This window comes from Bradyrhizobium sp. SOJA106, from assembly GCF_059448745.1.
The window spans coordinates 4768185-4824942 of the sequence record NZ_CM182549.1; the positions used below are offsets into that span (position 1 = coordinate 4768185).

At 65.2% G+C, this 56758-nt stretch carries 51 protein-coding genes and 3 pseudogenes (2 of these 54 only partly in view); 24 read left to right on the plus strand and 30 right to left on the minus strand.

The features are described 5' to 3' along the window. Together AC5V87_RS22055 and AC5V87_RS22060 are read right to left on the minus strand one after the other, a co-directional pair. Positions 1-71, minus strand: the beginning of a protein-coding gene (locus AC5V87_RS22055) for a hypothetical protein (RefSeq protein WP_456838301.1). It extends 292 nt beyond the left edge of the window; the window shows 71 of its 363 coding nt (coding positions 1-71); the start codon lies at positions 69-71; its stop codon lies off the left edge, out of view. Beyond that, positions 68-256: a hypothetical protein gene (locus AC5V87_RS22060; protein ID WP_495367744.1), complete on the minus strand. Its 189-nt coding sequence runs from the start codon at positions 254-256 to the stop codon at positions 68-70. The genes AC5V87_RS22055 and AC5V87_RS22060 overlap by 4 nt, the downstream gene beginning before the upstream one ends. 1096 nt (positions 257-1352) lie before the next feature. Here AC5V87_RS22060 and AC5V87_RS22065 point away from each other — a divergent pair. The 3 genes from AC5V87_RS22065 (at position 1353) to AC5V87_RS22075 (ending at position 4490) form a co-directional block, all read left to right on the plus strand. Then, entirely contained in the window at positions 1353-3335 is a 1983-nt protein-coding gene (locus tag AC5V87_RS22065) for a PAS domain-containing sensor histidine kinase (protein WP_456843328.1), read from the plus strand. Continuing rightward, positions 3332-4003, plus strand: coding sequence for a response regulator transcription factor (locus tag AC5V87_RS22070; protein WP_456838299.1), 672 nt, complete (start codon positions 3332-3334; stop codon positions 4001-4003). Before AC5V87_RS22065 ends, AC5V87_RS22070 begins: the two co-directional genes overlap by 4 nt. 97 nt (positions 4004-4100) lie before the next feature. Further along, a complete protein-coding gene (locus tag AC5V87_RS22075; protein WP_456838298.1) occupies positions 4101-4490 on the plus strand; it encodes a response regulator transcription factor in 390 nt (129 codons plus the stop codon). On the opposite strand, the gene AC5V87_RS22080 is transcribed toward AC5V87_RS22075, so the two are convergent. The 15 genes from AC5V87_RS22080 to eno all read right to left on the minus strand — a co-directional run bounded on the left by AC5V87_RS22080 (position 4477) and on the right by eno (position 21989). Next, on the minus strand, positions 4477-5448 hold the full coding sequence (locus tag AC5V87_RS22080) for a tripartite tricarboxylate transporter substrate binding protein BugD (RefSeq protein WP_456838297.1): 972 nt from the start codon (positions 5446-5448) through the stop codon (positions 4477-4479). The two genes, AC5V87_RS22075 and AC5V87_RS22080, sit on opposite strands and share 14 nt — an antisense overlap. A gap of 285 nt (positions 5449-5733) precedes the next feature. After that, positions 5734-6975, minus strand: coding sequence for a threonine synthase (locus AC5V87_RS22085; protein WP_456838296.1), 1242 nt, complete (start codon positions 6973-6975; stop codon positions 5734-5736). Positions 6976-7185: 210 nt separating this feature from the next. Then, the gene (lpdA, locus tag AC5V87_RS22090; protein WP_495367745.1) at positions 7186-8607 is read right to left on the minus strand and encodes a dihydrolipoyl dehydrogenase; all 1422 of its coding nucleotides are present in this window, start codon (positions 8605-8607) and stop codon (positions 7186-7188) included. A gap of 133 nt (positions 8608-8740) precedes the next feature. Then, positions 8741-10096, minus strand: coding sequence for a pyruvate dehydrogenase complex dihydrolipoamide acetyltransferase (locus tag AC5V87_RS22095; RefSeq protein WP_495367746.1), 1356 nt, complete (start codon positions 10094-10096; stop codon positions 8741-8743). A gap of 62 nt (positions 10097-10158) precedes the next feature. Continuing rightward, positions 10159-10611 (minus strand): nucleoside deaminase, encoded by a 453-nt coding sequence (locus AC5V87_RS22100; RefSeq protein ID WP_456838293.1) that lies wholly within the window; start codon positions 10609-10611, stop codon positions 10159-10161. 2 nt (positions 10612-10613) lie between these two features. After that, positions 10614-10916 (minus strand): DUF5076 domain-containing protein, encoded by a 303-nt coding sequence (locus AC5V87_RS22105; RefSeq protein ID WP_456838292.1) that lies wholly within the window; start codon positions 10914-10916, stop codon positions 10614-10616. A 3-nt stretch (positions 10917-10919) separates the two neighbouring features. Further along, on the minus strand, positions 10920-12302 hold the full coding sequence (locus AC5V87_RS22110) for a pyruvate dehydrogenase complex E1 component subunit beta (protein ID WP_495367747.1): 1383 nt from the start codon (positions 12300-12302) through the stop codon (positions 10920-10922). A gap of 29 nt (positions 12303-12331) precedes the next feature. Further along, entirely contained in the window at positions 12332-13354 is a 1023-nt protein-coding gene (gene pdhA, locus AC5V87_RS22115; RefSeq protein WP_456838290.1) for a pyruvate dehydrogenase (acetyl-transferring) E1 component subunit alpha, read from the minus strand. 257 nt (positions 13355-13611) lie between these two features. Further along, positions 13612-14991 (minus strand): glycerophosphodiester phosphodiesterase family protein, encoded by a 1380-nt coding sequence (locus tag AC5V87_RS22120; protein ID WP_495367748.1) that lies wholly within the window; start codon positions 14989-14991, stop codon positions 13612-13614. 166 nt (positions 14992-15157) lie between these two features. After that, positions 15158-16675 carry an aldehyde dehydrogenase gene (adh, locus tag AC5V87_RS22125; RefSeq protein WP_495367749.1) on the minus strand — a complete coding sequence of 506 codons (1518 nt, stop codon included), beginning with the start codon at positions 16673-16675 and terminating at the stop codon, positions 15158-15160. Between the two features lie 257 nt (positions 16676-16932). After that, positions 16933-17892 (minus strand): helix-turn-helix domain-containing protein, encoded by a 960-nt coding sequence (locus AC5V87_RS22130; RefSeq protein WP_495367750.1) that lies wholly within the window; start codon positions 17890-17892, stop codon positions 16933-16935. A gap of 214 nt (positions 17893-18106) precedes the next feature. Then, a complete protein-coding gene (locus tag AC5V87_RS22135; protein WP_495367751.1) occupies positions 18107-18424 on the minus strand; it encodes an FtsB family cell division protein in 318 nt (105 codons plus the stop codon). Positions 18425-18628: 204 nt separating this feature from the next. After that, positions 18629-19180, minus strand: a complete 552-nt coding sequence (locus AC5V87_RS22140; RefSeq protein ID WP_456838285.1) for an NADPH-dependent FMN reductase — start codon at positions 19178-19180, stop codon at positions 18629-18631. 349 nt (positions 19181-19529) lie between these two features. Beyond that, positions 19530-20663 carry a zinc-binding dehydrogenase gene (locus tag AC5V87_RS22145; protein WP_495367753.1) on the minus strand — a complete coding sequence of 378 codons (1134 nt, stop codon included), beginning with the start codon at positions 20661-20663 and terminating at the stop codon, positions 19530-19532. Between the two features lie 42 nt (positions 20664-20705). Next, positions 20706-21989 (minus strand): phosphopyruvate hydratase, encoded by a 1284-nt coding sequence (gene eno / locus AC5V87_RS22150; RefSeq protein WP_495367754.1) that lies wholly within the window; start codon positions 21987-21989, stop codon positions 20706-20708. A gap of 174 nt (positions 21990-22163) precedes the next feature. Between eno and AC5V87_RS22155 the strand changes: the two genes are divergently transcribed. Then, on the plus strand, positions 22164-23138 hold the full coding sequence (locus AC5V87_RS22155; RefSeq protein WP_495367755.1) for a Vgb family protein: 975 nt from the start codon (positions 22164-22166) through the stop codon (positions 23136-23138). Positions 23139-23188: 50 nt separating this feature from the next. After that, positions 23189-23641, plus strand: a complete 453-nt coding sequence (gene queF / locus AC5V87_RS22160) for a preQ(1) synthase (RefSeq protein WP_165424973.1) — start codon at positions 23189-23191, stop codon at positions 23639-23641. Between the two features lie 112 nt (positions 23642-23753). On the opposite strand, the gene AC5V87_RS22165 is transcribed toward queF, so the two are convergent. The 3 genes from AC5V87_RS22165 to AC5V87_RS22175 all read right to left on the minus strand — a co-directional run bounded on the left by AC5V87_RS22165 (position 23754) and on the right by AC5V87_RS22175 (position 26292). Next, positions 23754-24965, minus strand: a complete 1212-nt coding sequence (locus tag AC5V87_RS22165; protein ID WP_495367756.1) for an MFS transporter — start codon at positions 24963-24965, stop codon at positions 23754-23756. Next, complete coding sequence (gene kdsA / locus AC5V87_RS22170; protein ID WP_495367757.1) at positions 24965-25840, minus strand: 3-deoxy-8-phosphooctulonate synthase; 876 nt, start codon at positions 25838-25840, stop codon at positions 24965-24967. Before kdsA ends, AC5V87_RS22165 begins: the two co-directional genes overlap by 1 nt. A gap of 125 nt (positions 25841-25965) precedes the next feature. Continuing rightward, a complete protein-coding gene (locus tag AC5V87_RS22175) occupies positions 25966-26292 on the minus strand; it encodes an NIPSNAP family protein (protein WP_495367758.1) in 327 nt (108 codons plus the stop codon). Positions 26293-26480: 188 nt separating this feature from the next. On the opposite strand from AC5V87_RS22175, the gene AC5V87_RS22180 reads away from it, so the two are divergent. The 3 genes from AC5V87_RS22180 (at position 26481) to AC5V87_RS22190 (ending at position 29303) form a co-directional block, all read left to right on the plus strand. After that, positions 26481-27155, plus strand: coding sequence for a response regulator (locus AC5V87_RS22180; protein WP_495367759.1), 675 nt, complete (start codon positions 26481-26483; stop codon positions 27153-27155). Continuing rightward, positions 27152-28528, plus strand: a complete 1377-nt coding sequence (locus AC5V87_RS22185) for a sensor histidine kinase (RefSeq protein ID WP_495367760.1) — start codon at positions 27152-27154, stop codon at positions 28526-28528. The genes AC5V87_RS22180 and AC5V87_RS22185 overlap by 4 nt, the downstream gene beginning before the upstream one ends. 112 nt (positions 28529-28640) lie before the next feature. Next, positions 28641-29303 carry a class I SAM-dependent methyltransferase gene (locus AC5V87_RS22190; protein WP_495367761.1) on the plus strand — a complete coding sequence of 221 codons (663 nt, stop codon included), beginning with the start codon at positions 28641-28643 and terminating at the stop codon, positions 29301-29303. Positions 29304-29307: 4 nt separating this feature from the next. Here the strand turns inward: AC5V87_RS22190 and pyrG are convergent, their stop codons facing one another. The 3 genes from pyrG to tpiA all read right to left on the minus strand — a co-directional run bounded on the left by pyrG (position 29308) and on the right by tpiA (position 32388). After that, positions 29308-30939: a CTP synthase gene (gene pyrG / locus AC5V87_RS22195; protein WP_456838276.1), complete on the minus strand. Its 1632-nt coding sequence runs from the start codon at positions 30937-30939 to the stop codon at positions 29308-29310. 166 nt (positions 30940-31105) lie between these two features. Next, positions 31106-31492 carry a preprotein translocase subunit SecG gene (secG, locus tag AC5V87_RS22200; protein WP_456838275.1) on the minus strand — a complete coding sequence of 129 codons (387 nt, stop codon included), beginning with the start codon at positions 31490-31492 and terminating at the stop codon, positions 31106-31108. Between the two features lie 140 nt (positions 31493-31632). After that, positions 31633-32388 (minus strand): triose-phosphate isomerase, encoded by a 756-nt coding sequence (gene tpiA, locus AC5V87_RS22205; protein ID WP_495367762.1) that lies wholly within the window; start codon positions 32386-32388, stop codon positions 31633-31635. A gap of 279 nt (positions 32389-32667) precedes the next feature. On the opposite strand from tpiA, the gene AC5V87_RS22210 reads away from it, so the two are divergent. Genes AC5V87_RS22210 through moaC form a run of 4 tightly spaced genes read left to right on the plus strand, consistent with a single transcriptional unit; the run spans position 32668 to position 36943 of the window. Continuing rightward, on the plus strand, positions 32668-34566 hold the full coding sequence (locus AC5V87_RS22210) for a SurA N-terminal domain-containing protein (RefSeq protein WP_495367763.1): 1899 nt from the start codon (positions 32668-32670) through the stop codon (positions 34564-34566). 14 nt (positions 34567-34580) lie between these two features. After that, entirely contained in the window at positions 34581-35594 is a 1014-nt protein-coding gene (gene trpD, locus AC5V87_RS22215) for an anthranilate phosphoribosyltransferase (protein ID WP_456838272.1), read from the plus strand. A 7-nt stretch (positions 35595-35601) separates the two neighbouring features. Beyond that, entirely contained in the window at positions 35602-36423 is an 822-nt protein-coding gene (gene trpC / locus AC5V87_RS22220) for an indole-3-glycerol phosphate synthase TrpC (RefSeq protein ID WP_456838271.1), read from the plus strand. Position 36424: 1 nt separating this feature from the next. Further along, a complete protein-coding gene (moaC, locus tag AC5V87_RS22225) occupies positions 36425-36943 on the plus strand; it encodes a cyclic pyranopterin monophosphate synthase MoaC (RefSeq protein ID WP_495367764.1) in 519 nt (172 codons plus the stop codon). Positions 36944-36946: 3 nt separating this feature from the next. Here moaC and AC5V87_RS22230 read toward each other — a convergent pair whose 3' ends face one another. Further along, positions 36947-37540 carry a CGNR zinc finger domain-containing protein gene (locus AC5V87_RS22230; RefSeq protein ID WP_456838269.1) on the minus strand — a complete coding sequence of 198 codons (594 nt, stop codon included), beginning with the start codon at positions 37538-37540 and terminating at the stop codon, positions 36947-36949. 103 nt (positions 37541-37643) lie between these two features. Between AC5V87_RS22230 and AC5V87_RS22235 the strand changes: the two genes are divergently transcribed. Then, positions 37644-39059, plus strand: coding sequence for an amidase (locus tag AC5V87_RS22235; protein ID WP_495367765.1), 1416 nt, complete (start codon positions 37644-37646; stop codon positions 39057-39059). After that, a complete protein-coding gene (locus tag AC5V87_RS22240) occupies positions 39056-40312 on the plus strand; it encodes an MFS transporter (RefSeq protein WP_495367766.1) in 1257 nt (418 codons plus the stop codon). Before AC5V87_RS22235 ends, AC5V87_RS22240 begins: the two co-directional genes overlap by 4 nt. Here the strand turns inward: AC5V87_RS22240 and AC5V87_RS22245 are convergent. Next, positions 40293-40457 (minus strand): annotated as a pseudogene (locus AC5V87_RS22245) (Flp family type IVb pilin). The gene AC5V87_RS22240 and the pseudogene AC5V87_RS22245 overlap by 20 nt on opposite strands. A 312-nt stretch (positions 40458-40769) precedes the next feature. Here AC5V87_RS22245 and AC5V87_RS22250 point away from each other — a divergent pair. Together AC5V87_RS22250 and AC5V87_RS22255 are read left to right on the plus strand one after the other, a co-directional pair. Beyond that, positions 40770-43502 (plus strand): bifunctional diguanylate cyclase/phosphodiesterase, encoded by a 2733-nt coding sequence (locus AC5V87_RS22250; RefSeq protein WP_495367767.1) that lies wholly within the window; start codon positions 40770-40772, stop codon positions 43500-43502. A 317-nt stretch (positions 43503-43819) separates the two neighbouring features. After that, entirely contained in the window at positions 43820-44575 is a 756-nt protein-coding gene (locus tag AC5V87_RS22255) for an SDR family oxidoreductase (protein WP_495367768.1), read from the plus strand. A 73-nt stretch (positions 44576-44648) separates the two neighbouring features. Here the strand turns inward: AC5V87_RS22255 and AC5V87_RS22260 are convergent, their stop codons facing one another. After that, entirely contained in the window at positions 44649-45986 is a 1338-nt protein-coding gene (locus tag AC5V87_RS22260; protein WP_495367769.1) for a S41 family peptidase, read from the minus strand. Positions 45987-46299: 313 nt separating this feature from the next. On the opposite strand from AC5V87_RS22260, the gene AC5V87_RS22265 reads away from it, so the two are divergent. The 8 genes and pseudogenes from AC5V87_RS22265 to AC5V87_RS22300 all read left to right on the plus strand — a co-directional run bounded on the left by AC5V87_RS22265 (position 46300) and on the right by AC5V87_RS22300 (position 52984). Next, complete coding sequence (locus AC5V87_RS22265; protein ID WP_495367770.1) at positions 46300-47433, plus strand: alpha-hydroxy acid oxidase; 1134 nt, start codon at positions 46300-46302, stop codon at positions 47431-47433. 8 nt (positions 47434-47441) lie between these two features. Further along, positions 47442-48070, plus strand: a pseudogene (locus AC5V87_RS22270) (HAD-IA family hydrolase). Between the two features lie 165 nt (positions 48071-48235). Further along, positions 48236-48430 carry a hypothetical protein gene (locus tag AC5V87_RS22275; protein ID WP_027559400.1) on the plus strand — a complete coding sequence of 65 codons (195 nt, stop codon included), beginning with the start codon at positions 48236-48238 and terminating at the stop codon, positions 48428-48430. A gap of 231 nt (positions 48431-48661) precedes the next feature. After that, complete coding sequence (locus AC5V87_RS22280) at positions 48662-49873, plus strand: molybdopterin molybdotransferase MoeA (RefSeq protein ID WP_495367771.1); 1212 nt, start codon at positions 48662-48664, stop codon at positions 49871-49873. Positions 49874-50049: 176 nt separating this feature from the next. Beyond that, positions 50050-50751, plus strand: a complete 702-nt coding sequence (lexA, locus tag AC5V87_RS22285) for a transcriptional repressor LexA (protein WP_456838262.1) — start codon at positions 50050-50052, stop codon at positions 50749-50751. Positions 50752-50951: 200 nt separating this feature from the next. Further along, positions 50952-51164 carry a hypothetical protein gene (locus AC5V87_RS22290; RefSeq protein ID WP_456838261.1) on the plus strand — a complete coding sequence of 71 codons (213 nt, stop codon included), beginning with the start codon at positions 50952-50954 and terminating at the stop codon, positions 51162-51164. Between the two features lie 196 nt (positions 51165-51360). Beyond that, complete coding sequence (locus AC5V87_RS22295; RefSeq protein ID WP_456838260.1) at positions 51361-51795, plus strand: hypothetical protein; 435 nt, start codon at positions 51361-51363, stop codon at positions 51793-51795. A 247-nt stretch (positions 51796-52042) separates the two neighbouring features. After that, positions 52043-52984, plus strand: coding sequence for a GAF domain-containing protein (locus AC5V87_RS22300; RefSeq protein WP_456838259.1), 942 nt, complete (start codon positions 52043-52045; stop codon positions 52982-52984). 9 nt (positions 52985-52993) lie between these two features. Here AC5V87_RS22300 and AC5V87_RS22305 read toward each other — a convergent pair whose 3' ends face one another. The 4 genes and pseudogenes from AC5V87_RS22305 to AC5V87_RS22320 all read right to left on the minus strand — a co-directional run. Further along, positions 52994-55273: a ComEC/Rec2 family competence protein gene (locus AC5V87_RS22305; RefSeq protein ID WP_495367772.1), complete on the minus strand. Its 2280-nt coding sequence runs from the start codon at positions 55271-55273 to the stop codon at positions 52994-52996. A 96-nt stretch (positions 55274-55369) separates the two neighbouring features. Then, positions 55370-55603, minus strand: a complete 234-nt coding sequence (locus tag AC5V87_RS22310; RefSeq protein WP_128925944.1) for a DUF2171 domain-containing protein — start codon at positions 55601-55603, stop codon at positions 55370-55372. Positions 55604-55686: 83 nt separating this feature from the next. Further along, a pseudogene (locus tag AC5V87_RS22315) lies at positions 55687-56074 on the minus strand (nuclear transport factor 2 family protein). A gap of 9 nt (positions 56075-56083) precedes the next feature. After that, on the minus strand, positions 56084-56758 hold the 3' portion of the coding sequence (locus tag AC5V87_RS22320; protein ID WP_456838257.1) for a glutamine--tRNA ligase/YqeY domain fusion protein. The gene runs 1002 nt beyond the window's last position; only the last 675 of its 1677 coding nucleotides appear in the window; its start codon lies beyond the right edge, outside the window; its stop codon occupies positions 56084-56086.

A 56758-nucleotide genomic window follows, 5' to 3' on the forward strand; every position in this document is an offset into this window, starting at 1 on the left:
ATCGACCGCGAACATGTGCCGCACGTGGCCGCGCGCAACGGGGGCTCGTGATTGACCAGCACGTATTTCATGAAGCCGCCCTCACGCGATCTTGCGTCAGGGCCTCGCAGAACAACGCGTAGCACTGATGGTCGCAATAACGCAGACCGGTCGCGATCTCGCGGAGATAGCTGTCGCTGATCGGCTCGCAGCACTGCATGCACCCGATCTGCCGGAACGGGGTCCGGTCGTTCACCAGCACGAAGACGAATCTCATGTGGCACCTCCCAAGGCGAAGCAGTAAACGCTGTCCAACGGAGACAGTGCGGGCGGTGGAGCGCAAAGATGGTTTCGGCCGTCCGGATTGTCCCTGTGTCGCTCCACTTTTTGCGGCGGGACGAGGATGTACCTCCCATCCTCCCTGCGTCGTGCAAAGATCTTGCCGTCGACGTACTTGATCTCGGTCGGATAACAGTCGGCGCTGTTGCAGCAGCTCAGGCTCGGATTATCCGGCATGCGCCAGGTCGAATAGAACTTTTCGTGCAGCTCCTGGTCCTGAGGCGGGTGCTGGCGATGAGAGGCACCGTGTCCCGTCTCCTGCGCCTGGACTGTCGCGGTGGAGCAGAGGAGAACCATCGACCACAAAAGCTTGCATGCGCGGTTCAACGTAGGGGCTCCCGGATCAGACCTAGGAAACGATGTCAGCTCTCCAATTCAGCTTCAGGCGCACTGAGCCCGAAACAGCCACCGGCGGTCGCGCTCGCGGCGGCTGCGGAAGCGATCGACGCACGTCTTCGAGCAGAGCGCGGTGCGCCACGAGTAGTAGCGGATCAGTCCGAACTTGCCGCCGCACACAGCACAGCCCTTGATCGAAGAGCAACGTTCGGACCCGGATAGGCCACGCTCAGGAAGTACGGATGCATCGCACATTGCTCTCTCCCTCTGTTGCGGTTGCCTGTCGAGAAGTGCGGCCTCGGCCGCAAGCTCCAGACCCGTCATCGTGCGCTCGCTGCGTCGGCTGGTCGACACTCCCGATTGATCGTGAGGGTAGTCCGCAGGGCACGAAGCGCTCAATTGTACGGAGGTAAATGCCCGACATGACTAGGATTGGAGGAGCTATACCTAGGTTTGTCCGTATTCGCGCGGGAGCTCGCTCATCGATTCTCAACGAGACGGCGCACGACGCTCAGGCTACACGGCCACGGTGAAACTCTGAGCGCATGGCGTACCCGACGCTCCGCGATCGCCAGTGCGGCGAGCGGTCAGTTCAGGGGTGAGCGCCACCACCCAATCCGACTTTGGCCGGAATTGCTCCTCTCGCGGCAACGTGCTCTACTCGTCGTCACGCAGATAGATTGCCGGGAGCGTCTGCGATGAAGCCTCGCCGGGCAGCGTCATTCGGGAAATCAGCCGCGCAATTCCTCGCCGGCTGCGTCAGGCAGACTGTAACGGCCAAGCCGCACACCGATCCCGATGGCGGCTTGCTCGAGGCGGTCAAGCAGTGGCAGCAAGTCTTCGAGCACAATCCTGTCATGTATTTCATGGTCGATCCGGGCGGAACCGTGATCAACGTGAATACATTCGGCGCCGCGCAACTGGGCTATACGGCCGCGGAGTTGATCGGCCGATCGGTGCTGGATGTCTTCTTCGAGGAAGATCGCGACTTCGTCCGCGCATGCGTCGCGCTGTGCCTCGAGACGGTCGATCAGTCGCACACCTGGGAAATCCGGAAGGTGCGCAAGGACGGGTCGGTGCTGTGGGTGCGCGAGAACGCCAAAGCCATGCAGCGGGCCCACGGGGATCCGATCGTGCTGGTGGCCTGCGAGAACATTACCGAGCGCAAGGAAGCGGAGAATGCGCTGCGACAGAGCGAGGCCTATCTCGCCCAGGCGCAGGAATTGAGCCACACCGGCAGTTTCGGCTGGCGGGCCGCGACCGGCGAGATCACCTGGTCCAGGGAAACCTATCGCATCTTCGAATGCGATGAGGGGAGCGAGCCACAAATCCCGGTCATGCTCGAGCGGATCCATCCGGAGGACCGGCTCGCGGTGCAACGCACCACCGGCCGAGCCGCACGCGAGGGAAAAGATTACGATCACGAATATCGGCTCGTGATGGCCGACGGTTCCATCAAGTACGTCCGGGCCGTGGCACGGGCCACGCGCGATGCCGGCGGTCACGTGGAGTTCGTGGGATCGGTGACCGACATCACGGCAACCAAGGAGGCCGAGCGCAGGCTTCGTGAGAGCGAGCAGCGCTTTCGCGACTATGCCGAAACCGCGTCCGATTGGTTCTGGGAGACGGGACCAGACCATCGCGTGACCTTGATATCGGAGCACTCCGACACCGTCAGCGCGCCCGCGGGCCTGATCGGGCTCACGCGCTGGGACATCGCTCCAGACGCAGATCTCGAACCGGAAAAATGGCGACAACATCGGGCCGCGCTCGACGCCCACGTCCCATTCCGCGACCTCGTGTATCGCAGCAAGGACCGCAACGGGCAGCCGATCTACGTCCGAACCAGCGGCAAGCCGTTCTTCGACGCTGACGGAAATTTTCTGGGTTATCGCGGCGTCTGCACCGACGTCACCGCGGCGATCCGGGCGGACCAGGCCGAAGAGGCGCTGCGCAAGGCCCAGGCCGAGCTTGCCCATGTGACGCGCGTCACGACGCTGGGTGAGCTGACCGCCTCGATTTCCCATGAAATCAATCAACCGCTCGCCGCAGTGACCGCGAACGCCGACGCATGCCTCACCTGGCTGCAGCGCGATCCGCCCGATTTCAAAGCGGCCCGCCGCTCCGTGGAATGGATCATCGAGGACGCCACCCGCGCCAGCGACGTGATCCGCCGCGTGCGGGCGCTCGCCAAGCGGTCCGACATCGAGATGGCTCCACTCGACGCTAACGTGGTCGTGCGCGAGGCCGTCGCGCTCGTTCAGCGCGAGATGGCAAGCCACGCGGTGTCGATCCGAATGGAGCTGTCGTCCGCGCTGCCCAAGATCTTTGGCGATCGGATCCAATTGCAGCAGGTCCTCATCAACCTGATCATGAACGGTATCGAGGCCATGGAAGGCGTCCATGATCGTCCGCGCGAACTGGCGATCCGCGCAGCAGCGGGTGATGACGAGACGGTGCTGGTGAGCGTCACCGATTGCGGAGTGGGCATCTGTGAGCAGGCGGTAGACCGCCTGTTCACGCCATTCTTCACAACCAAATCGTCCGGCATGGGCATGGGCCTGTCGATCTGTCGCTCGATCATCGAAGCCCATGGCGGACGACTTTCCGCCGCATCGAACCAGGACCGTGGCGCGACTTTTCAGATCACCCTGCCCCGCCATCGGGAGGAAACATCGTGACCGAGCGCGCGGGGCCTTCGCCGTCGCAGGAGGATGGCGACCAGCCGGTCGTCTTCATCGTCGACGACGACGTGTCCATGCGCCGTGCGCTCACCAATCTGTTCGAGTCGGTCGGCCTCAAGGTCGAAGCATTCGGCTCGGCACCGCAACTGCTCCAGGCCAAACCGCCGGAAGTCCCCAGCTGCCTGGTGCTCGACATCCGCCTGCCCGGAGCCAGCGGCCTGGACCTGCAGTCGGACCTTGCCAAGGCAAATATCCAAACGCCTGTCATCTTCATCACGGGACATGGTGACATTCCCATGACCGTTCGGGCCATGAAGAGCGGCGCCATCGACTTTCTGACCAAGCCGGTGCGCGACCAGGACATCCTGGATGCCGTCCAGGCCGCGATCGAGCGAGACCGCAGGCGCCGCGACCTCAACAAGACGGTCTCGACCGTCAAGTCACGCTTCGAGTCACTGTCCTCGCGGGAGCGAGACGTATTGAAACTGGTGACGTCCGGCTTGATGAACAAGCAAGTGGCCGCCCAGCTCGGATTGGCGGAAATCACCGTCAAGATCTATCGCGGCCAGATCATGCGGAAAATGGGCGCGAAGTCGCTGGCCGACCTCGTGAGGATGAGCGAGGCACTCGGAATTCGACCCGGCAAGTCCGACGTACAAACCTAAGTATGAGTTTCCAATGGTGACCGGCGGGTCCACCCTGCGCGCTCATCTGTAGCCGCGGCGACGGCAAGCGCGTAACCCCGGGCTAGGAGTGGACGTCTTGTCAGAGCCTCCGGTCATTTCGGTGCTTGACGATGACCCGTACGTGCGGGCCGCAGTCAACAATCTCCTGGAATCCCGCGGATACACCGTCCACACATTCGCCTCCGCCGAGGAATTTTTGCGCTCGACGGACTCGACCGGCACCTCGTGCGTGATCGCGGACGTGCAGATGCCGCTCATGACCGGAATCGATCTGCTGACGCAGATGCGGGCGCAGGGTTCGGCGACGCCGTTCATCTTCATCACGGCTTTCCCGGATGAGAGCGTGCGTGCGCGCGCGCTCAAAGCCGGAGCAATCTGTTTTCTCGGTAAGCCGTTCGCGCCGACCGATATGATGCAATGCCTGGACCGGGCGCTGGCGGCAGGCGGATCCGTCAATCCACCTTGATGTTGGCCGCCTTGATGATCGGCCACCATTTGGCGATCTCGGCCTTCTGGCGATGACCCAAGGCTTCAGGAGTGAGCTGATCCTGTGGCGTCATCTCCAGGCCCTGGCTTTCGAGCTGCTTCTTGACCGCAGGATCGTTCAGCGCTTCGACGGCAGCCGCATTGAGCTTGGTGACGATCTCCTTCGGCGTGCCCTTCGGCACCCACATCCCCGACCACAGCGTCATGTTGAAGCCTTTCAGCCCCGCCTCCTCCGCGGTCGGAATATCGGGCGCCGAGGCCAGGCGCTTGTCGTCGGTGATGGCATAGGCGCGGATGGTGCCGGCGCGGACCTGGTTGATCGAGTTCGAGGTCTGGTCGACGATGAGGTCGATCTGGCCGGCGATGAGATCGTTCAACGCGGGCGCGGTGCCGCGATACGGCACGTATTGCAGCTTGATGCCGGACACGCTCTCGAAATAGACGCCGGCGATATGGCTGCCGGAGCCCGCGCCGGCCGTGCCCGCGGTCGGCGGTGACGGCCGCGACTTCAGCCACTCGAGCAGCTCTTTGAGGGAGGTCGCGGGCACCGCGTTCTTGCTGACCACGATCATGGGGTTGCTGGGCAGCAGCACCACCGGCTCGAGATCGGCAACGAGATCGTATTTGAGCTTGTAGACGGCCCCGTTGGCGACATGGGTGCCGAGATGGCCGAAGGAGATGGTGTAGCCATCAGGCGGCGATTGCACGGCCCGGCCGACGCCGATCGAGCCGCCCGCGCCGGTGACGTTCTCGATCACCAGGGGCTGGCCGAGCGAAACGCGCATCCGCTCGGCGAGCACACGCGCCATCGCATCCGACGGACCGCCCGCCGCGAAGGGCACGATGATGGTGATGGGATGCGAGGGATAGTCGTCGGCGCGCGCGACGCCAGTGAGAGCGAGAATACCGATCAGCCCGGCCCAGATGGCCTTCTTCATAGTGTTCTCCCCAGCGATGTCGTTGTCGTTCTTCTTCACCTCGCCCCGCTTGCGGGGAGAGGTCGAATTCGTGCGCAGCGGAATTCGGGTGAGGGGGTACAGGTCTCGCGAATATCTCATTCGAGGAGAGAGGCCCCTCACTCCCGACCCTCTCCCCGTAAGAACGGGGAGAGGGAGAGATTTCCAAAACGCGACGAGATTAGGATGAATCGGTCATCGCGCTTTAGGTTGTTGTTTGAGCATGATCTTTTCGGAAAACCGCTGCGCACTTTTCCGGATCATGCTTTAGAACTGCGAATAGTCGATCGGCTTGTGGCGGTCGAGCGTGCGGGTGACCGGCGGCAGCGGGTATTTCAGGCCACTCGCGCAGTTGAACAGCATCACCCGGTCGGTCTTGCTGACGCGGCCGTCGGCGAGGCTGTCCTTGTAAGCGGCGTAGGTCGCGGCGCCCTCGGGACACAACAGCAGCCCCTCCTCGCGCGCGACCTCGTTGAGCGCCGCCGAGATCTTGTCGTCGTCGACCGCGATGGCAAAGCCCTTGCTCTCGCGCACTGCACGCAGAATGAGAAAATCGCCGATGGCCTGCGGCACACGGATGCCGGAGGCGATGGTGTGTGCGTCCTCCCAGCGCGTGGCGTGCTCGGTGCCGGCCTCGTAGGCGCGCACCATCGGGGCGCAGCCCGAGGCCTGCACCGCGACCATGCGCGGGCGCTTTGAGCCGATGAAGCCGATCTTCTCGAGCTCGTCGAACGCCTTCCACATGCCGATCATGCCGGTGCCGCCGCCGGTCGGATAGAAGATCACGTCGGGCACGTCCCAGCCGAGCTGCTCGGCGAGCTCGAGGCCCATCGTCTTCTTGCCTTCGATGCGGTACGGCTCCTTCAGGGTCGAGGTATCGAACCAGCCGACTTTCGCCTTCCCTTCGCCGACGATCTTGCCGCAATCGTCGATATAGCCGTTGACGCGGTAGACGGTGGCGCCCTGCAGCTCGATCTCGCTGACATTCACCTCGGGCGTGTCAGCCGGGCAGAAGATCGTGGTCTTGATGCCGCAGCTCGTGGCGTAAGCCGCCAGGGCCGCGCCGGCATTGCCGTTGGTCGGCATCGCCATGTGCTTGATGCCGAGCGCCTTGCCCATCGACACCGCCATCACGAGGCCGCGCGCCTTGAACGAGCCGGTCGGCAGGCGTCCCTCGTCCTTGACGATGATCTCGCCGCCTCCGAGTTTTGCGCCGAGCTTCGGCAGCCGGATCAGCGGCGTCGTCACTTCACCGAGCGAGACGATGTCCTTGCATTTGCGCACCGGCAGCAGCTCGCGATAGCGCCACATGTCGGCGGGGCGCTGGGCCAGCGCGTCCTTGGTCAGCGCCTTCTTCACGCCGGCGAGGTCGTAGCGGACGAGAAGCGGCTTGCCGGCCTTGGAGAGATTGTGGACCTGGTCGGCGGCGTAATGATCGCCTTCCATCGCGCATTCGAGATGGGTGACGAAGGTCGGCCGTTCGATGGTGAGGTTGTCGTTGTCGTGCATGGGGTGATTTCCTCTTCTTGTTCTACTTAATTGCAGCGGAACTCGTCACCCTGAGGTACGAGCCATGCGGCGCAGCGCGCCGTATGGAGACCTCGAAGGGCGACGAGCCCAGCTGCTGCATCTCGGCCGTTCATCCTTCGAGGCTCAGCCATCGGTGCTTTGCAACGCTGGCCTCGCACCTCAGGATGACCGGTCCAATGGTGTCAGCCGTCAAATGTTGAGCACCCGTCCATACGCATCCAGCACGGCTTCCTTCATCATCTCCGACAGGGTCGGATGCGGGAACACCGTATGCATCAGCTCTTCTTCGGTGGTCTCCAGGTTCATGGCGACGACGTAGCCCTGGATCAGCTCGGTCACCTCGGCGCCGACCATGTGGGCCCCTAACAGCTGGCCGGTCTTCTTGTCGAAGATCACCTTGACGAGGCCCTGGTCCTCGCCGAGCGCGATCGCCTTGCCGTTGCCCACGAAGGGGAAGCGGCCGACGCGGATCTCGCGGCCGCTTTCTTTCGCTTTGGCTTCCGTCAGTCCGACCGAGGCGACCTGTGGGTGGCAATAGGTGCAGCCAGGGATCATGTCCTTGTCCATGGGATGCGGATTGAGGCCCTTGATCGCCTCGACGCAGATCACGCCCTCGTGCTCGGCCTTGTGCGCCAGCATCGGCGGTCCCGCGACGTCGCCGATCGCGTAGATGCCGGGGATGTTGGTCTTGCCGTAGCCGTCGACCACGATGATGCCACGATCGGTTTTGACGCCGAGCTTTTCGAGTCCCAGATTTTCGACGTTGCCGACGACGCCGACCGCCGAGATCACGCGCTCGAACTCGGTGGTGACGGGCTTGCCCTTGCCGTCGTCGATGGTGGCGACGACGCTGTCAGCGTTCTTCTCCAGCTTCGTGACCTTGGTCGAGGACATGATCTTGATGCCCTGCTTCTCGAAGCGCTTGCGTGCGAGACCGGCGATCTCGGCATCCTCGACAGGCAGGATCTGCGGCAGCACCTCGACTACGGTGACGTCGGAGCCCATGGTGTGGAAGAAGGAGGCGAACTCGATGCCGATCGCGCCGGAGCCGACCACCAGAAGCGACTTCGGCATCCTTTCCGGCACCATCGCTTCGAAATAGGTCCAGACCAGCTTCTTGTCGGGCTCGAGGCCGGGCAGCACGCGCGGCCGTGCGCCAGTCGCAATGATGACGTGCTTGGCCTGGTAGGTGCCCTCGCCCAACGCGCCCTTGGGCGCTTCGACGTCGGACTTCTTCACGGTGACCTTGCCGGGCGCGTCGATCGAGGCGGCGCCCCAGATCACGCTGACCTTGTTCTTCTTCATCAGGAAGCCGACGCCGTCATTGAGCCGCTTCGAGACGCCGCGCGAGCGCTGCACCACGGCCTTCGGATCGAACGAGACCTTCTCCGCCGAGAGGCCGTAATCCTTGGCATGCTGCATGTAGTGATAGATCTCGGCCGAGCGCAGCAGCGCTTTCGTCGGGATGCAGCCCCAGTTCAGGCAGATACCGCCGAGATAGGATTTTTCGACGATCGCGGTCTTGAGGCCGAGCTGGGCGGCCCGGATCGCGGTGACATAGCCGCCGGGACCGGAGCCGATGATGATGACGTCGAAGGATGTATCGGCCATGTATGCTCGTTCTCGCTCCAACCGGCCTTAACGAGACCGTCATTGCGAGGAGCTCTTGCGACGAAGCAATCCAGTCTGCCGGTCACGTTCTGGATTGCTTCGCTTCGCTCGCAATGACGACGCGAATTTGTCGTCAGACCATCATCATGACGGGATTTTCGATCAGCTGCTTGAACGCGCCGATCAGCTCGGCGCCGAGCGCGCCGTCGATGGCGCGGTGATCGCAGGACAAGGTCACGCTCATCATGTGCGCGATCTCGATCTTGCCGCCACGCACGACAGGGCGCTCCTCGCTGGTGCCGACCGCGAGGATCGTCGCGTGCGGCGGGTTGATCACGGCGGTGAAGTGGCTGATGCCGTACATGCCGAGGTTGGAGACGGCCGTGGTGCCGCCCTGGTACTCCTCGGGCTTCAGCTTGCGCGAGCGGGCGCGCGCGGCGAAATCCTTCATCTCGTTGGAGATGGTCGAGAGCGTCTTGGTTTCCGCCTTCCGGATGATCGGCGTGATCAGGCCGCCAGGCATCGCCACGGCGACGCCGACGTCGGAATGGTGATGCTTGACCATGCCGCTTTCGGTCCAGCTGACGTTGCAGTTCGGGATCTTCTGCAGCGCCACCGCCATCGCCTTGATCACGAAGTCGTTGACCGAGATCTTGTAGAGCGGCTTCTTCTCCTTGTCCTTGGGAGCGGCCGCGTTGATCTCCTCACGCGCGGTGAGCAGCTTGCCGATGTCGCAGTCGATGGTGAGGTAGAAGTGCGGGACGTTCTGGATCGATGCGGTCAGGCGCTGCGCAATGGTGCGGCGCATGCCGTCATGCGGGACGATGTCGTAAGAGCCCGGCTCGAACAGCGACAGGATCTGCTTGTCCGACATGGTCGGCGCGATCGCGGGCGCGCCTGACGGCGCGGCGGCAGGCGCCTTGAGGCCCTTGCCGGATTTGGCTTGCTCGACGTCGCGCGCGACGACGCGGCCATGCGGGCCGGTGCCTGTCACCATCGACACGTCGATGCCGGCTTCCTTGGCAAGACGCCGCGCCAGCGGCGAGGAGAACACGCGGCCGCCGTGGCCGTTGGCTTGCGCGGCCGGAGCAGCAGCCTGCGGGGCAGGTGCGGCAGCGGGCGGCGGTGCAGCCTTGGGTGCAGCGGGCGCAGGCGCGGGAGCGGCAGCCGCCGCGGGAGCCTCGGCGGCTTTCGGCGGCGCGGCCGAAGCGCTCGGCTTGGCGCTACCTGCCGCCTTCACGTCCTCGCCCTCGCCGGCAAGCACCGCGATCACGTCGTTGACGGGCACGTCCTGCGTCCCTTCGGGCACCAGGATCCTGGCGATCGTGCCCTCATCGATCGCCTCGACCTCCATGGTCGCCTTGTCGGTCTCGATCTCGGCGATCACGTCGCCCGATTTGACCTTGTCGCCTTCCTTCTTCAGCCACTTGGCGAGGTTGCCCTTCTCCATCGTCGGCGAGAGAGCGGGCATCAGGATGTTGATGGGCATGCTGACCTCAAGAAGAACTTTGCAAAACGTCGTCTCCGACACCGGAGACGAACAGACCAGGTTTAGTTGCCGATGTCGCCCTGCCAGAGGCGCTCATTGGCAGGGATGGAACGCCAATTCTTCATCATGGTGATGGAGCGGTCGTCGGCAAGATCGATCCATGGGATGCCGAACTTGTCGAGAATGTCCTTGGATCCCTCGAAGGTGACGGATTCCCCGATCACCACGAGCTTGACCTTGAACAAAGCGAGCGCGCCGGCGCACATCGAGCACGGCGACAGCGTGGTGTACATGACAGTGTCGTGGAACGAGATCGCGCCGGCCGCACGCAGGCAGCTCATCTCGCCATGCAGGATCACGTTGTTCTCCTGCACGCGGTTGTTGTGACCGCGGGCGATGATCTTGTTGTCGCGCGTCAGCACCGCGCCGATCGGCAGGCCGCCCTGCGCGATCGAGTCCTGCGCCTCGCGGATCGCCTCGAGCATGAAATCGTAATGATAGGATTCGATCGCCACGGTTAGTGCCCCTTCCCGCGCGGTGTCGTCGTGCCGGTGTCCGTGGGACGCTCGATCTCCGCCTGGAACATGTCGAGGATCCGGTTCAGCGCGTCTTCCTCGGTGTATTCACTCTCGCGCGCATAGGCCCGCGCGGCGTGGCGGGCGAGATCGACGAGCAGCAGGCCCCACATGTCGGGCTCGTCGAAGGCCCGCTGGAACGCCATCGACAGCCCGCCGTCCAGCACGAACACGCGCAGGATCTCGACCGCGTCCTCGCGGGTCATGACGTCGGGCGGCAGTGGCTGCTCCTTGGGGCCCGCCATGGTCTACCTGTAGCAGACGGCTTTGGCGGCCTCGACCACTTCCGCCGCCGAGGGCAGCGCCAGCTTCTCCAGGTTGGCGGCATAGGGCATCGGCACGTCCTTGCCGGAGACGCGCGCAACCGGCGCGTCGAGATAGTCGAAGGCGTTCTCCATGATGCGCGCGGCGATCTCGGCGCCGACGCCGCTCTGGGCCCAGCCCTCTTCCACGGTGACGGCGCGCCCGGTCTTCTTGACCGAGTTGACGATGGTCTCGGTGTCCATCGGGCGCAGCGTGCGCAGGTCGATCACCTCGGCTTCGATGCCGTCCTTGGCGAGCTCGTCGGCGGCTTTCAGCGCATAGGTCATGCCGTTCGACCAGGAGATGATGGTCACGTGGGAGCCCGAGCGCACGATGCGCGCCTTGCCGATCGGGATCACGAAATCGTCCAGCTTCGGCACCTCGCCGGTGTGGCCGTAGAGCACCTCGTTCTCGAGGAAGATCACCGGATTGGGATCACGGATCGCGGCCTTGAGCAGGCCCTTGTAATCGGCGGCCGAGAACGGCGCGATGACCTTGAGGCCCGGAATGTTCGAGTACCAGGACGAATAATCCTGGCTGTGCTGGGCGGCGACGCGGGCCGCGGCACCGTTCGGCCCACGAAACACGATCGAGCAGCCCATCTGGCCGCCGGACATGTAGAGCGTCTTGGCCGCGGAGTTGATGATCTGATCGATCGCCTGCATGGCGAAGTTGAAGGTCATGAACTCGACGATCGGCTTCAGGCCCGTCATCGCCGCGCCGACGCCGACGCCGGCAAAGCCGTGCTCGGTGATCGGGGTATCGATGACGCGCTTGGCGCCGAACTCCTGGAGCAGCCCTTGCGTGACCTTGTAGGCGCCCTGATATTCGGCGACCTCTTCACCCATGACGAAGACGTCGGCGTCGCGGCGCATCTCTTCGGCCATGGCATCGCGCAAAGCTTCGCGGATCGTCTGCGTCACCATCTCGGTGCCGGCGGGCACTTCTGGATCGGGCTCCGCCACAGCCTGCGGCGCGGGCGCGGCTTTGGGTGCCGGCGCCTCGGCCTTTGCCGCGGCGGGCGGCGCGGACTCTGCAGCCTTCGCGGCCGGTGCAGGGGCTTTGGCAAGATCGGCGGCGCTCTCTCCGTCCGCCAAAATGGTGGCGATCGGTGTGTTCACCGCGACGTCGGCGGTGCCCTCGGGGATCAGGATCTTGCCGAGCGTCCCCTCATCGGTCGCCTCGACCTCCATGGTCGCCTTGTCGGTCTCGATCTCGGCGAGGACGTCGCCAGACTTGATCTGCTCGCCCTCTTTCTTCAACCATTTGGCGAGGTTGCCCTTCTCCATCGTGGGCGACAGCGCGGGCATCAGCACTTGAATTGGCATATCGACTCCAAAGGAAAGCTTGCGCGCGTTCAGCGGTAAACGTCAGTCCAGAGCTCGGCGGCATCCGGCTCGGGATCATGCTGGGCAAAATCGGCAGACGCGTTGACGATGTCGCGCACCTCGGCGTCGATCGCCTTGAGATCGGCCTCGCTGACCTTGGCCGCGAGCAGGCGGTTGCGCACCTGCTCGATCGGGTCCTGGTCGTGGCGAATCTTCTCGACCTCCTCGCGCGTGCGGTATTTCGCCGGATCGGACATCGAGTGGCCGCGATAGCGGTAGGTCTGCATCTCCAGGATGAAGGGGCCCTTGCCGGCACGGCACCAGGCCGCCGCCTCGTCGCCCGCAGCCTTCACGGCGCGGACGTCCATGCCGTCGACCTGCTTGCCGGGAATGTTGAAGGACGCGCCACGCTTGGAGAAGTCCTGCTGGGCAGAGGCGCGCGAGACCGCGGTACCCATGGCGTAGCGGTTGTTCTCGATGACGTAGATCACCGGCAGCTTCCACAGCTCCGCCATGTTGAAGCTCTCGTAGACCTGGCCCTGGTTGGCCGCGCCGTCGCCGAAATAGGTGACGCTGACGCTGTCGTTGCCGCGATAATGATTAGCGAAGGCGAGGCCGGTGCCGAGCGAGACCTGGGCGCCGACGATGCCGTGACCGCCGTAGAAGTGCTTCTCCTTGCTGAACATGTGCATGGAGCCGCCCTTGCCCTTGGAATAGCCGCCGCGGCGACCCGTGAGCTCGGCCATGACGCCGTTGGCGTCCATGCCGGTGGCGAGCATGTGGCCGTGATCACGATAGCCGGTGATGACCTGATCGCCCTCTTTCAGGGCCATCTGCATCCCGACCACCACGGCCTCCTGGCCGATATAGAGATGGCAGAAGCCGCCGATCGCACCCATGCCGTAGAGCTGACCGGCCTTCTCCTCGAACCGCCGGATCAGGAGCATGTCGCGGAGCGCCTTGAGCTCCTGTTCCCTGGTGAATTCCGGGGGCGAACCGCCGTCGGTCTTGTGCTGCGCAGCGCTCGCGGCGGCTTTCTTGGGTGCGGCCATGGGAATTCCGGGTCAGAGAAAACTTCAGCCCTCTCTAACCCAAGTCAAACGCGGTTGGAAAGCACCGCGGCGGCATGGCACGATTTTCATTATGCCGCACTGCAGCGTGGCCGAAACTTTGCAAAACCTTTGGCGCCAATCGGGCAACATTAGCTTCCCGCCAACGAAGCCAGTGCCGGCAGACGCAGCAAGGATATCGGACACCTGCATCTTGCGGGCTGAGACCCTCAGCGCGTGTCCGATTCGTACCGGCGGCCTTACCAGCCGAGCTCGCGCAGATAGGCTGCGCGAGCGGCAACGCCGGTATGCGTGAAGTCGGTGAAAACCCCATCGACGCCGAGACGGAAAAATTTGAGATATTCGAGACCGGGATCGCCGTGATAATCGGCGGCGAGATATTTCTTCTCGTTCCGGAACGTGAAGACGTGCACGAACAGTCCAAGCTTGTGCGCGTCGGCAACGAGGCTGGTCGGCTCCTGCGTCGATGCCTCCGGCGTCGATCCCTTATAGGGCGTGCCGTCGGCGTTGCTGTCCTTCCACGGGGCGATCTTGAGCGGAACGATATAGGCCTTCCACGGCCCGATGCCGTCGGCATAGGTCTTGATCTCTGCGAGGCCCTCTGGGGTCAGCATCGCATCGTAGAGGCGCGCATCACCCGCAACCGTCCAGTCGAACGGACGCGAGCTCGTGATGTTGTTGAGCAGCACCTTGCCGGTCCTGAACTCGATCCCGTTGCCGTCGATGAGCTGAACCTGCCGGGCCTCGAGACCATGGCTGCGCATATATTTCAGGCTGCCGGGCTCGAAGCTCTGGACCAGGATGGGCGCGTCCTTGGTGTTGAGGCCATTGTCCTTGATGATCTTGATCAGGGCATCTTCGAGCGGACGGCTACCGGGCGCGCCGCAGCCATTGGCGATGGCCTGGGCATTGTTCCAGGTCGGATTCTTGGTCTCGGGATAGACCAGGATGGGACGCCCCGTCGCCTTGCTCCTGGCCTTGGCGATGTCGATGACCTCCTGGAAGCTGATGACCGGGAATTTGCCGTTGAAGACTTTGGGCCGCTCGTTGGCCGCATCATAGGTCGTGCCGGCGATCCATTCCTTCAGCTCGGCCAAGGTGAAGTCGGTAATCGACCAGTCATTGGTGTGGTCCTCGCCGTCGACGATCAATGACTTCAGCACCGATTTCGGATCGGCGGGGTCCGTGAGATCGGTCAGGTAGTCGGCGGGCGCCCCTGGGGACGCCGGCGCCTTGACGCGCACGCCGGGGACCGTGCGCTTGCGGGCTGCGACAGTCGCGTTGGTCTTGGCGACCTCGGCCACATTGGTATTGTCGCTGAGCCAGGGATTATGGCGCACGACCAGGACGCAATCCTTGGTCAAATGCAGATCCTCTTCGAGTGCGTCGGTGCCGAGCGCCGCGGCAAGCTCGTACGATGGCTCGGTTTCTTCGGCCACAAGGCCGGGCAGTCCGCGATGGCCGAGGATCAGCGGCGGCCTGCCGTCGAGGGTCGGGACCTGCTTGGCGCCGGCCGGAGCCGGGCTGGTCTGTGCGAAGGCCATCGACAGAGGAAGGAGCGCCGCGCCGACCAGCAACGCTCCAATACCGACCGTTCGACGTGAACGATCATCCTGCATGACACGCCTCCATCTTTGCTCAGCATCGCGTCAAGACGCCACAAGAGCGAGCCTGTCGTCTTGTCCCAAGACTCTGACAGGCGGATGACGGCGGCTGAACAATGATAGACATGCGCAGGCGGCGCCGCTATGACGCCGCCTGTGGCTTGCGATCGGAATTTGCCGATCAGAAGAAGCCGAGCTTTTTCGGGCTGTAGCTGACCAGGAGGTTCTTGGTCTGCTGATAGTGATCGAGCATCATCTTGTGGGTCTCGCGACCGACGCCGGACTGCTTGTAGCCGCCGAACGCCGCATGGGCGGGATAGGCATGGTAGCAATTGGTCCAGACCCGGCCGGCCTGGATCGCCCTTCCGAAGCGGTAGCAGCGGTTGGCGTCGCGGCTCCATACGCCGGCCCCTAGGCCATAGAGCGTGTCGTTGGCGATCGCGAGTGCCTCGTCATCGGTCTTGAAGGTCGTAACCGAGACCACGGGGCCGAAGATCTCCTCCTGGAAGATGCGCATCTTGTTGTTGCCTTCGAACACCGTCGGCTGGACGTAGAAGCCGCCGGCGAGATCGCCCGCGAGCTCGGCGCGTCCGCCGCCCGCGAGCACCCTGGCGCCCTCCTGCTTGCCGATGTCGATATAGGAGAGGATCTTTGCGAGCTGCTCGCTGGAGGCCTGCGCGCCGATCATAGTGTCGGCGGCGCGCGGGTCGCCCTGCTTGATCGCAGCGACGCGCTTGAGCGCCCGCTCCATGAAGCGGTCATAGATGTCGGCATGGACCAGCGCCCGGCTCGGACAGGTGCAGACCTCGCCCTGGTTCAGCGCGAACATGACGAAGCCTTCGATCGCCTTGTCGAAGAAATCATCGTCCTCGGCGGTAACGTCCTTGAAGAAGATGTTCGGCGATTTGCCGCCGAGCTCCAGCGTCACCGGGATCAGGTTCTGGCTGGCATATTGCATGATCAGCCGGCCCGTCGTGGTCTCGCCGGTGAAGGCGATCTTGGCGATGCGCGGGCTCGAGGCCAGCGGCTTGCCGGCCTCGAGGCCAAATCCGTTGACGATGTTGAGCACGCCGGGTGGCAGCAGGTCGCCGATGATCTCAGCCCAGACCATAATCGAGGCCGGCGTCTGCTCGGCGGGCTTGAGCACGACGCAATTGCCGGCGGCCAGCGCTGGCGCGAGCTTCCAGCACGCCATCAGCAGCGGGAAGTTCCAGGGGATGATCTGGCCGACGACGCCGAGCGGCTCGTGGAAATGATAGGCAATGGTGTCATGGTCGATCTCGCCGATCGAGCCCTCCTGCGCGCGGACGACGCCGGCGAAATAGCGGAAGTGGTCGATGGCCAGCGGCAGATCGGCGGCGCGGGTCTCGCGGATCGGCTTGCCATTGTCCCAGGTCTCGGCGATCGCGAGGCGCTCGAGATTCTCCTCCATGCGGTCGGCGATCTTGTTCAGGATCGCGGCGCGCTCGGCGACGCTGGTGCGTGCCCAGGCGGTCTTGGCGGCGTGCGCCGCATCGAGGGCGGCCTCGACGTCCTGCGCGTCGGAGCGCGCGATCTTGCAGACGATCTGACCGTTCACGGGCGAGGCATTGTCGAAATACTTGCCCGAGATGGGCGCCGTGAACTTGCCGCCGATGAAATTGTCGTAGCGTTCGGCGAAGGGGCTTTGGGTGATGCCGAGGAATTCCACCTTGTTCATTGCTCACTCCCGATGTTGCTGTTTGCGCGATCCGCCGTGTGTTCACGACTTGCGCCGACGATCTCGCAGGAGGTGCTTTCTGTCAGCCCTGATAGAAGCGATCGCCGGCCGGGAGTGTCGCAGTTCTGCGACAGTCGCGGGGGAGATGGGACGTTTGCGGCCTCCACATCGTCATTGCGAGCGTAGCGAAGCAATCCAGAGTCCCTCCGCGGAAAAATCCTGGATTGCTTCGCTGCGCTCGCAATGACGACTGAAGCTCAGTGCCTGATATCGAGCCGCTTCAGCTTCCGATGCAGCGTGGCGCGGCTGACGCCGAGGGCCTTTGCGGCGGCCGAGACATTGCCGCCGGCGCGCAAGAGCGCCCGCTGCAACACTGCGCGCTGGCCGCCGGCGAGGTGATCATGCGCGGCGTCGCCGCCGAGCAGATCGGCCGCGGGCACCGGCTGCATCGCCCTGCCCGGCGCGATCCCGAGTGCCGCGCGGGCGGTGCGGGTCGCGCCGATCACGAGATCGTCCGCATCGACCGCGACGAGGCCGATGGACTGACCGTCCGCGCCTTGCGTCAGCACGATACGGGCATGGGCAAAAGCCCGACGAAACAGATCCGCCTCGATGCGCCTTGCCGCTTCGCTGGCCGCCAGCGCGATCAGGCTGGAGAACGCATCGGTGCGGTCGGCCCGGCAGGAGGAGACGTCGAGCACGCCGGCGAATGCTGCCTCGTGATCGTAGATCGGAACGGCGGTGCAGCTCAGCAGTGTGTTGCGGGTGAAGAAATGCTGATCGCGGTCGATCGTCAGCGGCCGTTGCTCGACGACGCAGGTGCCGATGCCGTTCGTGCCCTCGTGCTCCTCGCTCCACAGCGCGCCGGTCCACAAGCCCCAGGACTGAAACGTGGCATCGTCGGCCGGCGTGCCGCGGCGGTCGACCGGCACGCCCTCACCGTCGGCGAGCAGCACGCAGCAGCCGGCAGCGCCGACGGCCTGATAGAGCCGGTCCATGGCGCCTTGCGCGGCGGCCAGCAGCGGCGCGATACGCTCGCGGGTCTGCCGCAGCTCGGCGTCGCTGAGCCGCACCGGCAGGCTGCGGCCGGCGGGATCGAGATGATGCAAGCGGGACGAACGGCACCATGAGGCCACGAGCGCGGAGCGCGCGGCCTGGCCTGATGCAATGGCGGCCTCGACACGGGCCGCGTGATGCCGGGACATTGGCCCATTCATCACTGTTTCCTCCGGGTGGCAGTCTAGGCTGTGGCGGCGCGACCCGGTTGATCTGCGTCAACTCAGGCCGACAGTATAGGAAGCCATGAGCCGCGCCGGCATTGCCGTCAAGCAGCAGTCCGGTTACACGCCTGCGACTTTCGGTAGAATTGATCGACGCGTGCCGGATTTCGGCAGCGGCTTTCGGCGCCGGTTTCGAATAGCGCGGAAAGCGCTACTTGGCCGGGATCATCCGAACGAGATCGTGCGCATTGACGTAGTCGAGCTGGAAACGCGCCCGCTCGTCCAGCATGTCGGGATCGATCTTGTCGGTGCGCAGCAGCGAGACGCGCTGCTCGCTCCTGGCGCGCTCGCGCTTGAGCTGCGCCAGCTCGCTGGTCAGCGCGATGATCTCCTGGTCGAGCTCCTGGCGGGCGTTGAGGCCGTATTTGCCGGTATAGGCGTTGACGCCGAAATAGCCGACGATGGCGGCCGCCATCGCATAGAGAGCAAGGCCAGTCAGGATCGATTTCAGGCGCGCGCGGGAGACCATGCTGGGAAGATGGGGCAGCTTGGTTAAGGGAGTGTTAGTGCGCCCTGCCCGTATCTCTCGTCGTCATGCCCGGCTTGTCCCGCCTGCGCGGCCGAAGCCGCTTCGGCGCGGCGAAGGCCCGGGCATCCACGTTCTTCGTCGCGGCGGGCCAAGACGTGGATGGCCGGGACAAGCCCGGCCATGACGAGACTTAAGCGGTTGACCTCAGCCGTGGTGCTTCGCGACGTGCGCGGCGAAGGCGTCGATGTAGGCCTGGAGCACGCCCTTCAGCGAGTCCTTGGTCAGGTTACCCTCCGCATCGAAAGCATCGCCGACCGAGTTCAGATAGATCTCGGGCTGCTGCATGATCGGGCCGGCAATGCCCGGCAGGATGGTCTGGAGCGTCTTGGCCGCGCTGACGCCGCCGAGCGGACCCGGCGAGTTCGAGACGATGCCGACCGGCTTGCCGTTGAACGAGCTCTTGCCATAGGGGCGCGAGGCGACGTCGATGGCGTTCTTGAGGACGCCCGGGATGGCGCGGTTGTATTCGGGGGTGACGAAGATGACGCCGTCCGACTTCTGCAGCTTTTCGCGGAAGGCCAGCCAGTCCGCCGGCGGCGCGCCCTCGAGGTCCTGGTTGAAGAACGAGATGCCGGCCGGCGTAATGACCTCGAGCTTGAGCGAGCTAGGCGCCAGCTTTGCCAGCGCGTTGGCGATCTTCAGCGAGAAGCTGTCCTTGCGCAGGCTGCCGGCGATGACGACGATGTTGTAGGCCATGGAATGTCCTTGAGGGCTTGAGCGGGAGTGCCGGGGCGGCACTTAAGCGATCCGGATCGATCAATGCAAGTGCATGAACCGGTCCGATTTGGAAACGCTGCGTTTCGCGAAAGCAGATGGTCGCCCAAAACCAATCGGGCCGCCACGCGGCGGTTCGATCTTTCGTGCGAATCTGCAAATCCACTCAGATCGCCCGATTCCGTGCCGACGGGATCAGGCGATACTTAGCGCCGTCCTTCTCGACATGACCGATCGATGGCAGCCGCGCCTGCGAGCAGGCGACGGCGATTGGGATCAGTCATGGAGAAGGCAATACCTTCTTTCGGTGACGTGCCGCCGCACGACACGTTTATTTGTTTGGGTTGATGAGGAATTTTTCGCCGGTGGCGCGTTTCGCGTACACCGCGATATTGGCGGGATCGAGCGCCTCGGCAAGCGACACCACCTTGGTGTAGTGGCTGGCAAAGGTGGTCTTGAGCTCGGAGGCGACACGCTGGCGCAGGCGGCCGATCTCGGCCGGCCCGATGTTCTGAAGGAACGGCGTCAGCAGCCAGCCGCCGACGCCCCAGCTCAGGCCGAACGACCGGCTCAGCTCGGTCGGACGCGGGTCGAGACTGCCGTAGATGTAGACATGCTTGTACACGTTGGAGCCGTAGCGGCTGTATTCCTTCGCGGTCTTGTTGGCCGCGACCTCCATCGCCGTGAGAATCTGGCTTGCGAGCTTGCCGCCGCCGATGGCATCGAAGGCGATCGTGGCACCGGTCTCGACCAGCGCATTGGTGAGATCGTCCATGAAGCTTGGCGCGCTGGAATCGACGACGTGCTTGGCGCCGATCTTGTGCAGGATGTCGGCCTGCTCCTTGCTGCGGACGATATTGACGAGGCCGATGCCGTCCTTGATGCAGATCTTGTTGAGCATCTGGCCGAGGTTCGAGGCCGCGGCCGTGTGCACCAGCGCCTTGTGGTTCTCGCGCCGCATCGTCTCGGTCATGCCGAGCGCGGTCAGCGGATTGACGAACCAGGACGCACCGTCGGCGGCCGTGGTGCCCGCCGGCAACTCCATGACGTCGCGGACCTTGAGCACGCGGTACTGGGTGTACATGGCGCCCCCGATCATCGACACCGTCTTGCCCATCAGCGCTTTCGCAGCATCCGAGGCGCCGGTGCGGATCACCGTGCCGGCGCCCTCGTTGCCGACCGGCAGTGACTGGTCGAACCTCGCCGCCATCATCCGCATCGCGGCCTCCGGCATCGTCGCGGTGATGACCGGCATCTCCTTGGTGCCGGACGCCTTGGCGGCCGACATGTCGGCGGCGCCGATCAGCAGGCCGAGATCGGACGGATTGATCGGCGTCGCCTCGACGCGGACGACGACCTCGTCGTCCGCCGGCTCCGGGGTCGGGACATTCACGAGGGACAATTCCAGCTCGCCGCTCTTCTTGAGCAGCGAACGCAATTGCAGTCCGGTCTTGCCGTCGCTCATGTCCGATCCTCCCCTGTGTTGTTGGAGCATTGAATTGCTGGCTTATGCCAGCGCCTTCAGTGCCGCCTTGCCGCCATAGAGCGCCTGCTTGCCGAGCTGCTGCTCGATGCGCAGGAGCTGGTTGTATTTGGCGGTGCGATCGGAACGCGCAAGGGAGCCGGTCTTGATCTGACCGCAATTGGTGGCGACCGCGAGGTCGGCGATGGTGGAATCCTCGGTCTCGCCGGAGCGGTGCGACATGACGGAGGTGTAGCCGGCCTTGTGCGCCATCTCGACCGCGGCGAGGGTCTCGGTCAGCGTGCCGATCTGGTTGACCTTGATCAGGATCGAGTTGGCGCGGCCGGCCTTGATGCCCTCGGCGAGGCGTTTGACGTTGGTGACGAAGAGGTCGTCGCCGACCAGCTGGCACTTCTTGCCGATGAGATCGGTGAGCTCCTTCCAGCCGTCCATGTCGTCTTCCGACATGCCGTCCTCGATGGTCACGATCGGATAGCGCGACACGAGGTCGGCAAGGTACTTGGCCTGTTCGGACACCGAGCGCGTCTTGCCCTCGCCTTCATAGACATACTTGCCGTCCCTGAAGAACTCGGTCGAGGCGCAGTCGAGGCCGAGCACGATGTCGGCCCCTGCCTTGAAGCCGGCCTTGCCGATCGCGTTCACGACGAACTCCAGCGCGGCATCCGCCGATGGCAGGTTCGGCGCAAAACCCCCCTCGTCGCCGACATTTGTGTTGTGACCTGCCTTCTTCAGCTCCGACTTCAGCGTGTGGAAGACTTCCGCGCCGTAACGCAGGCCCTCGGCGAAGGAGGACGCGCCGACAGGCAGGATCATGAATTCCTGGAAATCGATCGGGTTGTCGGCGTGCACGCCGCCATTGATGATGTTCATCATCGGCACCGGCAAGAGCCGCGCCGCGGTGCCGCCGACGTAGCGGTAGAGCGGCATGTCGAGCGAGTTCGCCGCGGCCTTGGCGCAGGCGAGCGAGACGCCAAGAATGGCGTTGGCGCCGAGACGGCTCTTGTTCGGGGTGCCGTCAAGATCGATCATGATCTGGTCGATCTGGGCCTGCTGCTCGACATCGAGGCCGCTGAGAGCCTCGAAGATCTCACCATTGACGGCGCCGACCGCCTTGGTCACGCCCTTGCCGAGATAGCGGGCCTTGTCGCCGTCGCGCAGTTCCACCGCCTCATGGGCACCGGTGGAGGCGCCGGATGGCACGGCAGCGCGGCCAAGCGCGCCATCTTCCAACACGACGTCGACCTCGACGGTGGGATTGCCCCGGCTATCGAGAATTTCACGGCCGATGATGTCGATGATGGCGGTCATGGTGTGCACTTCCGTTCGTTAGGGCTGATCGGTGTCGCGGGTCTTACACGGGCCGCAAGCAAATGTGAACGCTTGGACGGCGCGGTTCGACTGACGCGTGAAGTGGGTCGGACTAAGCTTGACCCTGCCTGATCTGCGCGTCCAACCTCAAACTGAGACAGTCGGGGTAACGCCATGAATCGTCGCCAGTTTCTTGCCTCGAGCGCCGCCCTCCTCGCGACCCGCCCAAGTTTTGCGCAGGAGGGTGCATTCCGGACAAAATATTTCCCCATTAGCGCCGGCATCGGCCTGCACGACCTCGCTCCCGCGCCCGACGGCTCGGTCTGGTTCACGGCCCAGGGCACGGGCCTGCTCGGCAGGCTCGATCCCCGGGATGGCAGCTTCAAGACCGTCAGCCTCGGCCAGGGCGCCGCTCCGCACGGCGTGACCATCGGGCCCGACGGCGCGCCCTGGATCACCGAGGGCGGCCAGAACGCGATCGCGCGGGTCGCCCCCGATGACCTCAAGGTCACGCTGTTCCGCCTGCCGGAAAAGTTCGCCTCCGCCAATCTCAACACCGGCGTGTTCGACAAGACCGGCACCTATTGGTTCACCGGTCAATCCGGCTATTACGGCCGCCTCAAGCCGACATCGGGCGAGATGGACGTATTCAAGGCGCCGAAGGGCGTCGGCCCCTACGGCATCGCCGTGACGCCCAAGGGCGACGTCTGGTACGCCTCGCTCGCCGGCAGCTACATCGCCAGGATCGACCTTGCGACCGGCAGCGCCAGCGTGGTCGAACCGCCGACGCCGGGCCAGGGCGCGCGGCGGGTCTGGTCGGATTCGAAGAGCCGGATCTGGGTCAGCGAGTGGAATAGCGGACACGTGTCGGTGCACGATCCCGCCGACGGCTCATGGAAAACGTGGAAGCTACCGGGCGAACGTCCCCGCACCTACGCGGTCTATGTCGACGACAAGGACAAGGTCTGGCTCACCGATTTCTCAGCCAACGCGATCGTCCGCTTCGATCCCGCCACGGAGACATTCAACGTGTTCGCGAGCGACAAGCCCAATGCCAATGTCCGCCAGCTCGACGGCCGCCCCGGCGAACTCTGGGGCTGCGAGTCCGGCAACGACCGCATCGTCATGATCCAGACCATCGCCGGTTGACGACGAGCCCGTTTGCGTCCATCCCGGCAGCCGAACAGGATGTGACGACGATGGCGAAAAAATCCCTCCAGCTTGGCCGCGCGGTGGAATGGCCACACACGCCGGAAGAAGCCCAGCTCGATCGCGTGCCCAATCCGCAAAAGGGCACCGACTATCTGGTGCGCTTCACCGTGCCGGAATTCACCTCGCTCTGCCCGGTCACGGGGCAGCCGGATTTCGCGCATCTGATGATCGACTACGCGCCGGGCCAGTGGCTGCTGGAGTCCAAATCGCTCAAGCTCTATATCGCGAGCTTCCGTAATCACGGCGCCTTCCACGAGGACTGCACCGTGATGATCGGCAAGCGTATCGCGAGCGAGATCAAGCCGAAATGGCTGCGCATCGGCGGCTACTGGTATCCGCGCGGCGGCATCCCGATCGACGTGTTCTGGCAGACCGGCCGCGTGCCGAAGGGCCTGTGGGTGCCCGAGCAAGGCGTCGCGCCGTATCGCGGGCGGGGCTAGCGCGAGCTCAACCACAGAACGGCGCGTCCATGATGCGGCGCTCGCCGTGGCAAGCAGAGCCGCTGTTGACCGTTCGTTCCCGGAAAAATAAGGCCGGTAGCTCGATAATCCGTCAGCCCCGCGCGTCAGCCGGCGCGCGCGGTTTGAGCAATTGCGCGCAGGCGACGCCCAGCAGCACCATGATCGCGGCGCTCACGCTCAGGGTCGAAACCTTGCCGGCATGCTGGAGGCCGAAGCCGTAGGCGATCGGGCCGACCGTCTGCCCCATGAAGAAGAAGAACGAATGCAGGGACATCGCCGTCGCCCGCGCGCCGATCGACAGCTCGCTGGCGAACACCTGCAAGCAGCCATGGATCATGTAGAAGCCCCAGCCCATCGCCAGCATGCTGGCGAATTGCAGCTTCCATCCAGGACCGAAGGCAAGCACGCCGAGCTGCAGGGCGACGAGGCTCGCGCCCGCGATCATCATGCCCTTGACGCCAAGCCAAGGCAGGAAGCGCGAGACCGTGAACGTGTAGAACAGTCCGCCGATGGCAAACCCCGCGATCACGATGCCTGCGATCGACAGCGACTTCTCGCCGAGATCAAACAGCAGCGCGGCGATGAACGGAAACAGCCCGAACACGCAGCAGCCCTCGACGAACACCGCCGAGTAGCAATAGCGCGTGTTGGGATTGGCGAAGATGGTGCGGTAGCCCTGGCGCAAGGTCTTCAGGTCGGTTTTCGGCGGCGCGGTCAGCGCGGCACCGCGGAATCCGGCGGCCACCGCAACGGCCGCGATCAGGCCGAGCGCGCCGAGGATCATGAGCACACCGCGCCAGCCGGTGAGATCGCCGATGATGCCGGAAGCACTCGCACCGAGCAGATTGCCGGTCATCGACCCCGCCAGCGTGCGCCCGATCGCGACCTGCCGCTTGGCCGGCGCGACGAGGTCAGCGGTGAGACCGAGCGCAACCGGAAACACGCCGCCGGAGGCGATGCCGGCCAGAATGCGGCTCGCGAACAGGCCCGAGAAGGTCGTCGCGATCGCGCCGAGAACGCAGGAGGCCCCGAGCAGAGCCAGACACAGCGTCATCAGGCGCGCCTTGCCGAACAGATCGGCAGCCGCGCCGATCACGGGCTGAACCAGCGCGTAGATCAAGGCATAGCCCGCCGCGATGCTGGCGGCCGTCGTGATGCTGACCGAGAAATCCTCGGCGACACGCGGCAGGACCGGATCGAGCGCGCGCGTCGACAACGCCGCCGAGAAGCTGGCGAGCGCGATAATGTTGATCGCGGGCGGAAACTTCTGGTCGGAGGACGGCCGGGTCACAGGCTGGTGCATCAGCGCGTGATGCCCTTTGACGTATTCCGTGACGTATTCTTGGCCAGCGCGTCGAACGCCATCAGCCCAGCGATCAGCCCCTCGAACTCGCGCAGCGGCACCATGTTCGGGCCGTCGGAGGGCGCGCGATCGGGATCGGGATGGGTTTCGATGAAGACGCCGGCAACGCCAACCGCCACCGCCGCGCGCGCGAGCACCGGGACGAATTCGCGCTCGCCGCCCGAGGACGTCCCTTTGCCGCCGGGCTGCTGCACCGAATGGGTCGCATCGAAGATCACCGGCGCACCGGTCGTGCGCGCCAGGATCGGCAGCGCGCGCATGTCGGAGACCAGCGTATTGTAGCCGAACGACGCGCCGCGCTCCGTGACCAGCACATTCGGATTGTTCGCGCCCGTGATCTTGGTCACGACATTGGCCATGTCCCAGGGCGCGAGGAACTGGCCCTTCTTGACGTTGACCACCTTGCCGCTCGCGGCCGCAGCAAGAAGCAGATCGGTCTGCCGGCACAGGAACGCCGGGATCTGCAGGATGTCGACGGCCTGCGCCACCTCGGCGCATTGCGCGGCCTCGTGCACGTCGGTCAGAACCGGCAGGCCGAGCGATGACCGGATCTCGGCGAAGATCGGCAGCGACTGTGAAAGGCCAAGGCCGCGTGCGGCGGACGCGCTGGTGCGGTTGGCCTTGTCGAAGGAGGTCTTGTAGACGAGGCCGATCTTGAGCCGGTCGGCGATCTCCTTCAGCGCGGAGGCCACCTCCAGCGCATGCTGCCGGCTCTCGAGCTGGCAGGGCCCGGCAATGATCGAAATCGGCAGATCATTGCCGAATTTGACCGTGCCAATGGTGACGACTGGCGCTGCTGAATTCGAAGAGCTCAAGGCAAATCCCTCGTTTCGGCGCGACCATAGCCGCCATGAGGGTCGGATCAACCCCATTCGACCCGGGCGGTCAGAATATCAGGGTTGCGCCGGCGCTCCGGCGCCACCCTTGAATCGGCAGGTTCCTACTTCACCGCCGAGAAGGCCGTCGGGGTCAGGAGCTGGCTGACGATGTTGCCGACGATCTGGCCATCCGCTTCGCTCTCGGCGCGTGCTTTCATCCAGTCCGGATCGGTCGTGAACTTGCCCCACTTCGTCTCGCGCTCGGCGAGCGACTCCCAGGCCAGGAAATAGGTCAGCTCCTGGTTGGATTCGCCGATCAGCGTCGTGAAGAACCCGGCCTGCTTGATGCCGTGCTTTTCCCACAGCTTCAGGGTGACCGTCTCGAACCGCTTCAAGAGCGCCGGCAGGCGGCCGGGCACGCAGCGATAGATGCGCATTTCGTAGATCATTCTTGGCTCCTCCCTGAACAGGTCGGGCGGTTATAGCGGCTGGCCCCGACAGTGTCTTGCGCCCGGCCCGGGCGGCCCTGTGGCGTTCCGCGCATGGCTCGAGCTTCCGGCACTGAGGCAGACTCCCGCAATGCTGCCGCAATGATCGGGCCGCTAGAAAGGCTCAGTTGCGGTTCAGGTGCCCATGCATGCGGATCTTGCTCGTCGAGGATGAGGCGGAAATGGCTGGCGCGCTGGCGTCGGCGCTGAAGCGCTATGACATGGTGGTGGATCACGCCCCGACGCTCGCCGAGGCGGAGGAGGCCATTTCCGCCGATGTCCACGCCGCGGTCCTGCTCGACCGCCAGCTTCCCGATGGTGACGGCCTCGCGCTGATCCCCAAGCTTCGCGCGCGCGCCGACGGCGTGCCGATCATCGTCCTGACCGCGCGCGGCGAGCTCGCCGATCGCATTGCAGGCCTCGACAGCGGCGCCGATGATTATCTGGCCAAGCCGTTCGCGGTCGAGGAGCTGCTCGCACGCTTGCGCGCGGTACTGCGGCGGCCGGCGGGCCTCTCCCCGGAAATCATTCGCGCCGGGCGTCTCGCGTTCGATGTCGGCCATCGCGAGGCCAGCATCGACGGTGCGCCGTTCGAGCTGCCGCGCAGGGAGCTCCTGGTGCTCGAAGCCCTGATCCGCCGCATGGGGCGAACCGTGCTGCGCTCGGCGCTGGAAGAAGCGGTCTACAATTTCGACGACGAGATCCAGTCCAACGCGCTCGACACGCATGTCTCGCGGCTGCGGCGAAAGCTCGCGGACGCCGAGGCGGGCGTCGAGATCCACAGCATTCGCGGCGTCGGCTATCTCCTCAAGAAGCTGCCATGAGCAAACACCACGATCCCTACTGCCTGCGCTCGCGGCTGAGCTGGCGCCTGCTGTCGCTCCAGGCCGCTCTGCTCCTTGCACTGGTTGCCGTCGTGGTCGCAGCGTTATGCGCTTCGGGCTTCGTGCTCGCCGGGCGCGACGAGGACCGCGTCATCGATGTCGTCCAGCGCGCGCTCACGCGCGATGCGCAGGGCGCACTGGCCCTGCGGCCGACGGCCGAGCTGACGCAGTTGCGCAGCGAGACGCCCGACCTCTGGTTCCTGGTTCGCGACCGGCAGGGTCGCGTCCTCAGCGAAGGCCCTGTTCCGGCCGAATTCGCCGCGATCGGCGCCGGCCTCGATCAGATCAGCCAGGCACGGCTCGGCTGGCAGATGTTCGAAGACGATCCGCGCAAGCCGGCGGCGCGGCTGAAGCGGGTCGACACCGATGCCGGCAATGTGCAGGTCATCACGGCGACGCAGGGACGACTGACCGGCGCCAAGGCGCTGTTCACGACCTCACTGGCGTTCCTCGGCATCGCCCTGCCCGGCCTCCTCCTGATGGGGACGGCGACGTTCATCGCGACGCCGATGATCGTGCAGCGCGCGTTCAGGGGGCTCGATACCACCGCGGACGAGGCGCGGCGCATCGACATCCATCAGCGCGGCGCGCGGCTCTCCGTGGAGCAAATTCCGCTGGAAGTCGTGCCACTCGTGACTGCGGTCAATGATGCGCTGGCGCGCCTCGATCAGGGCTATGCGCGCCACAAGCGCTTCGTCGCCGACGCAGCCCACGAGCTACGCACACCGATCGCAATCCTGAACACGCGGCTGGAGTCGCTTGCCCCGGGGCCGGACAAGACCCGCCTGATCGAGGATGCCGCGCGGCTCGCAACGCTTGCCGATCAATTGCTCGACATCCAGCGGCTCGACCGCTGCGGTCATCCCTTCACGCGTGTCAATCTCGGCGCCGTCGCGCAAAGCGTCGCCGCCGATCTCGCACCGCTGGCAATCGCGGCCGGCTACGAGCTAGCGCTCGATGCCCCGCCGGCACCGATCGAGACGATCGGCGATGCGGCGGCGCTGGAGCGCGCGCTGACCAATCTCGTGCAGAACGCGATCCAGCACGGCCCGCGCCGCGGCATCATCGGAATTCGCGTGAGCAGCCCCGTGAGCATCGAGGTCACCGATGAAGGCGCCGGCATTCCCGCCGATCAGCGCGAACAGATTTTCGAGCCGTTCTATCGGCTGGCGCCGCTCGATCGCGGTGCCGGCCTCGGCCTCAACATGGTGCGCGAGATCGTGCAGCTGCATGGCGGCCACGTCTCGGTGACGGACGGGCCGGATGGCGGTGCCTGCTTCAGGATGACGCTGCCGTCGGCGCGGCAGATCTGATTCAATCCGCACCCGCTTCTGGCAGCGCAATGCTGTCGCAATGCGCCCGCGCAACACTGCATCCGTGGCACCTCTGATTTGTCGAGGTGCAAACCAAGATGCCGGAGTGCGCATGCCCAACGATTCTGTTTCGTTCTTCCTGTCCTGGATGTCGTCGCCGCGTCAGGTCGGCGCCATCGCACCATCGGGTGCGGCGCTTGCAGATCTCATCACGCGCGAGATCTCGGCAACGACAGGTCCGATCCTCGAGCTCGGTCCCGGCACCGGCGCGTTCACCTACAAGCTGCTCAAGCGCGGTGTCCGGCCGCAGGATCTGACGCTGATCGAATACGGCTCCGACTTCATGAAACTGCTGCAGATACGCTTTCCCGGTGCACGCGTGCTGTGGATGGACGCGGCCCGGCTCGCGACCGAACGCCTCTATGATGGCGCGCCCGTCGGCGCGGTCGTGAGCGGCCTGCCGATGCTCAACATGTCGAGGCGCAAGGTGATGTCGATCCTCAGCGGCGCGTTCAGCTATGTCCGCCCCGGCGGCGCGTTCTACCAGTTCACCTACGGCATGAGCTGCCCCGTGCCGCGGCCCGTGCTCGACCGGCTGGGCCTGCGCGCAAAGCTCGTGGACCGCGCGCTGCTGAACGTGCCGCCCGCCGCCGTCTACAGGCTGACGCGCCGGCCGCAGATGAAGTTGATCACGGGGTCGCTCGCGCCTGAACCATCAGCGCGGGTCGCGCTGGCGCCGATGCAGCAAGCGCGCGACTACTCCGCCGCGCGCTGAACCATCAGACCAACCGGCTCTGCACCATCGCCGCCTGGATGAACGAGGCGAACAGCGGGTGTGGCTCGAACGGCCGCGATTTCAGCTCGGGATGGAACTGCACGCCGATGAACCAGGGATGATCCTCGTACTCGACGATCTCAGGCAGCACGCCGTCGGGCGAGAGGCCGGAGAATTTCAGCCCGTGCTGCTCGAGGCGGTCCTTGTAGGCGGTGTTGACCTCGTAGCGGTGGCGGTGGCGCTCGGAAATTTCGGTCGCGCCGCCATAGACCTGCGAGACGCGGCTACCGCGGTTGAGCGTGGCCGGATAAGCGCCGAGCCGCATGGTGCCGCCGAGATCGCCGGCCTGCGAGCGCTTCTCGAGCTCGTTGCCGCGCAGCCATTCCGTCATCAGGCCCACCAAGGGCTCCTTGGTCGGGCCGAACTCGGTGGAGTTGGCGTCCTCGATGCCGACGAGATTGCGCGCCGCCTCGATCACCGCCATTTGCATGCCGAAGCAGATGCCGAAATACGGCACGTCGCGCTCGCGCGCGAACTGCGCCGCCTTGATCTTCCCCTCTGCGCCGCGCTGGCCGAAGCCGCCCGGCACCAGGATCCCGTTGACGTGCTCGAGGAACGGGGCCGGATCTTCCTTCTCGAAGATCTCGCTCTCGATCCAGTCGAGATTGACCTTCACCTTGTTGGCGATGCCGCCATGCGAGAGCGCCTCGATCAGCGACTTATACGCATCCTTCATGCCGGTGTATTTGCCGACGATGGCGATGGTGACGTTGCCTTCGGGATTGCGGATACGCTCGTTGATCTGCTGCCAGCTCTGCAGCACCGGCGGGATCCGCGAGCCGATGCCGAAGGCGGCGAGCACTTCGTCGTCGAGGCCTGCATTGTGGTAGGCCTCGGGGACGGCATAGATGTTGTCGACGTCGCGCGCCTCGATCACGGCGCTTTCGCGCACGTTGCAGAACAGCCCGAGCTTGCGCCGCTCTTCCTTCGGGATCTCGCGGTCGGTACGGCAGAGCAGGATGTCCGGCTGGATGCCGATCGAGCGAAGCTCCTTCACCGAGTGCTGCGTCGGCTTGGTCTTCAACTCACCCGCACTCGGGATGTAGGGCAGCAGCGTGAGATGGATGTAGACGGCGTGATCGCGCGGCAACTCGTTCTTGAGCTGGCGGATCGCCTCGAAGAACGGCAGGCCCTCGATGTCGCCGACGGTGCCGCCAATCTCGACCAGCACGAAATCGTACTCGTCGTTGCCGTCGAGGACGAACTCCTTGATGGCATTGGTGACGTGCGGCACCACCTGGATGGTCGCGCCGAGATAATCGCCGCGGCGCTCCTTGGAGATGATGTCCTGGTAGATGCGCCCCGTCGTGATGTTGTCGGCCTTGGTCGCCGGCCGGCCAGTGAAGCGCTCGTAGTGACCGAGGTCGAGATCGGTCTCCGCGCCGTCATCGGTCACGAACACTTCGCCGTGCTGATACGGCGACATCGTTCCGGGATCGAGGTTGAGATAGGGGTCGAGCTTGCGGAGACGGACCTTGTAGCCCCGGGCCTGCAACAGCGCACCGAGTGCCGCCGAAGCCAGACCCTTGCCGAGCGAGGAAACCACGCCGCCGGTGATGAATATGTACCGCGCCATGGGACTTAACCTCTAATCCCTCGAATTCGATTCGCCAAAGCGATTCGTATTCCGCCCCAAAGATTCTGCGGGCCTGTGGGTGATCCGAAACGGAGAATGCTGACAGGGCCTTGATGGGGATTGTTGATGCAGGACGGTAGCCACCGCCCTGCATGGCCCCCTTGCTTTATTGCGAGCGCGGCACCTGCGGGCCTGACGGCGCCTGGTTCTGCTGCTGCTCGTCGGCCTTCTTCAGCGTGTCGAGGATGCCGCCCGAGGCCGGCGCCGAGATCGGCGCGCCGCCGGCCGGCTGGCTCTGCGAGGCCGGCTGGCCGATGATCGACGAGGGCGCGCGGCTATATCCGGCATACCAGGACAGGAACAGGCTGGTGATGAAGAACCCGGCGGCGAGGATCGCGGTGGTCCGCGTCAACAGGTTCGCGGTGCCGCGGCTCGACATGAATCCCGCGCCGCCGCCCATACCGAGGCCGCCGCCTTCCGACTTCTGGAGCAGGACGGCGCCGATCATGATGGCGACGATCATGAGGTGGATGACGATGACAACGGTCTGCATAATGTCCTTCCGTCACAAGCGGGCAGCGCCTGACGGCGGCCGGTCGCGCTTCGCGGGTTTTCCTGAAGTTGCGCGGTGTTACACGATCGGGAGGGGCATTGCCACCCCCGATCGGGCTCATACCAACGGTTTGAAATGAGCTAGCGGCAGCCCTTGGCAATCGCAAGGAAATCGGCCGCCTTCAGGCTCGCACCGCCAACCAAGGCACCGTTGACGTTCTTAACCGCCATCAGCTCGGCTGCGTTCGAGGGCTTGACCGAGCCGCCGTAGAGGATGCGCATCCTGGCGCCCTCAGCCTTGAACCGGGAGGTCAGGAGTTCCCGGATAAAACCATGAATTTGCTCGACATCCTGCGCCGTGGGGGTAACACCAGTGCCGATGGCCCAGACCGGCTCGTAGGCCACGACCAGATTGGCGGCGGTAGAACCGTCCGGCAGCGATCCGTCCAGCTGGCCGCGCAGGATATCGAGGGTCTGGCCGGCATCGCGCTGGCTTTGCGTCTCGCCGATGCAGACGATCGCGACCAAGCCCGCCCGCCACGCGGCTTCCGCCTTCTGCCTGACAAGCGCATCGCCCTCGCCATGGTCGGCGCGGCGCTCGGAATGGCCGACGATGATGGCGCTCGCCCCCGCATCGGCCAGCATTTCGGCGGCGATATCGCCGGTATGGGCGCCTGAGGCCTTGGGGTGGCAATCCTGGGCTCCCACCCCAACCTTGTTGCCGCGCGCCTTCTCGGCAAATGAGGCGACCAGGGTCGCCGGCGGGCAGACCAGCAGGTCGGCCTTGGCGGCCACATCTGCCGCGCCGTTGAGCATGGCTTCGAATTCGGCAGCCGAACCTTTCAGGCCGTTCATTTTCCAGTTCCCGGCGATCAGGGGTCGGATGGGGTCGGTCATGTCGGTTTCCAGCAAAATGAGGTTTGCGCATGCGCTAGCAGAGCTGTCGCGGCAGTTCCAGATTCTTGTTTTGACGCGTGTTCCTGATGCGAAGCGGGTCCACTTCGCTGGAAAACGCTCCGGGGCTTTTAACCGCAGCTCCCGGGGGACCGCCTGACCTGAGGTTGCGGGGGCAAAGCCGCCACTTTATGATGATTGATCAATTTGGTGAGGCGCTTTTGCGGAATCTGCATTAAGACGCGCTCCCGTTCCCCTCCTGACCAAAACAAGTTGGACCAAATGCTTCGAGGAATGCGCAAGGCCTCATCAAACTGGGTCGGCAAGACCATTATGGCGATCGTGATGGGCGTGCTGATCATCAGCTTCGGCATTTGGGGCATCGCCGACATCTTCCGCGGCTTCGGTCAGTCCACGGTGGCCAAGATCGGCCACACCGAGATCTCGCTGAACGAGTTCCGCCAGACCTACACCGATCGCCTGCAGCAGATCAGCCGCCAGTTCGGCCGTCCGCTGACGCCTGACCAGGCGCGCGCCTTCGGTCTCGACCGCCAGGTGCTCCAACAGACCATCGCGGAGGCCGCGCTCGACGAAGAAGCTCGCCGGCTCGGGCTCGGCCAGTCCGACGAGCAGATCCGCCAGGTCATCATGAACGACCCCAATTTCAAGGGCGTCGACGGCAAGTTCGACGCCAACCGCTTCCAGGCCTTGATCCGCAATTTCGGCTACACCGAGCAGCGCTACGTCTCCGAGCAGCGCAAGGTGTCGCTGCGCCGGCAGCTCACCGGCACGATCGGCGCCGGCCTCGAGCCGCCGAAGGCGATGATCGACGTGCTGACACGGTTCCAGAACGAGCAGCGCGCCATCGAGTTCGTAAGACTCGATGCCGCGCAGGCGGGCCCGATCGATCCGCCCTCGCCCGAGGCGCTCGCCGCCTATTTCGAGGATCACAAGGTCCAATTCCGCGCGCCCGAATATCGCAAGATCGCCTTCGTCGTGGTCTCGCCGGAGGAGATCGGCAAGTGGACCGAGGTGTCGGACGAGGACGCCAGGAAGGTGTTCGAGCAGCGCAAGGACCGCTTCGGCACGGCCGAGAAGCGCCAGATCCAGCAACTCGTATTCCCGAACGCCGCCGAGGCGCAGGCCGCTCGCGAGCGCCTCGTCGGCGGCATGTCGTTCGAAGATCTCGGCAAGGAGCGCGGGCTGAGCGCCTCGGACGTCGACCTTGGGCTCGTGACCAAATCCTCGCTCGACCCCGCCGTCGGGAATGCCGCCTTCGAGCTGCCCGCCGGTGAGATCAGCCAGCCGATCCAGGGCGCTCTCGGCGTCTCCATCGTCAAGGTCGAGAAGATCGAGCCCGGCGTCGAGCCGGACTTTGCAAAGGTCGCAGCCGACATCAAGCGCGAGATCGCCACCGAGCGCGCCCGCGTCAAGGTCGCCGATCTCCGCGACAAGATGGAAGACGAGCGCGGTGGCGGCTCCAGCGTGATCGACGCGGCGCAGAAGCTCGGCCTCACTGCCGTGACCATCGACGCCGTCGACCGTTCCGGCCGCGCGCCCAACGGCCAGCCGGTCGCCAACATCCCGCAGGGGCTCGATGTGGTGTCGCAGGCCTTCAACACCGATGTCGGCGTCGACAACGACTCGATCTCGTTCAAGGGCGGCTATGTCTGGTACGACGTGCTCGCCATCACGCCCTCGCGCGACCGCAATCTCGACGAGGTCCGTGACCAGGTCGAGGCGCGCTGGCGCCAGGACCAGATCGCCGCCAAGCTGAAGGCCAAGGCGACCGAGATGGTGCAGAAGCTCGAAGCCGGCGGCAAGCTCGCCGATGTGGCCTCCGCGATCGGTGTCAAGGTCGAGACCGCCTCGCCCTTCAAGCGCGATGACTCGCCCGCAGGCGTGCCCGCGGCCATCGTGGCGGCCGCCTTCCGCACCGCCAAGGATGGCGTCGTGCAGTCGCCCGTCAGCGGCGGCAGCGAGGTGATCGTCTTCCGCGTCACCGACATCATCGACCCCACGGTCGATGCCGCCTCGGATGCGGTCAAGAAGCTGAAGGACAGCCTCGACCGCGCGCTCACTGACGAGCAGGTTGCCGCCTACGTCAACAAGCTTGAAACCGACATCGGGACCACCATTAATCAGGCCGCCTTCGCGCAGGTGACCGGCGCGAACCAGTGAGTTGAAAGCACGCGATGGACGACCTGAAATCGATCATTGGAAAAGTGGCGACCGGCGCCAGCCTGTCGCGTGAAGAAGCCGCTTCCGCCTTCGACGCCATGATGTCCGGCGAGGCAACGCCCTCGCAGATGGGCGGTCTGCTGATGGCGCTCAGGGTCCGCGGCGAGACCGTGGACGAGATCACTGGCGCGGTGTCGGCGATGCGCTCCAAGATGCTCACGGTCGATGCGCCAGAAGATGCCGTCGACATCGTCGGCACCGGCGGCGACGGCTCCGGTTCGGTCAACGTCTCGACCTGCGCCTCCTTCATCGTCTCGGGCGCCGGCCTGCCGGTCGCCAAGCACGGCAACCGGGCGCTGTCGTCGCGCTCGGGTGCCGCCGACGTGCTGGCCTCGCTCGGCGTCAAGATCGATCTGCGGCCGGAGCAGGTGGGCCGCTGCGTGCGCGAATGCGGCATCGGCTTCATGTTTGCACCCGCCCATCATCCCGCGATGAAGAACGTCGGCCCGACCCGGGTCGAGCTTGCGACGCGCACGATCTTCAACCTGCTCGGGCCCCTGTCCAACCCGGCCGGCGTGAAGCGGCAGATGGTCGGCGTGTTCTCCAGGCAATGGGTGCAGCCGCTGGCGCAGGTGCTCAAGAACCTCGGCTCGGAATCCGCCTGGGTCGTACACGGCTCCGACGGTCTCGACGAGATCACCCTCACCGGCCCGACCTTCGTCTCCGCCCTCCACAACGGCGAGATCCGGAATTTCGAGGTGAGGCCGGAAGAGGCCGGCCTGTCGCGCTGCGAGCCCGGCGCGCTCAAGGGCGGTGACGCCGATGCCAACGCGGTCGCGCTGCAAAACGTGCTTGACGGCAAGCCGAGCCCCTATCGCGACGTCGCGCTGATGAATGCCGCCGCCGCGCTGGTGGTGGCCGGCCGCGCCAGGGATCTGAAGGAAGGCGTCGCGATCGGCGCGAAATCGCTCGACAGCGGCGCGGCAAATGCGCGGCTGAAGCATCTGATCGCGGTCTCGAACGGCTGAGTTTCCCATGTCGGACATCCTGACCAAGATCGAAGCCTACAAGCGCGAGGAGATCGCCGCCGCCAAGCGCGCGCAGCCGCTCTCGGAAGTCGAGGCCCGGGCGAAGGCGCAAGCCGCTCCCCGCGGCTTCGTGCGCGCCATCAGGGCCAAGCATGCCAATGGTGACTTCGCGCTGATCGCGGAAGTGAAGAAGGCCTCGCCCTCCAAGGGTCTGATCCGCGCCGACTTCGATCCGCCTGTGCTCGCCAAGGCCTATGAGGCCGGCGGCGCGGCCTGTCTGTCGGTGCTGACCGACACGCCCTCGTTCCAGGGCCATCTCGACTTCATGGTGGCCGCACGCGCGGCGACGTCGCTGCCGGTGCTGCGCAAGGATTTCATGTTCGACACCTATCAGGTGGCGGAAGCGCGCGCGCACGGCGCCGACTGCATCCTGATCATCATGGCGGCGCTGGACGATGCCACTGCCAAGGATCTCGAAGATGCAGCGCTCGCCTACGGCATGGACGTGCTGATCGAGATCCACGACCGTGCCGAGCTCGAGCGCGCGCTGAAACTCCGCTCGCCGATGATCGGCGTCAACAACCGTAACCTGCGCACCTTCGAGACCACGCTCGCGACCAGCGAGGCGCTGGCGCCGCTGATCCCCGGCGAGCGGCTGATGGTCGGCGAGAGCGGCATCTTCGCGCCCGCAGACCTCGCGCGGCTCGAGCGCGTCGGCATGTCGACCTTCCTGGTCGGCGAAAGCCTGATGCGGCAGGCCGACGTGACTGCCGCCACGCGTGCGCTGCTCACGCGTGAGACCGCAGCGCGCGCCACGGGCACGCGCTGACATGGCGCGGAAGCCGTCCGCATCCAAGCCGTCAAAAGCGAAGGCCGGCCCTGCCCTCACCCATATCGGCGCCTCTGGCGAGGCGCGGATGGTGGACGTGTCGGAGAAGCCCGCGACCGAGCGGCTCGCCGTCGCCGAGGGCCGCGTGGTCATGACCAGGCCAACGCTGGACCTGATCGTCTCGGGCAATGCCAAGAAAGGCGACGTGCTCGGCACCGCGCGCATCGCCGGCATCATGGCGGCGAAGCGTACCTCGGAGCTGATCCCGCTCTGTCATCCCCTCGCGCTGTGGAAGGTCACCGTCGACATCGAGCCTGACACGAAGCTGCCCGGCTGCCTCGTCCGCGCCAGCGTGAAGGTGACGGGACCGACCGGCGTCGAGATGGAGGCGCTCACGGCCGTGTCGGTCGCGTGCCTGACCATCTACGACATGATCAAGGCGGTGGAACGCGGCGTGCGCATCGAGGGCATCCATCTCGTCGAGAAGCTCGGCGGCAAGTCGGGCCATTACCGCGCCTGAGCTCTATTTCGCCGCGCGCTGCCGTTCACGATAGGCACGCGTCTTGACGCGGTTTCCGCACAGCGTCGACATGCACCAGCGCCGCGTCGACGGTTTCGAGCGGTCGAAGAACACCCGGCGGCACTCTTCCGACGCGCACATCTTCAGCCGATCCAACGTTCCGAGCAGCGTCGCGTCGTGCAGCTCGATCGCAATCGTCGACAGGCCGGCGAGCGCATCCTCACGCACCGCCGACAATATTGCGCCGCGCCCGGCATGGGCCTCCACCCGCAATGGAAACGGCGCGAGAGCGCGGTCAAGCGCGCCGAGAACGTCCTTGTTGCGGCGCCGCTCGGCCGGCTCGCACTGCAGATAATCGCGCAAGGCACCGCGCAGCTGTAGCGCAGTCTCGAGCATCGCGGGCGTGACACGTCCGCGCTCGGTGCCGAGGCCGCGTTCCCGCATCCAGTCCGCAAGTTGCTGTGGCCCGCCGAGTTCGTCGCCCTGCGGATGCGCGACGCCGAAATGCGTGAAATGGCGGACATCGAGCGTGTTGGCGAAGTCGTAGACGTTCGCCAGCGCATCGGGAACCTTGAACTTGCGGGACTCTTTCGACATCGGGTCACCAGGGATTGGAACACCAGTAAAGCAGATTTGCCGGTTGACAGCAATAGACACCGGTATACTATGTTTACAGGTGTCAATAACGAGAACGCGAGCGGTGACCGAAGCCCTTCACTATCTCGAACTCACCGAGCTCGCCGCGCGCATCAAGGCGCGCGACATCTCCGCGCTGGAGGTGACTCGCGCGCAACTCGGCCGTATCGACGCTCTGGACGGTGAGCTCCGCAGCTACGTCCATGTGATGGCGGAAACGGCGATCGCCGCGGCCAAAGTGGCGGACGCCGAAATCGCACATGGCCGATATGGGGGCCCGCTGCATGGCGTGCCGATAGCGCTGAAAGATCTGTTCTGGACCAAGGGCATTCCGACGGCGGCCGGCACGACGCTTCATCGCGACTTTCGTCCCGGTGAGGACGCAACCGTCGTGCGGCGGCTCAAGGACGCCGGCGCAGTGGTGCTCGGCAAGGTGCAGCTCACGGAGGGCGCTTATTCCGATCACCATCCGCTGGTGACGCCGCCGAAGAATCCATGGAATGCGGCTTGTTGGCCGGGCATTTCATCCAGCGGCTCGGCGGTCGCGACCGCCGCAGGGCTCTGCTTCGCCTCGCTCGGCTCCGACACCGGCGGCTCGATCCGGTGGCCGTCGGCCGCCAACGGCCTGACCGGACTGAAGCCAAGCTGGGGGCGGGTCAGCCGCCACGGCACGTTCGAGCTGGCCGCGACGCTCGACCATGTCGGCCCGATCGCTCGCAGCGCGGCCGATGCCGGCGCGCTGCTCGGCGTGATCGCCGGACACGACCCGAACGATCCGACGTCGCTGTGCGATCCGGTGCCCGACTTTCTCGCCGCGGCTGCACAGGACGTACGCGGCTTGCGGATCGGTGTCGACGCCGCCTGGAACAGCGACGATGTGGAGGTCAAGACAAAGCGCGTGCTGGCGGACGCCATCGACGTCTTCCGCTCGCTCGGCGCTGACATCGTGGACGTCGAATTTCCCGACGTGACGCAGGCGATCGCCGATTGGGCGCCGAATTGCGCGATCGAGGCCGCCGTCGCGCACGAGGCGACCTATCCCGTCCGCAAGGGCGAGTATGGCCCCATCCTTGCCGCGGTGATCGAGGCCGGTTGCGCACTCTCCGCGCGCGATTACCAGAAGATCCTTTTGCGGCGGCTCGCGCTGCGCGGACGCGTGGCTGCACTGTTCGAGACGATCGACCTGCTGCTGATCCCGGTGCACCCGTTGCCACCTGTGACGCTCGCCATGATCGACACGCTTGGCGAACGGCCGGACCTGATCGCAAAGCTGCAGCGCTACACCTGCCCGTTCAACATGACCGGTCATCCCACGATCACGCTACCCGGCGGCGCATCAGCGGACGGAATGCCGATCGCGTTCCAGCTCGTCGCCGCCCATCTCGGCGAAGCCGCGCTGGTCCGTTCCGGCGCCGCATTCCAGCGCGCGACGTCCTGGCATCGTCGCCATCCTTCCCTCACCTCGCGGAGGCAACATTGACCAATCAAACCACGCGGGCTCATCGGAGCATTTTCCATGGCTGGTTCGTCGTCGCCGCGGCATTCGCCGTGATGTTCGTCGGCTTCGGCTCCGCCTACACGTTCAGCGCCTTCCTCGAGCCGCTCCAGCGCGATTTCGGCGCCTCGCGCGGCTCGATCTCGCTGGTGTTTTCGATCGCGGGCTTCCTCTACTTCGCGCTCGGTCTCGTCAGTGGTCCCCTTGCCGATCGGCTCGGCTCGCGGCCGCTTGCCGTCGCCGGCATGATCCTGGTCGCGGTCGGGCTTGCGGCCGCAAGCGTCGCGCGCTCGCTCGTCGAGGTCTATCTCGCCTATGGGCTGGGCGTCGGCATCGGGGTCGGCTGCGCCTATGTTCCCGCGATCGGCGCGGTGCAACGCTGGTTCGTGAAGCGCCGCGGCTTTGCCTCCGGGCTCGCTGTCAGCGGGATCGGGCTCGGCACGCTGGCGATGCCGCCGCTTGCCTCGCTGCTGATCGCATCGGTGGGCTGGCGCGGCGCCTATCTGGCGCTGGGCGCGATCGCGCTGCTGCTCGGCGCTGGGCTCGCGCTGCTGATCGAGAATGATCCGAAGAATCGGGGCCTCGGCCCGGACGGTGATCCAGCTCGCGAAGCCTCCGCTGCCGCCAACGCAAGCGGCGCCCTTGTGCGTGAGGCGGTCCGATCGACGCGTTTTGCCGGTCTCTATGTGTCGTGCCTCGTCTGCTCTTTCGGTGCCTTCGTTCCGTTCGTCCACCTCGTGCCCTACGCGCGCGACCAGGGGATCGCGGCATCCTCGGCCGTGCTATTGCTCGGGATGATCGGGGCCGGCAGCACCGCAGGTCGGTTCTTCCTCGGCGCGCTTGCCGACCGGATGGGCCGCGACCGCTCGCTGATCATGGTGCTGATCGGAATGGCGTTCGCGATGGTGATCTGGGCCGTCGCGGCAAATGCCTGGGCTCTCGCCGCCTTCGCCTTCGTCTACGGCGTGTTCTACGGCGGCTGGGTCGCTGTGCTGCCGGCGGTCGTGATGGACTATTTTGGCGGACGCAACGTCAGCGGCATCATCGGCGTTCTCTACACCAGCGTCGCCTTCGGCACACTGGTAGGCCCGAGCGCCGCCGGCTTTGCCTACGACTCGAGCCACAGCTACGCGCTGCCGATCCTGCTCGGCGCCGCCGCGAACATTGTCGCGGCGCTGATCGTGATGGCAATATTGCCGCGCAGCGGAACGCGCGCAGTCACTTCAGCGACGAGCTGATCGATCCGAATTTCGCGCTGAGTTTGCTGCCCATCCCGTTGATGAGAGTGATGATCGCAAGCGCGATGCCGGCGGCGATCAGCCCCTATTCGATGGCGGTCGCGCCGGATTCGTCGACAAAGAAGTTCTTCAAAAGGTTTTTCACGATCGCATCCCTCTGTCTCGCTCTCATGGCTTTTTCGCAAACCACGTGCCAAGGTCGCCGCGAGGATTGCCAGCAACTTAGATGGTTAAGCCTTGGTTGACCGCGGCCGGTGCGGCAGAAATTGACTGGCATCGCCGAGGCCATCCGGCAATTCCTGCACCTCTTGTCCTGCCCAGACCGATTGTTTTTGCGTGCGTACCTTCATGGTGCGTTAACCAGCCTTCCTAACTTCGCCTCCACATCGTTCCCGTAAACCAACGGATGTTTTCGGGCTCAGTATTGACCCTGACGTGTGCACGGCAACGATCCAGCATGATGACGAGATTTGGTAGCCGCCTCTTTGACCAGGCTTTCGTGCGCAGCGGACCGATCCGCTGGCTGGTGGTGGGCGGCACGCTTTTGATCGCTGCGATCGCCGTCGGCGCGACCCTGATGGCGCAGAATTTCCGCGAGCGCGCGTTGCGCAACGCCGGCCGCGAGCTGGAAAACACCGCCCTGCTGCTCGCCCACCATTTCGATCAGCAGCTGCAGGATTTCGCGGTCATCCAGAAGGATTTCGTCGATCACGTCCGAACCACCGGAATCAGCAGCGTGGAGGACTATCGCAAGCGCCTGTCCGGCCAGGACGTCCACCGCATGCTGCGCTCGAAGATCGAGGCCCTGCCTTACATCGGCGGCCTCAACATCATCGATGCCGACGGCAATCTGATCAATTCGTCGACGGCGTGGCCGGCCCCGAAAGTGAACGTCGCCGACCGCGCCTATTTCCGAACTTTCAAATACGACCCCTATTCGCCTGATGTTCTGATCGAGCCGCTGCATAGCCGCGTCTCTGGCGCCTGGACCATCCTGATCGTCCGCAGGATCGTCGGACCGAACGGCGAGTTCATGGGCGTGGTCGGGCGCGGCATCGAGCCCGTCAATTTCGAGAAGTTCTTCGCCTCCGTCGTGCTCGGCGATGGCGCAACGATCTCGATGCTGCACCGGGACGGCACGCTGCTCGCCCGCTATCCCCATTCCGGCGAGCTGATGGGACAGAATTTCAAGACCGGCTCGTTTGAGCAGCAAAGGATTTTCGGCCTCGATCATTTCGCCGGCCGCTTCATAAGCCCGGTCGACGGCGAGGACCGGCTGGCCTCGGCGCGGGCCCTGCCCCACTTCCCGATCCTGATCATGGCCACCACCACGCGGACGGCGGCACTGACCGACTGGCGCGAGCAGAACGCCATCCTGATCTCGGTCGCCGGCGCCTCCGCGCTCGCCATCGCCGGCGTTCTGATCGCGATCGTGCGCAAGCTGCTGGAGCAGCACCGCGCCTCCCGCGAGCGGCTGATGCTGGAGAAGCAGCGCCTCGACCGCGCCGTCAACAACATGACGCAGGGTTTGCTGCTGTTCGACGCCGAACGCCGGCTCGTGGTCTGCAACCAGCGCTACATCGAGATGTACCGATTGTCGCCAGACGTGGTCAAGCCGGGCTCCAGTTTCGACGACATCATCGCCCATCGCCAGGCGACCGGCTCCTTCACCGGCAACGTCCAAGACTATGTCGCGCGCGTGCTGCGCGACATCCATGTCCGCAACTCCATGGTGGTCGACACGGCCGACGGCCGCTCGATCCAGATTCTCAACGAACCGCTCGCCGACGGTGGCTGGGTGGCGACGCACGAGGACATCACCGAACGGCGGCGTATCGAGGAACGCATCACCCATCTCGCCCATTACGACGCCCTCACCGACCTGCCCAACCGCGCCATGTTCCACGAGCATCTGCGCGCGGAGCTGGCCGGCGTCACCGGCGGCGAACAGGTCGCGGTGCACTATATCGACATCGACGAGTTCAAGGGCGTCAACGACGCACTCGGCCATCTCGTCGGCGACGAACTGCTGAAGTCGGTGGCTGCGAGCCTGAGCCGGTGCATCGGCCCCGCGGATTTCGTGGCGCGGCTCGGCGGTGACGAATTCGCCATCGTGCAGAGCGCCGTGACGTCGCCGGACCAGGTCAACGAGCTCGTCGCACGGGTCTTCCATGCCATCCGCACCCCGTTCGACTGCATGGGTCATCATCTCACCACAGATGCCAGCATCGGCATCGCGCTCGCGCCGGAGCACGGCACCGCGCTCGACCAGATCCTCAAGAACGCGGACATGGCGATGTATGCCGCCAAATCCGCCGGACGCCGCACCTATCGCTTCTTCGAGCCGGAGATGGACGCCAAGGTCCACGAGCGGCGGCAGCTCGAGATCGACCTGCGCCACGCCATCGCGCAAGGCGGGGGCGAAGGCGGCCTCGAGGTCTATTACCAGCCTTGCCTCGGCCTGAAGGACGACCGCATCACCGGCTGCGAGGCGCTGGTGCGCTGGCGCCATCCCGAGCGCGGCATGGTCTCGCCGGCCGAGTTCATCCCGATCGCCGAGGACACCGGCCTGATCAACGAGATCGGCGAATGGGTGCTGGCAACCGCCTGCCGGGATGCAGCGAGCTGGCCCGACGACATTCGCCTCGCCGTCAACGTCTCCCCGGTGCAGTTCAAGAGCGGCACGCTGGCGCTGAAGATCATGGCGGCGCTCGCCGCCTCCAATCTGCCAGCGAGCCGGCTCGAGCTCGAGATCACCGAAGCGGTGCTGATCCGCGACGACGATGCAGCGCTCGCGATCCTGCACCAGCTGCGCGCCATCGGCGTGCGCATTGCGCTCGATGATTTCGGCACCGGCTACTCCTCGCTGAGCTATCTGCACCGCTTCCCGTTCGACAAGATCAAGATCGACCGCTGCTTCGTCAAGGACATCGCCGGCCCCGACGGCTCGGCCAGCATCGTGCAGGCGGTCGTCAATCTGGCCGCCGCCCGCCGCATGGCGACCACGGCCGAGGGCGTCGAGACCGAGGAGCAGCAGCGCCTGCTCCGCGCGCTCGGCTGCTCGGAGATGCAGGGCTATCTGTTCAGCGCCGCGAAGTCCGCCGACCAGGTGCTGGAGCTGTTCGCCCTGCATCGCGGCCGGCTCGCCGAGCGCAGCGGTGCGGAAAACCGCCGCCGCGAGGCGAGCTAGCCATTCGGCCTGCGCGCCGCGCTTGACGGTGACATCAGGCCAAAGTATTTCAGCGCTCGCAGCTGCCGAATGCCGCTGCCGTAGGCGTTACCGTCATCCAACGCGTCCTTTGTCGAGAGGATCCCGGCTGGGAGATCTCGATTCACGAGACGCCACGGTTATGCCATCACTTTCCCCGTTTGCGGACATTTCCCCGTTCAAGACGTCGATTCCAGCGCGGCTTCTTGTCGCCTGGATGTTCGCAGTCTTGTCGGGTTGCTCGCTGCCGGGGTCTGCTGGGTTGCCGTGGCCTTCACCTCCATCGAAAGGCAGCAACCATGAAGATGACTGGCAACACGATCCTCATCACCGGCGGCACCAGCGGCATTGGCCGCGCACTGGCTGAAGCTTTCCACGACCGCGGCAATCGCGTCATCGTCACCGGACGACGACAGGCCCTGCTCGATCAGATCACGGCTGAACGCCCCGGCCTGGTCGGCCTGCCGCTCGACCTCGACGATGCCACGGCAATGCCGCGCCTGGCAGCCGAGATGCGCGCGCGCTTCCCCGAGCTTAACGTGCTGATTGCAAACGCCGGAATCTCCCGGACGGAGGACATGACCGCGGACGGCTGGGACGCCTCAGACGCGGAAGCGATCGTCGCGACCAATATTCTCGGCGTGCTGCGCGTCGCGGCCGCACTCCTGCCGCTCCTGAAGACGCAGCGGAATGCGACGATCATCGCGACCAGCTCGAACCTCGCTTTCGTGCCTCGCGCCGACCTTCCGACCTATTGCGCCAGCAAGGCGTTCCTGCACTCCTGGCTGCAATCATTGCGTCACCAGCTCCGCAGGATCCCGGTCGAGGTGCTGGAGCTCGCGCCGCCCTATGTGCAGACCGAGCTGACCGGCCCGCAGCAGGCCAGCGACACGCGCGCCATGCCGCTTGCTTCCTACATCGCGGAAGTGATGCAACTGCTGGAGCTGCGGGTGCATCCCCGCGATGAAGTGCTGGTCGAACGCGACCGCGCCCGCCGCTGGGCCGAGCGCGACGGCCGCTACGAGGCAACATTCGCGGCCTTGAATCCGAGCTGAGACGGCGCCCGACACGAATTCGCCCGGGAGCGGTATCCACTCCCGGGCGATCGATATCTCGATGTTGTACGGTTTAGTTCGGCACCGCAGCCTTCGGCGCGGGCTTCGCGGCGACCGCATTCGCGGTCTGGCCGTGGAGGAAATCGTAGGCCGCGTGCAGGGCCTTGTCGTCCTCCTCCTTCGGCGGAACGTAGGACTGCGATCCGGTCTGCTCGGTGCCGTCGGCGGCCGAGAGATGCCCGCGCATCTGCGACTCCGCCATGGTGTCCATGCGGCCCTTCAGCTCGGGCGGCACCTCCTGGAGGATCTCGATGTCGGGCGCGATGCCCTGGGCCTGGATCGAGCGGCCCGAGGGCGTGTAGTAGCGCGCCGTGGTCAGCGCCAGCGCGCCGTTGCCGGCGCCGAGCGGGATGATGGTCTGCACCGAGCCCTTGCCGAACGAGCGCGTGCCGATGATCGTCGCACGCTTGTGATCATGCAGCGCACCGGCCACGATCTCCGAGGCCGAAGCCGAACCGCCATTGACCAGGATCACGAGCGGCTTGCCCTTGGTGAGGTCGCCGCCATGCGCGGTGAAGCGCTGGGTCTCCTCCGGATTGCGGCCGCGGGTCGAGACGACCTCGCCGCGCTGCAGGAATGCGCTCGACACCGACACGGCCTGGTCGAGCAGGCCGCCCGGATTGTTGCGCAGGTCCATCACATAGCCGACGAGCTTCTCCTGCGGGACCTGCTTGGAGATCGCGGCGATCGCCTTCTTCAGCCCGTCGGTGGTCTGCTCGTTGAACGAGGTGACGCGGATATAGCCGATGTCGCCGTTCTCGACATGGAAGCGCACCGGGCGCACATGGATGATCTCGCGCGTGATCGCGACGTCGAGCGGCGCATCCGCCCCCTTGCGCATGATGGTGAGCTTGGTCTTGGTGTCGACCGGCCCCTTCATCTTGTTGACGGCCTGTTCGAGCGTCATGCCCTGCACCGCCTCGCCGTCGATCTTGCTGATGAGGTCGCCTGACATGATGCCGGCCTTGGACGCCGGCGTGTCGTCGATCGGCGAGACGACCTTCACGAGGCCCTCCTCCATCGTGACTTCGATGCCGAGGCCGCCGAACTCGCCGGAGGTGGTCTCCTGCATCTCGGTCCAGGCCTTGTCGTTCATGTAGCGCGAATGCGGATCGAGCGCTGTCACCATGCCCGTGATCGCGCCTTCGATCAGCTTGGAATTGTCCGGCTTCTCGACGTAGCTCGCCTTCACGCGCTCGAAGACCTCGCCGAACAGATTGAGCTGGGTATAGGCATCATCCGCGCTCGCTGCCGCCCGTGCCGCCCATACGCCGCCATGGGGGCTCGCGACCAGAAGGGTCAGACACGCTCCGGTGAGCGCGCCCAGGGGGAACAGCAGGGATTTCCGCATGGAGGGCCTTCTTAGCTGGCGGTTCTGTTGGAGGTCTGGAAGCCGCCATGCAAATGGCGATCCAGCCCGCTTCTCACAATACCATTCAGGTTTCTTGATGGCCGGGCCGCCAGGCTGGCGGTACATCGCAAAAATCTCTCCCAAAAAGCCTTGGCCGGCGAGCTAAACTTTTGGCAACGTTCCGAAACCGTTCACGCAAAGCGGAATCGGGTTGGCCCGGCCACGCCTCGCAGCTATGCGATTTTAGGATGGTTTTGCAGGGCCGGACGGGCTAGGCGATGAGACAAGGCTTCAAATTCTCGGGAGGATAACAATGAACGAAGCACCCCGCATCCGGCCGGAACGGAACGTTGAGCTCGGCGCCAGCAATGAGCCGTTCCAGAACCTGCATGAATTCATCCGGAAGGCGCGTGCCAACCTCAACCAGAACGCCTGGGACTACATCGTCGGCGCCGCCGAGACCGAGACCACAATGCGCCGCAACCGCATGGCGCTGGACGAGATCGCCTTCCGGCCGCGCGTGCTGCGTGACGTCCGCAAGGTCGACGGCTCGGTCGAGCAGTTCGGCCGCAGGATGCGGCTGCCGGTGGTCCTGGCCCCGGTCGGTGCCCTCGAGATTTTTGACCCGGATGGCGCCGCGAGCGTCGCGCGCGCGGCCGGCACCTTCGGCGCGGCGCACATGCTGAGCTCGGTGTCGGAGCCCGGCCTTGAGAAGACCGCCGAGTCCGCTCCCGATGCGCTGCGTCTCTACCAGCTCTATGTCCGCGGCGACGACGCCTTTGTCGCCGATGTCGTCAGCCTCGCCGAGAGAAACGCCTATGCCGCATTCTGCCTGACCGTCGACACCGCCCATTACAGCCGTCGTGAACGTGACATCGCCAAGCGCTATGTTCGCGAAAGCCGCCTGCGCGCCACCGGCGGCGATTTCCAGAAGGGTCTGGAGTGGCGGACCGTGAAGATGATCAAGGACAAATTCAAGATACCGCTGATCCTCAAGGGCATCGCCACCGCCGAGGATACGCTGATCGCGCTCGACCATGGCGTCGAGTGGATCTACGTCTCCAACCATGGCGGGCGCCAGCTCGATCACGGCCGCGGGGCCATGCACGTGCTCCCTGAGATCGTCGATGCCGTGAAGGGCCGCGCCAAGATCATGGTCGACGGCGGCTTCTGCCGCGGCACCGACATCGTCAAGGCGATCGCGGCGGGCGCCGACCTCGTCGGCATCGGCCGGCTGCAATGCTGGGCGCTGGCGGCGGCGGGCGAAGCTGGCGTCACGCGAATGCTGGAACTGCTGGAGGACGAGGTGCTGCGCTGCCTCGGCCTCTTGGGCGCCACGTCGTTCGCCGAGGTCAACAAGTCCTGCCTGCATCCGGCGACCGCGACAAATGCGCCGAGCGTGTTCAGCGCGTTCCCGCTGTTCGACCATGACCCGTATCGGTACTGAATGAAAGGATGCAGGTGACTTCGCTCTCTCCCGGCAGCGCCGATGCGCTTCTGTTCGATCTCGGGCGCGTGGTGCTCGACATCGATTTCTCCAAGGCGATCGACTGCTGGGCGGGACATGCCGGCTGCAAGCCCGAAGCCATCGTCGCGCGCTACGTGCGCGATGAGGCCTACCGGCTGCACGAGCTCGGTAAGATCAGCGACGAGGACTATTTCGCCTCGCTGCGCACCTCACTCGGGATCGGCATTTCGGATGCGCAGTTCCTGGAGGGGTGGAACGCGATTTTCGCCGGCGAGATGCCTGATATCGCCGAGCTGTTGCCGCGTGCGGCAAGGCAGATGCCGCTCTACGCGTTCTCCAACACCAACCGGCCGCATGTGGACTATTTCTCGAAAGAATATGCCGAGTTGCTTGGCCATTTCCGAGAGATCTACCTCTCCTCCAGCATCGGCCTACGCAAGCCGGACGCGGAGGCTTTCGACCATGTCGTGGCCGCCATCGGCGTGCCCGCCAACCGGATCGTGTTCTTCGACGATCTTGCCGAGAACATCGAGGGGGCCCGCGCCCGTGGCTTGACCGCGGTGCACGTGACCTCGCCCACGATGTCGGGAAGGCACTGAAAGCACTTGGGGTTTGACGTTCGGTGCGGTTCGGCCTGTTACCGGGTCAGCCGGTGCTGGAACTAATTTGGCGCAGAATGAGGAACCAAATCACTTTGTGCAATTTTGTACGGAGTTCCCGGAACGAATGTTCGCGGGCGGACTCATGACTCCGTTGGGAATTCTACATCGGACTCATCCTCGTGTTGGGCAAAACCTACCTCACCAAGCAGGCCTCGCTGCTGATGAAATACGCCAGAACCACCTCGGATTCTGAGCTCTCCGCCAAATTGATCAGCAAGGCCGCCGACCTGAAATCGCAAGCCGATCCGCTGCCCGACAAGGATCAGAGTCCCAAAGCGCCGGACGTCAGTCCGGACGAGCAGCCGGGGAGTTGACCGATGCTGGCCGTGGCGCTCGTCCTTCTCATCCTCGCCATGGCCATCCTCATACCGGTCTGTCTCGCCTTCCGGATCATGCCGCGGCGGATTTGACGTCAGTCTTTCACTGCAGTGCGGATCACACAGGATGAATCATCCTGCGTGACCGCCTTTTTGCCTCTGCGCCTGCACTCGGCTAGAACTCTCGCCGCCGATTTGCCCGAAGGGGCGTAGCTGGAGTTTTCACCCGTGGCCCTGATGCCGGTTTCTGACGCGCTTGCCGCGGTGCTTGCCGGCGCAGAGCCGCTGCCTGAAGAGATGGTCGCCCTCGACCACGCCTTCCACCGCGTGCTCGCCCGCCACGTCGCTGCGCGGCGCACGCAGCCGCCGCAGGCGATGTCGGCGATGGATGGCTATGCGGTGCGCGCGGCCGATGCCGCGACAACCGAGTCCCAGCTCACCGTGATCGGCGAAGTCGCGGCGGGCCGGCCGTTTGCGGGATCGGTCGGTAGCGGCGAAGCCGTGCGGATCTTCACCGGCGGCGTCGTTCCCGATGGCGCCGATGCGGTCGTGATCCAGGAGGACACGGTCGTGGACGGCGGGCGCATCACCATCAAGGAAGCGGCAGTGACGGGACGGCACATCCGCCCGGCCGGCGTCGATTTCCGCGAGGGCGACGTGCTGCTGCGCGAGGGCATCCGGCTGACCGAGCGCGACCTTGCACTCGCCGCCGGCATGAATCACCCGCTTCTGCCCGTCCGCCGCCGCCCGAAAGTCGCGATCCTCGCCACCGGCGACGAGCTTGTGATGCCGGGCGCCACGCCTGGCCCCGGCCAGATCGTCTATTCCAATGGCTACGCCCTTCACGCGCTCGCGCGCAGCGAGGGGGCCGATACCGTCGATCTCGGTGTTGCCGCCGATACCCTGGACGCCACCACGGCGGGCATCCGCCGCGCCCGCGAGAGCGGCGCCGACATCCTGATCACCACCGGCGGCGCCTCGGTCGGCGACCACGATCTGGTCCAGCAGGCACTGACGGCCGAGGGGATCGCGATCACATTCTGGAAGATCGCGATGCGGCCCGGCAAGCCGATGATGCATGGACGCCTGGCGGCAATGCGCGTGATCGGGCTGCCCGGCAATCCCGTGTCATCCTATGTGTGTGCCTTCCTGTTCATGGTGCCGCTGATTCGCGCGCTGTCGGGCCGTTCCGTGATTCACCATCGCCGCGAACGGGCGGTGCTCGGCCGCGACGTCGGCGCCAACGACCAGCGTGAGGATTATCTGCGCGCACGGCTGGAGACGCGCGACGACGGCACGCTGATCGCCGTTCCCGTCAATCACCAGGATTCCTCACTGCTTGCGAATCTCGCTGCGGCACAGGCACTTCTGGTGCGCGCGCCGTTCGCGCCGAAGGCCGAAGCGGGCACGCCTTGCGAGGTGCTGCGCCTGCCGGTCTGAACGCGCCGGCTACACGCGTGGCGCGAACTTTGTCGCGTTCACGGTAAATTAAGCAGTTGCGGAACATGTATCGAACATATAGTGTCCGTTCATGATTTGTTTCGAGCATGTAGCGGCTTATCGCTGAATTCAGCGTCTCGGAATCGAACGACATCAACCGGGGGATTTTGGTCGAGATGTTAACGCGCAAACAATACGAGCTCCTGCGGTTCATCAGCGAGCGATTGAAGGAAAGCGGCGTGCCGCCCTCCTTCGACGAGATGAAGGACGCGCTCGATCTGCGCTCGAAGTCGGGCATCCATCGCCTGATCACCGCACTCGAGGAGCGCGGCTTCATCCGCCGCCTGCCCAATCGCGCCCGCGCCATCGAAGTCATCAAGCTGCCCGAGCTGCAGGCCGCGGCCGGCAACCGCCGCGGCTTCACGCCGAGCGTCATCGAAGGCAATCTCGGCAAGGTGAGGACGACGTCCAGCCCGCCCGCCGACGAGGGCGAGCGCCCCGTCGCCGTGCCGGTGATGGGCCGCATTGCGGCCGGCACGCCGATCGAGGCGTTGCAGACTCGCAGCCATACGATCAGCGTCCCGCCCGACATGCTCGGCTCGGGCGAGCATTACGCGCTCGAGGTGCGCGGCGATTCCATGGTGGAAGCCGGCATCCTCGACGGCGACATGGCGCTGATCCAGCGCAACGAGACCGCCGACACCGGCGACATCGTGGTGGCGCTGATCGACGACGAGGAAGCGACCTTGAAGCGCTTCCGCCGTCGTGGCGCCTCGATCGCGCTCGAGCCCGCCAATGCGGCCTATGAGGTGCGCATCCTGCCGCCGAACCGGGTCAAGATTCAGGGCAAGCTGATCGGGCTTTATCGGAAGTACTGATACCGCAAGTCCTGAGCGCGCTGTCCGCGCGCTCCGGTCGGCATCGCCATCAGAGATCGGAGCGGATGATTGTCCGCTCCCGCTGGATAGTCTTTCTGGTTTCGCTCAGATTATCCGGCCCCTGCTCCGACGCTACATCCTCGGCACGCCGCACCAAGCAGACCGCTTCGGGATGGCTTTTGAAGGTTCGAGGAGACGTCATGCGCAAGATCATCCTGAGCACGGTGGCCGCAGCGCTGATTGCGGGATCAACGTCGCAAGCCGTTGCTGCACCATCGCATCGCCATGTCCGCAAGGACACCGCCAAGGAAACGGTAGCGAGCGAGCAAGTCCGAAACGCGCGCAATGCGCTCACGCAGCCATCACAATCGGTCTGGCCATATTCCGGCTGGTCGGCGCCCGCCGGCCGCTGACACGCGCCCACCGAATGCGCGAAAGCAGGGTTTGTTCCTAGCGCCTTCGGGAAAGATAATGTGATCGCATGCTGCGGTGGCGAGCCGCAGATTTGCCTATAACCGCGCAGACGCTATGATGCTTCCACTCTGATAGAGGCCTGCGCCTCGTAAGACAGAGGCGCGGGTTGCTATCTCCGCATGAGGAGCACCCACGATGTGTGACTACAGCCTGCATGCCGTCGCATCGCGCCCTGCCGAAGTCGGCGAGACGATCGTGACGACAACTTTCCGCGGCACCTCGACGCGCGGCTTTGCCTCCGCGGCCGATCCAACAGTCGCGGTCTGCCTGCTGCCGGGAACGGAGCTCGCCTTCGCCGACAACGTCCGCTACGACAATCGCTGGATCTGGACGCGCACCGTCAACTCGCGCGTCGGCAAGTTCGGCAAGATCGATCCGCACATTCCCGATCGCCATCATGATGCGATCGAGTTCCCCGACGGCAAATACGTGCTGGTGACGCAACTCGTCGAAGGCCAGCAAGCAACTGTGCTGCAACTGCCCGTGACGCAGCCGCTTGGCGAGCGCGAGCACAAGCCGCAGGTCAGTGCCGAGAACCGGCCGGCAACTCCGCGTCTGCCGATCGGCTGACGCAGATATCCCGGGCCGACAGCCCGGGCCAGGAAGAGAGATCGCCATCGCCGGCCGTGGCCGGCGACGTGGTGTGGCTTGCGTCTCTCGACATCCGGGCGGACGAGGTCAGCCCACCGCCTTCCCGCCGCACGAAGTTTGCGCTGTCCTGCCTGAATTTTGACCGTCCGCTCCGCAAGTAAATGCCCGATGCTGTCTCGGCTGGTGTCTTGGCTGGCGTCTTGGCACGAGGCGGCGGGCACGTTCGATGAAGACCTTCATTCGCGTCGTTGAGCTCTGGGTACCGGACCGGACGCGCATGCGGCTGGAATTCGGCGGCGGCCTCTACGACGAGGGGCTGTCCGCGTTCAAGGCTGTGAGCGAGGATCTGAATTTCGGATATGACGAGGGACTTCCCGGCAAGGCCTGGGCGAGCGGCCACCCGGTGATTCTCACCAAATTCGCCAACTCCGATTTCAAGCGAACTGATGAGGCGCTGGCGGCGGGACTCACCTGTGGGGTCGCGGTGCCGGTATTTTCAGGCGAATTCCTGCAAGCCGTGATGGTGCTGTTCTGCGGCGACGACGAGGCGCATGTCGGCGCGATCGAGCTCTGGCACAATGATCCTGACGTCTCACACGAGATGGGACTCGTCGATGGCTACTATGGCACTGCCGACATGTTCGAGTTCAACTCCCGCCACACCAGGTTTCCGCGCGGCTTCGGCCTGCCCGGACGCACCTGGAAAGCGGGCCTGCCGCTGATCATCAAGGAACTGCACAACGCCAAGAGCTTTCTGCGCTGGGAGGATGCAGCCGAGATCGGCATCAATCTCGGCGTCGGCATCCCCTACCGAACCGGCACCGACCAGACCTGGGTGCTGACCTTCCTCTCCGCACAGGCATCGCCGATTGCGCGACGCTTCGAGATCTGGGTCCCGAACGAGACCCGCTCCGCGCTCGTCTTCCGCGACGGCGATTGCAGCGCGCAGACCGATCTTGCCGCGCTCTATGCCGAAAAGTCCATCACCAGGGGCGACGGCAGCATTGGCGGCGCCTGGGCCACCGGCATGCCCGCGATCAACGATGATCTCTCCCATGACCGCTCGACCTCGGCCGCGGCGGCACGCGCGGCCGGACTGAGCCGGATGGTGGCCCTGCCCGTCGTCGGCAAGTCCGGCCTCGACTCCGTGCTGGCTTGGTACCTGTAGCCGGTACGCTCAATCATCGGCCTGCAAGTCCGTCTCGGACGGGGTCGCGTTCCGGTTGCGGGGAGCAGCCGGCGGCGCAAGGCTCGCCCCGAAATCAGCCTCGCCCGCAATCGCCGGGGACCACGGCCGGTCGGCGCCTCTCGCCTTCACCGCCTGCACCGCGAATCCGTCGCCGCGACGTGTCAGCGCCAGCGCGCCGTGCGCCGCGAGCCTCTGCCGGTCGACCACCATCGCAGCGCAATCCGGCGGCGCTGGCCTTGCCGTGACCACCAGTGCAGCGCGACTGCAATCATCAGCCAGTGCATCGATCCGCAAGGACAGCGCGACCAGCCGCCCATCGGCGAGCGGCGTGAGGCAGCCGGCCTCGTCGCATGACACGCCGTCGGCCAGTGCGGCACTGCCACCATCGCGCGCATCGGCATCGGCGGCGAGCCACTCCTTGAGCAGAAAACCGTCCTTGCTGGCCCTGATCAGATGCAGGTGGCCGTCCCTGCCACGCACAGCGATACTCTGGCCGTCCCCGGCAATCAAAACGTCGGGTTGGCGCACCGACAGCCCCCAGAGCATCGCCACCAGCAGCACCACGGCGCCGGACCAGCGCAGCGGCGTCCGCAACAAGCCCATCACGATGACCCCGAGGCTCGCCGCGATCAGCGGGCCTATGCCGAATGCCGGGATGCGGCCGACAGCGCCTGGCAATCCCGCTACCCAGCGCGAGACCGCGATCATCCAATCGATACCGATCCCCATCAGCCACCAGAACACGCCGTCGAGCCCGAACGGTGCCGCAAGCAGGCCCAACAGCCCAGCCGGCATGACCAGCGCCGAGACCACCGGCATCGCGCCGAGATTGGCGAGCACACCGAACGGCGTGACGCGGTGGAAGTGAAAGGCGGCGTAGGGCGTGGTCGCAAGCCCCGCGATCAGCGAGGCCAGGAACAGCATCGCGATCTCGCGTCCGCCCCACAGCGCGATGCGCGCGGTCGTGGAATGATCGGGCGAGGCAAACAGGTTCGGCATGCCGATCTGCACCAGCGCGACAAGTCCGAGCGTCGCAGCAAAGGACATCTGGAAGCTCGGATGCACAAGCGCTTCCGGCGCGACCGCAAGCACGATCATCGCCGCCACGGCCAGCGTGCGGAAGGTGATGGCGCGCCGGTCGACCATCACAGCGATCAGCACCACCGCCGTCATGAAGAACGATCTTTGCGTCGCGACTTCCGCGCCCGACAGCAGCAGATAGAACGCCGCAGCGACCAGCGCCGCGGCGGCCGACCATTTCTTGATGGGGAAGCCGGCCGCCAACCCCGGAATCAAGGCCAGCAGCGCGCGCACCGCGAAGAACACGACACCTGCGACGACGGCCATGTGGTAGCCGGAGATCGACAGCACATGACCAAGGCCCGAGATGAACATGGCGTCGTTGACGGGCGTCGTGATCGCATCGCGCCGACCGGTGAGCAGCGCGGTCGCGATGGCGCGATCGTCGCCTTCGAGCGTTGAGCGGATGCGCGCGTCGATCGCATCGCGCAAGCCCTGCATGAACGCGGCGTAGCGCAGCCGCAGGCCGCCGGTATCGGGCGGCACCGACGCCGTGATCGCGCCCATCACGAAGCCGGACGCGCCAATACCCTGGAAGAACATGTCGCGCGAGAAATCGTAGCTGCCGGGTCGCACCGGCGAGATCGGCGGCAACAATCGCGCCTTCAGCTGCACGAAGCTGCCGACCTCGGGCGCAGTCCCTTTGCGCACCGACAGGCGCACGCGCTCGAGCTTGACGTCGCTGCGCTGCGCCTCCATCGCGGTGACGCGAAGGACAAAACGATCGGTGCGCTCGCGGATGTCGCGGGTCTCGACGAAGCCCGACAGCGATACCGAATAGAGCGGCTTTGCCAGTACGGTGTGCGAAATGCGCGCCGTCTTCCAGGTCGCCACGGCAAGGCCGGCCGCGACGGCAGCGATCAGAAGCGCAGGCGCGAACCACCGGCTCCGTCGCAACAGAACCGCGCCAGACATGAGCGCGACCGCGGTGGCGGCAACGACCCACAGCACCGGCTCATGATCGGCCGCGAAGTACAACGCGATGCCGCCGCCGAATGCGACAGGGACCCACGGCAACAGCCGCCCTGCGCCGGTTTCAGCGTGCGCCCATTCGCGGAGCGTCTCGACGGTCGCGGGCCAAAGGCCGGAGCCCACCGGCGCAAAGCCGTCAGCCGCGACGGTTCGGCCCGTCGGCCAAGTTCCCGCAATCCCTTGCGAGACACGCTGCGGCCGGCCCGGCTCTGCCATTCCCTAGCACCCTGCGATACGCGACGGGTGCCGAGGCTACCGGAACGTGCAGGCGGACGAATAGCGGTACGGATCGGGAACGAAGGGGACGCCGCCCTACTTTTCCTCTTCCATCGTCACGGCGACATCCGCTTTCGCCGAGAGGCGGACCTTGTTGCCCTCGACGTCGGCGACGAGACCCTTATCGATGAAATGATGATGGCCCTTGTGGCTGCCCTCACCGCTGTCCTTCTTGGTCAGCTTGATGCGATTGCCCTCGACCCGGTCGACGGTGCCGACATGGACGCCATCGGCGCCAATGACTTCCATATGCTCTGCGATGTTCTGCATGGCGGGATCCTTGTTGGATCCCGGCCAACGCGCTCGCCCGACGTTCGTTTCCATCGCCGGAATGACGATCCCGTGTGCGTCCGCTAGATCAGCGGCACTTGCGACGAGGCGTGGTGATTGACGATCTTCCAGTCGCCGTCCTCTCGCGTGATGACCCAGCTCATCTTGATGACGAGATCGTCTCGCTCGCCCGCGAGGTCGAACGCGATGGTGGCCGCCATGTTGATCAGGTCAGGGCCGGCCTGCGCCGCGTTCACCTCGGAAAAGGTCGCGTTCGGCTTTGCGCCAGCGCGGCAGGCCGTTGAAGTAATCGGCGACGCCGTTCCTCCCCCGATAGAGCTTTGGGTTGGAGCCGAAGAAGAACGCGTTCCTCGCATAGAGCGACGACGGCGCGGCAGCATCGAGCTTTGCGAAGCGGGCGCACCATTTCGCGATGATGGCGGAAACGATGGCGTCAGCTTCGCTGCTCATCTCGGCTCCTCAGCCTTTGGCGACTTCCTTCGCGAACGTATCGCGCAGGCCAATGGTGCGCGAAAACACCGGCTTGCCCGGCGTCGAGTCCTTGTCGCGCACGAAATAGCCCTGGCGCTCGAACTGCATCGGCTCCATCGAATTGGTCTCCGCAACGGAAGCCTCGACCCGCGCATCGGACAGGATCTCCAGCGAGTTCGGATTGAGATCGGCCGCGAAATTCGAGGCGTCGGGGCTCGGGTTGGCGAACAGCTGGTTGTAGATGCGGATCTCTGCCGGCTTCGACGTCGCCGCCGGCAGCCAGTGCATGGTCGCCTTGACCTTGCGACCGTCGGGGGCATTGCCGCCTTTGGTCGCGGGGTCGTAGCTGCAGCGCAGCTCCACCACCTCGCCCTTATCGTTCTTGATCACACCGGTGCACTTGATGAAATAGGCATAGCGCAGCCGCACCTCGTTGCCCGGCGACAGTCGGAAGAACTTCTTCGGCGGGTTCTCCATGAAGTCGTCCTGCTCGATATAGAGCTCGCGGCCAAACGTGATCTTCCGCGTACCGGCGCTAGCGTCGTCCGGGTGGTTGATCGCCTCGAGCTCCTCGGTCTGCCCTTCCGGGTAGTTCTCGATCACGACCTTGAGCGGCCTCAAGACTGCCATGCGCCGCTGCGCCGTGCGATTCAGCTCCTCGCG

What these genes read in the sequence shown, in the direction of transcription:
- AC5V87_RS22060 (WP_495367744.1), bottom strand. Translation starts at nt 256, where the DNA reads ATGAGATTCGTCTTCGTGCTGGTGAACGACCGGACCCCGTTCCGGCAG.
- AC5V87_RS22065 (WP_456843328.1), top strand. Translation starts at nt 1,353, where the DNA reads ATGAAGCCTCGCCGGGCAGCGTCATTCGGGAAATCAGCCGCGCAATTC.
- AC5V87_RS22080 (WP_456838297.1), bottom strand. Translation starts at nt 5,448, where the DNA reads ATGAAGAAGGCCATCTGGGCCGGGCTGATCGGTATTCTCGCTCTCACT.
- AC5V87_RS22085 (WP_456838296.1), bottom strand. Translation starts at nt 6,975, where the DNA reads ATGCACGACAACGACAACCTCACCATCGAACGGCCGACCTTCGTCACC.
- lpdA (WP_495367745.1), bottom strand. Translation starts at nt 8,607, where the DNA reads ATGGCCGATACATCCTTCGACGTCATCATCATCGGCTCCGGTCCCGGC.
- AC5V87_RS22095 (WP_495367746.1), bottom strand. Translation starts at nt 10,096, where the DNA reads ATGCCCATCAACATCCTGATGCCCGCTCTCTCGCCGACGATGGAGAAG.
- AC5V87_RS22105 (WP_456838292.1), bottom strand. Translation starts at nt 10,916, where the DNA reads ATGGCGGGCCCCAAGGAGCAGCCACTGCCGCCCGACGTCATGACCCGC.
- AC5V87_RS22110 (WP_495367747.1), bottom strand. Translation starts at nt 12,302, where the DNA reads ATGCCAATTCAAGTGCTGATGCCCGCGCTGTCGCCCACGATGGAGAAG.
- pdhA (WP_456838290.1), bottom strand. Translation starts at nt 13,354, where the DNA reads ATGGCCGCACCCAAGAAAGCCGCCGCGAGCGCTGCGCAGCACAAGACC.
- AC5V87_RS22120 (WP_495367748.1), bottom strand. Translation starts at nt 14,991, where the DNA reads ATGCAGGATGATCGTTCACGTCGAACGGTCGGTATTGGAGCGTTGCTG.
- adh (WP_495367749.1), bottom strand. Translation starts at nt 16,675, where the DNA reads ATGAACAAGGTGGAATTCCTCGGCATCACCCAAAGCCCCTTCGCCGAA.
- AC5V87_RS22130 (WP_495367750.1), bottom strand. Translation starts at nt 17,892, where the DNA reads ATGAATGGGCCAATGTCCCGGCATCACGCGGCCCGTGTCGAGGCCGCC.
- AC5V87_RS22135 (WP_495367751.1), bottom strand. Translation starts at nt 18,424, where the DNA reads ATGGTCTCCCGCGCGCGCCTGAAATCGATCCTGACTGGCCTTGCTCTC.
- AC5V87_RS22140 (WP_456838285.1), bottom strand. Translation starts at nt 19,180, where the DNA reads ATGGCCTACAACATCGTCGTCATCGCCGGCAGCCTGCGCAAGGACAGC.
- AC5V87_RS22145 (WP_495367753.1), bottom strand. Translation starts at nt 20,663, where the DNA reads ATGAGCGACGGCAAGACCGGACTGCAATTGCGTTCGCTGCTCAAGAAG.
- eno (WP_495367754.1), bottom strand. Translation starts at nt 21,989, where the DNA reads ATGACCGCCATCATCGACATCATCGGCCGTGAAATTCTCGATAGCCGG.
- AC5V87_RS22155 (WP_495367755.1), top strand. Translation starts at nt 22,164, where the DNA reads ATGAATCGTCGCCAGTTTCTTGCCTCGAGCGCCGCCCTCCTCGCGACC.
- queF (WP_165424973.1), top strand. Translation starts at nt 23,189, where the DNA reads ATGGCGAAAAAATCCCTCCAGCTTGGCCGCGCGGTGGAATGGCCACAC.
- AC5V87_RS22165 (WP_495367756.1), bottom strand. Translation starts at nt 24,965, where the DNA reads ATGCACCAGCCTGTGACCCGGCCGTCCTCCGACCAGAAGTTTCCGCCC.
- AC5V87_RS22175 (WP_495367758.1), bottom strand. Translation starts at nt 26,292, where the DNA reads ATGATCTACGAAATGCGCATCTATCGCTGCGTGCCCGGCCGCCTGCCG.
- AC5V87_RS22180 (WP_495367759.1), top strand. Translation starts at nt 26,481, where the DNA reads ATGCGGATCTTGCTCGTCGAGGATGAGGCGGAAATGGCTGGCGCGCTG.
- AC5V87_RS22185 (WP_495367760.1), top strand. Translation starts at nt 27,152, where the DNA reads ATGAGCAAACACCACGATCCCTACTGCCTGCGCTCGCGGCTGAGCTGG.
- AC5V87_RS22190 (WP_495367761.1), top strand. Translation starts at nt 28,641, where the DNA reads ATGCCCAACGATTCTGTTTCGTTCTTCCTGTCCTGGATGTCGTCGCCG.
- pyrG (WP_456838276.1), bottom strand. Translation starts at nt 30,939, where the DNA reads ATGGCGCGGTACATATTCATCACCGGCGGCGTGGTTTCCTCGCTCGGC.
- secG (WP_456838275.1), bottom strand. Translation starts at nt 31,492, where the DNA reads ATGCAGACCGTTGTCATCGTCATCCACCTCATGATCGTCGCCATCATG.
- tpiA (WP_495367762.1), bottom strand. Translation starts at nt 32,388, where the DNA reads ATGACCGACCCCATCCGACCCCTGATCGCCGGGAACTGGAAAATGAAC.
- AC5V87_RS22210 (WP_495367763.1), top strand. Translation starts at nt 32,668, where the DNA reads ATGCTTCGAGGAATGCGCAAGGCCTCATCAAACTGGGTCGGCAAGACC.
- trpD (WP_456838272.1), top strand. Translation starts at nt 34,581, where the DNA reads ATGGACGACCTGAAATCGATCATTGGAAAAGTGGCGACCGGCGCCAGC.
- trpC (WP_456838271.1), top strand. Translation starts at nt 35,602, where the DNA reads ATGTCGGACATCCTGACCAAGATCGAAGCCTACAAGCGCGAGGAGATC.
- moaC (WP_495367764.1), top strand. Translation starts at nt 36,425, where the DNA reads ATGGCGCGGAAGCCGTCCGCATCCAAGCCGTCAAAAGCGAAGGCCGGC.
- AC5V87_RS22230 (WP_456838269.1), bottom strand. Translation starts at nt 37,540, where the DNA reads ATGTCGAAAGAGTCCCGCAAGTTCAAGGTTCCCGATGCGCTGGCGAAC.
- AC5V87_RS22250 (WP_495367767.1), top strand. Translation starts at nt 40,770, where the DNA reads ATGATGACGAGATTTGGTAGCCGCCTCTTTGACCAGGCTTTCGTGCGC.
- AC5V87_RS22255 (WP_495367768.1), top strand. Translation starts at nt 43,820, where the DNA reads ATGAAGATGACTGGCAACACGATCCTCATCACCGGCGGCACCAGCGGC.
- AC5V87_RS22260 (WP_495367769.1), bottom strand. Translation starts at nt 45,986, where the DNA reads ATGCGGAAATCCCTGCTGTTCCCCCTGGGCGCGCTCACCGGAGCGTGT.
- AC5V87_RS22265 (WP_495367770.1), top strand. Translation starts at nt 46,300, where the DNA reads ATGAACGAAGCACCCCGCATCCGGCCGGAACGGAACGTTGAGCTCGGC.
- lexA (WP_456838262.1), top strand. Translation starts at nt 50,050, where the DNA reads ATGTTAACGCGCAAACAATACGAGCTCCTGCGGTTCATCAGCGAGCGA.
- AC5V87_RS22290 (WP_456838261.1), top strand. Translation starts at nt 50,952, where the DNA reads ATGCGCAAGATCATCCTGAGCACGGTGGCCGCAGCGCTGATTGCGGGA.
- AC5V87_RS22295 (WP_456838260.1), top strand. Translation starts at nt 51,361, where the DNA reads ATGTGTGACTACAGCCTGCATGCCGTCGCATCGCGCCCTGCCGAAGTC.
- AC5V87_RS22300 (WP_456838259.1), top strand. Translation starts at nt 52,043, where the DNA reads ATGAAGACCTTCATTCGCGTCGTTGAGCTCTGGGTACCGGACCGGACG.
- AC5V87_RS22305 (WP_495367772.1), bottom strand. Translation starts at nt 55,273, where the DNA reads ATGGCAGAGCCGGGCCGGCCGCAGCGTGTCTCGCAAGGGATTGCGGGA.
- AC5V87_RS22310 (WP_128925944.1), bottom strand. Translation starts at nt 55,603, where the DNA reads ATGCAGAACATCGCAGAGCATATGGAAGTCATTGGCGCCGATGGCGTC.